Origin of the sequence: Subdoligranulum variabile, from assembly GCF_025152575.1 — a bacterium.
Lineage (GTDB): Bacteria > Bacillota > Clostridia > Oscillospirales > Ruminococcaceae > Gemmiger > Gemmiger variabilis.
This window is the reverse complement of sequence record NZ_CP102293.1, coordinates 788205-844784: the sequence shown is the minus strand read 5'-3', so window position 1 is coordinate 844784 and position 56580 is coordinate 788205. Positions and strand designations below refer to the sequence as shown.

The 56580-nt window shown below is 62.4% G+C and carries 56 protein-coding genes and 1 tRNA gene (2 of these 57 running past the window's edge); 40 read left to right on the top strand and 17 right to left on the bottom strand.

Features of this window, described 5'->3' with window-relative positions; genetic code table 11:
- On the top strand, nt 1-289 hold the 3' portion of the coding sequence (locus NQ490_RS04305; protein ID WP_007047628.1) for a sigma-70 family RNA polymerase sigma factor. 155 nt of this gene lie to the left of the window's left edge; the window shows 289 of its 444 coding nt (coding positions 156-444); its start codon lies off the left edge, out of view; its stop codon occupies nt 287-289.
- A 9-nt stretch (nt 290-298) separates the two neighbouring features.
- On the opposite strand, the gene hypE is transcribed toward NQ490_RS04305, so the two are convergent.
- Genes hypE through hypF form a run of 4 tightly spaced genes read right to left on the bottom strand, consistent with a single transcriptional unit; the run spans nt 299 to nt 4665 of the window.
- Entirely contained in the window at nt 299-1309 is a 1011-nt protein-coding gene (gene hypE, locus NQ490_RS04300) for a hydrogenase expression/formation protein HypE (protein ID WP_007047627.1), read from the bottom strand.
- A gap of 11 nt (nt 1310-1320) precedes the next feature.
- Nucleotides 1321-2436: a hydrogenase formation protein HypD gene (gene hypD, locus NQ490_RS04295; protein ID WP_007047626.1), complete on the bottom strand. Its 1116-nt coding sequence runs from the start codon at nt 2434-2436 to the stop codon at nt 1321-1323.
- Entirely contained in the window at nt 2426-2650 is a 225-nt protein-coding gene (locus NQ490_RS04290; protein ID WP_007047625.1) for a HypC/HybG/HupF family hydrogenase formation chaperone, read from the bottom strand. Before NQ490_RS04290 ends, hypD begins: the two co-directional genes overlap by 11 nt.
- Before the next feature lie 29 nt (nt 2651-2679).
- Nucleotides 2680-4665: a carbamoyltransferase HypF gene (gene hypF, locus NQ490_RS04285; RefSeq protein WP_187118516.1), complete on the bottom strand. Its 1986-nt coding sequence runs from the start codon at nt 4663-4665 to the stop codon at nt 2680-2682.
- Here hypF and NQ490_RS04280 point away from each other — a divergent pair.
- The 6 genes from NQ490_RS04280 to NQ490_RS04255 are packed head-to-tail and all read left to right on the top strand — an operon-like array spanning nt 4570 to nt 9574.
- Nucleotides 4570-6354, top strand: a complete 1785-nt coding sequence (locus tag NQ490_RS04280; RefSeq protein ID WP_007047623.1) for an NADH-quinone oxidoreductase subunit 5 family protein — start codon at nt 4570-4572, stop codon at nt 6352-6354. The genes hypF and NQ490_RS04280 overlap by 96 nt on opposite strands.
- A complete protein-coding gene (locus NQ490_RS04275) occupies nt 6351-7214 on the top strand; it encodes a respiratory chain complex I subunit 1 family protein (protein ID WP_007047622.1) in 864 nt (287 codons plus the stop codon). The genes NQ490_RS04280 and NQ490_RS04275 overlap by 4 nt, the downstream gene beginning before the upstream one ends.
- A gap of 19 nt (nt 7215-7233) precedes the next feature.
- Entirely contained in the window at nt 7234-7692 is a 459-nt protein-coding gene (locus tag NQ490_RS04270; RefSeq protein WP_007047621.1) for an NADH-quinone oxidoreductase subunit B family protein, read from the top strand.
- 2 nt (nt 7693-7694) lie between these two features.
- Nucleotides 7695-8042: an NADH-quinone oxidoreductase subunit C gene (locus NQ490_RS04265; protein WP_007047620.1), complete on the top strand. Its 348-nt coding sequence runs from the start codon at nt 7695-7697 to the stop codon at nt 8040-8042.
- Nucleotides 8043-8046: 4 nt separating this feature from the next.
- The gene (locus NQ490_RS04260; protein WP_007047619.1) at nt 8047-9126 is read left to right on the top strand and encodes a hydrogenase large subunit; all 1080 of its coding nucleotides are present in this window, start codon (nt 8047-8049) and stop codon (nt 9124-9126) included.
- 7 nt (nt 9127-9133) lie between these two features.
- A complete protein-coding gene (locus NQ490_RS04255) occupies nt 9134-9574 on the top strand; it encodes a 4Fe-4S dicluster domain-containing protein (protein ID WP_007047618.1) in 441 nt (146 codons plus the stop codon).
- A gap of 74 nt (nt 9575-9648) precedes the next feature.
- Here NQ490_RS04255 and NQ490_RS04250 read toward each other — a convergent pair whose 3' ends face one another.
- Nucleotides 9649-10584, bottom strand: a complete 936-nt coding sequence (locus NQ490_RS04250) for a TatD family hydrolase (protein WP_007047617.1) — start codon at nt 10582-10584, stop codon at nt 9649-9651.
- A gap of 101 nt (nt 10585-10685) precedes the next feature.
- Complete coding sequence (locus NQ490_RS04245; RefSeq protein WP_007047616.1) at nt 10686-10892, bottom strand: hypothetical protein; 207 nt, start codon at nt 10890-10892, stop codon at nt 10686-10688.
- Nucleotides 10893-10998: 106 nt separating this feature from the next.
- Here NQ490_RS04245 and NQ490_RS04240 point away from each other — a divergent pair, with 106 nt between their 5' ends.
- The 3 genes from NQ490_RS04240 to NQ490_RS04230 all read left to right on the top strand — a co-directional run bounded on the left by NQ490_RS04240 (nt 10999) and on the right by NQ490_RS04230 (nt 13719).
- Nucleotides 10999-12687, top strand: coding sequence for a recombinase family protein (locus NQ490_RS04240; RefSeq protein ID WP_007047615.1), 1689 nt, complete (start codon nt 10999-11001; stop codon nt 12685-12687).
- Nucleotides 12647-13051, top strand: a complete 405-nt coding sequence (locus NQ490_RS04235; protein WP_084759138.1) for a sigma-70 family RNA polymerase sigma factor — start codon at nt 12647-12649, stop codon at nt 13049-13051. Before NQ490_RS04240 ends, NQ490_RS04235 begins: the two co-directional genes overlap by 41 nt.
- Before the next feature lie 299 nt (nt 13052-13350).
- Complete coding sequence (locus NQ490_RS04230) at nt 13351-13719, top strand: BlaI/MecI/CopY family transcriptional regulator (RefSeq protein ID WP_040917826.1); 369 nt, start codon at nt 13351-13353, stop codon at nt 13717-13719.
- Between the two features lie 84 nt (nt 13720-13803).
- Here the strand turns inward: NQ490_RS04230 and NQ490_RS04225 are convergent, their stop codons facing one another.
- The gene (locus NQ490_RS04225; RefSeq protein ID WP_007047611.1) at nt 13804-14976 is read right to left on the bottom strand and encodes a pyridoxal phosphate-dependent aminotransferase; all 1173 of its coding nucleotides are present in this window, start codon (nt 14974-14976) and stop codon (nt 13804-13806) included.
- 124 nt (nt 14977-15100) lie between these two features.
- On the opposite strand from NQ490_RS04225, the gene NQ490_RS04220 reads away from it, so the two are divergent.
- The 8 genes from NQ490_RS04220 to NQ490_RS04185 all read left to right on the top strand — a co-directional run bounded on the left by NQ490_RS04220 (nt 15101) and on the right by NQ490_RS04185 (nt 22038).
- Nucleotides 15101-15595, top strand: coding sequence for a hypothetical protein (locus NQ490_RS04220; protein ID WP_007047610.1), 495 nt, complete (start codon nt 15101-15103; stop codon nt 15593-15595).
- An 80-nt stretch (nt 15596-15675) separates the two neighbouring features.
- Nucleotides 15676-16806 carry a dTDP-4-amino-4,6-dideoxygalactose transaminase gene (gene rffA, locus NQ490_RS04215; protein WP_007047609.1) on the top strand — a complete coding sequence of 377 codons (1131 nt, stop codon included), beginning with the start codon at nt 15676-15678 and terminating at the stop codon, nt 16804-16806.
- Nucleotides 16796-18289, top strand: a complete 1494-nt coding sequence (locus NQ490_RS04210) for a hypothetical protein (RefSeq protein ID WP_007047608.1) — start codon at nt 16796-16798, stop codon at nt 18287-18289. The genes rffA and NQ490_RS04210 overlap by 11 nt, the downstream gene beginning before the upstream one ends.
- A 7-nt stretch (nt 18290-18296) precedes the next feature.
- A complete protein-coding gene (locus NQ490_RS04205) occupies nt 18297-18860 on the top strand; it encodes a GNAT family N-acetyltransferase (RefSeq protein WP_187118515.1) in 564 nt (187 codons plus the stop codon).
- On the top strand, nt 18841-20382 hold the full coding sequence (locus NQ490_RS04200) for a hypothetical protein (RefSeq protein ID WP_007047606.1): 1542 nt from the start codon (nt 18841-18843) through the stop codon (nt 20380-20382). Before NQ490_RS04205 ends, NQ490_RS04200 begins: the two co-directional genes overlap by 20 nt.
- 14 nt (nt 20383-20396) lie before the next feature.
- Nucleotides 20397-21338 carry a glycosyltransferase family 2 protein gene (locus tag NQ490_RS04195; protein WP_007047605.1) on the top strand — a complete coding sequence of 314 codons (942 nt, stop codon included), beginning with the start codon at nt 20397-20399 and terminating at the stop codon, nt 21336-21338.
- The gene (locus tag NQ490_RS04190) at nt 21335-21694 is read left to right on the top strand and encodes an EamA family transporter (protein ID WP_007047604.1); all 360 of its coding nucleotides are present in this window, start codon (nt 21335-21337) and stop codon (nt 21692-21694) included. The genes NQ490_RS04195 and NQ490_RS04190 overlap by 4 nt, the downstream gene beginning before the upstream one ends.
- Nucleotides 21691-22038 (top strand): EamA family transporter, encoded by a 348-nt coding sequence (locus NQ490_RS04185; RefSeq protein ID WP_007047603.1) that lies wholly within the window; start codon nt 21691-21693, stop codon nt 22036-22038. The genes NQ490_RS04190 and NQ490_RS04185 overlap by 4 nt, the downstream gene beginning before the upstream one ends.
- Before the next feature lie 88 nt (nt 22039-22126).
- On the opposite strand, the gene NQ490_RS04180 is transcribed toward NQ490_RS04185, so the two are convergent.
- The 5 genes from NQ490_RS04180 to NQ490_RS04160 all read right to left on the bottom strand — a co-directional run bounded on the left by NQ490_RS04180 (nt 22127) and on the right by NQ490_RS04160 (nt 28490).
- On the bottom strand, nt 22127-22963 hold the full coding sequence (locus tag NQ490_RS04180; RefSeq protein ID WP_242655008.1) for an IS3 family transposase: 837 nt from the start codon (nt 22961-22963) through the stop codon (nt 22127-22129).
- A gap of 20 nt (nt 22964-22983) precedes the next feature.
- Complete coding sequence (locus tag NQ490_RS04175) at nt 22984-23298, bottom strand: hypothetical protein (protein ID WP_007047601.1); 315 nt, start codon at nt 23296-23298, stop codon at nt 22984-22986.
- A 106-nt stretch (nt 23299-23404) separates the two neighbouring features.
- Nucleotides 23405-24085 (bottom strand): phosphatase PAP2 family protein, encoded by a 681-nt coding sequence (locus NQ490_RS04170; protein ID WP_050764703.1) that lies wholly within the window; start codon nt 24083-24085, stop codon nt 23405-23407.
- A 279-nt stretch (nt 24086-24364) separates the two neighbouring features.
- Nucleotides 24365-26707, bottom strand: a complete 2343-nt coding sequence (locus NQ490_RS04165; RefSeq protein WP_007047599.1) for a glycosyltransferase family protein — start codon at nt 26705-26707, stop codon at nt 24365-24367.
- Nucleotides 26708-26729: 22 nt separating this feature from the next.
- Nucleotides 26730-28490 (bottom strand): hypothetical protein, encoded by a 1761-nt coding sequence (locus tag NQ490_RS04160; RefSeq protein ID WP_259951624.1) that lies wholly within the window; start codon nt 28488-28490, stop codon nt 26730-26732.
- A 271-nt stretch (nt 28491-28761) separates the two neighbouring features.
- Between NQ490_RS04160 and NQ490_RS04155 the strand changes: the two genes are divergently transcribed.
- Complete coding sequence (locus NQ490_RS04155) at nt 28762-30081, top strand: HlyC/CorC family transporter (protein ID WP_007047595.1); 1320 nt, start codon at nt 28762-28764, stop codon at nt 30079-30081.
- 106 nt (nt 30082-30187) lie between these two features.
- Here NQ490_RS04155 and NQ490_RS04150 read toward each other — a convergent pair.
- Nucleotides 30188-30263 (bottom strand) — tRNA-Val (locus NQ490_RS04150).
- Between the two features lie 208 nt (nt 30264-30471).
- Between NQ490_RS04150 and ruvC the strand changes: the two genes are divergently transcribed.
- The 15 genes from ruvC to galE all read left to right on the top strand — a co-directional run bounded on the left by ruvC (nt 30472) and on the right by galE (nt 45914).
- A complete protein-coding gene (ruvC, locus tag NQ490_RS04145; RefSeq protein WP_040917823.1) occupies nt 30472-30969 on the top strand; it encodes a crossover junction endodeoxyribonuclease RuvC in 498 nt (165 codons plus the stop codon).
- A 35-nt stretch (nt 30970-31004) separates the two neighbouring features.
- A complete protein-coding gene (gene ruvA, locus NQ490_RS04140) occupies nt 31005-31610 on the top strand; it encodes a Holliday junction branch migration protein RuvA (RefSeq protein WP_007047593.1) in 606 nt (201 codons plus the stop codon).
- Between the two features lie 18 nt (nt 31611-31628).
- Entirely contained in the window at nt 31629-32681 is a 1053-nt protein-coding gene (ruvB, locus tag NQ490_RS04135; protein ID WP_007047592.1) for a Holliday junction branch migration DNA helicase RuvB, read from the top strand.
- 80 nt (nt 32682-32761) lie between these two features.
- Nucleotides 32762-34132, top strand: a complete 1371-nt coding sequence (gene glmM / locus NQ490_RS04130; RefSeq protein WP_007047591.1) for a phosphoglucosamine mutase — start codon at nt 32762-32764, stop codon at nt 34130-34132.
- Between the two features lie 16 nt (nt 34133-34148).
- Nucleotides 34149-35012: a class I SAM-dependent methyltransferase gene (locus NQ490_RS04125; RefSeq protein WP_007047590.1), complete on the top strand. Its 864-nt coding sequence runs from the start codon at nt 34149-34151 to the stop codon at nt 35010-35012.
- A gap of 2 nt (nt 35013-35014) precedes the next feature.
- Entirely contained in the window at nt 35015-35860 is an 846-nt protein-coding gene (locus tag NQ490_RS04120; RefSeq protein ID WP_147644695.1) for an energy-coupling factor transporter ATPase, read from the top strand.
- A gap of 76 nt (nt 35861-35936) precedes the next feature.
- The gene (locus tag NQ490_RS04115; protein WP_040917822.1) at nt 35937-36812 is read left to right on the top strand and encodes an energy-coupling factor transporter ATPase; all 876 of its coding nucleotides are present in this window, start codon (nt 35937-35939) and stop codon (nt 36810-36812) included.
- Nucleotides 36813-37634: an energy-coupling factor transporter transmembrane component T family protein gene (locus tag NQ490_RS04110; protein WP_007047587.1), complete on the top strand. Its 822-nt coding sequence runs from the start codon at nt 36813-36815 to the stop codon at nt 37632-37634. It abuts the gene before it with no gap.
- Nucleotides 37631-38380 (top strand): tRNA pseudouridine(38-40) synthase TruA, encoded by a 750-nt coding sequence (gene truA / locus NQ490_RS04105; protein ID WP_007047586.1) that lies wholly within the window; start codon nt 37631-37633, stop codon nt 38378-38380. Before NQ490_RS04110 ends, truA begins: the two co-directional genes overlap by 4 nt.
- Nucleotides 38381-38410: 30 nt before the next feature.
- Nucleotides 38411-39754 (top strand): DUF5711 family protein, encoded by a 1344-nt coding sequence (locus tag NQ490_RS04100; protein ID WP_007047585.1) that lies wholly within the window; start codon nt 38411-38413, stop codon nt 39752-39754.
- Between the two features lie 22 nt (nt 39755-39776).
- Nucleotides 39777-40439: a CvpA family protein gene (locus NQ490_RS04095; protein WP_040917821.1), complete on the top strand. Its 663-nt coding sequence runs from the start codon at nt 39777-39779 to the stop codon at nt 40437-40439.
- A gap of 114 nt (nt 40440-40553) precedes the next feature.
- Nucleotides 40554-42857: an ATP-dependent Clp protease ATP-binding subunit gene (locus NQ490_RS04090; RefSeq protein WP_040917820.1), complete on the top strand. Its 2304-nt coding sequence runs from the start codon at nt 40554-40556 to the stop codon at nt 42855-42857.
- A gap of 18 nt (nt 42858-42875) precedes the next feature.
- Nucleotides 42876-43868, top strand: coding sequence for a hypothetical protein (locus NQ490_RS04085; RefSeq protein WP_007047582.1), 993 nt, complete (start codon nt 42876-42878; stop codon nt 43866-43868).
- A gap of 13 nt (nt 43869-43881) precedes the next feature.
- Nucleotides 43882-44817, top strand: a complete 936-nt coding sequence (locus tag NQ490_RS04080; protein WP_007047581.1) for a helix-turn-helix domain-containing protein — start codon at nt 43882-43884, stop codon at nt 44815-44817.
- Nucleotides 44818-44888: 71 nt separating this feature from the next.
- Complete coding sequence (gene galE, locus NQ490_RS04075; protein ID WP_040917819.1) at nt 44889-45914, top strand: UDP-glucose 4-epimerase GalE; 1026 nt, start codon at nt 44889-44891, stop codon at nt 45912-45914.
- 56 nt (nt 45915-45970) lie between these two features.
- On the opposite strand, the gene NQ490_RS04070 is transcribed toward galE, so the two are convergent.
- A complete protein-coding gene (locus NQ490_RS04070) occupies nt 45971-46753 on the bottom strand; it encodes a helix-turn-helix domain-containing protein (protein WP_007047579.1) in 783 nt (260 codons plus the stop codon).
- Between the two features lie 112 nt (nt 46754-46865).
- On the opposite strand from NQ490_RS04070, the gene NQ490_RS04065 reads away from it, so the two are divergent.
- Both NQ490_RS04065 and NQ490_RS04060 read left to right on the top strand, forming a co-directional pair.
- The gene (locus NQ490_RS04065) at nt 46866-47978 is read left to right on the top strand and encodes an ABC transporter ATP-binding protein (protein ID WP_007047578.1); all 1113 of its coding nucleotides are present in this window, start codon (nt 46866-46868) and stop codon (nt 47976-47978) included.
- Between the two features lie 78 nt (nt 47979-48056).
- The gene (locus tag NQ490_RS04060) at nt 48057-49934 is read left to right on the top strand and encodes a PTS fructose transporter subunit IIABC (RefSeq protein ID WP_007047577.1); all 1878 of its coding nucleotides are present in this window, start codon (nt 48057-48059) and stop codon (nt 49932-49934) included.
- 33 nt (nt 49935-49967) lie between these two features.
- On the opposite strand, the gene NQ490_RS04055 is transcribed toward NQ490_RS04060, so the two are convergent.
- Nucleotides 49968-50963: a SpoIID/LytB domain-containing protein gene (locus NQ490_RS04055; RefSeq protein ID WP_007047576.1), complete on the bottom strand. Its 996-nt coding sequence runs from the start codon at nt 50961-50963 to the stop codon at nt 49968-49970.
- A 130-nt stretch (nt 50964-51093) separates the two neighbouring features.
- Here NQ490_RS04055 and NQ490_RS04050 point away from each other — a divergent pair, with 130 nt between their 5' ends.
- Nucleotides 51094-51924, top strand: a complete 831-nt coding sequence (locus NQ490_RS04050) for a hypothetical protein (protein WP_007047575.1) — start codon at nt 51094-51096, stop codon at nt 51922-51924.
- Nucleotides 51925-51956: 32 nt separating this feature from the next.
- Here the strand turns inward: NQ490_RS04050 and NQ490_RS04045 are convergent, their stop codons facing one another.
- Nucleotides 51957-52556 carry a hypothetical protein gene (locus tag NQ490_RS04045; RefSeq protein WP_007047574.1) on the bottom strand — a complete coding sequence of 200 codons (600 nt, stop codon included), beginning with the start codon at nt 52554-52556 and terminating at the stop codon, nt 51957-51959.
- A gap of 225 nt (nt 52557-52781) precedes the next feature.
- Here NQ490_RS04045 and gap point away from each other — a divergent pair, with 225 nt between their 5' ends.
- Both gap and NQ490_RS04035 read left to right on the top strand, forming a co-directional pair.
- Nucleotides 52782-53810: a type I glyceraldehyde-3-phosphate dehydrogenase gene (gap, locus tag NQ490_RS04040; protein ID WP_007047573.1), complete on the top strand. Its 1029-nt coding sequence runs from the start codon at nt 52782-52784 to the stop codon at nt 53808-53810.
- 168 nt (nt 53811-53978) lie between these two features.
- Nucleotides 53979-54746: a sialate O-acetylesterase gene (locus NQ490_RS04035; RefSeq protein ID WP_007047572.1), complete on the top strand. Its 768-nt coding sequence runs from the start codon at nt 53979-53981 to the stop codon at nt 54744-54746.
- 65 nt (nt 54747-54811) lie between these two features.
- Here the strand turns inward: NQ490_RS04035 and NQ490_RS04030 are convergent, their stop codons facing one another.
- Nucleotides 54812-55918 (bottom strand): DUF362 domain-containing protein, encoded by a 1107-nt coding sequence (locus tag NQ490_RS04030; protein WP_007047571.1) that lies wholly within the window; start codon nt 55916-55918, stop codon nt 54812-54814.
- 212 nt (nt 55919-56130) lie between these two features.
- On the opposite strand from NQ490_RS04030, the gene NQ490_RS04025 reads away from it, so the two are divergent.
- A protein-coding gene (locus NQ490_RS04025) for an N-acetyl sugar amidotransferase (protein WP_040917817.1) crosses the window boundary here: on the top strand, nt 56131-56580 show its start. The gene runs 669 nt beyond the window's last position; only the first 450 of its 1119 coding nucleotides appear in the window; it begins with the start codon at nt 56131-56133; its stop codon lies beyond the right edge, outside the window.

The following is a 56580-nucleotide window of genomic DNA, read 5'->3' as shown; positions in this document are numbered from 1 at the left end:
CGAAGCGCGGGACCTGCTGATCCGCCACAATCTGCGGCTGGTAGCGCATGTGACAAAAAAATACTTTGCCGCCACCGCCTCCCAGGACGATCTGATCTCCATCGGGACCATCGGCCTCATCAAGGCGGTGGATACCTTTGACCCGGTGCGTGCCAGCAAGTTCTCCAGCTATGCCAGCCGCTGCATTGAAAATGCTATCCTCACCCCAACACTTTTCAGAAGCGATCACCCCGAAACCACAACACCCCGCGGGTCCAGGCAGGACCTGCGGGGTGTTGTTTGCTTATAAAGGAAGGGTTCAGCAGATGCGGGGCAGCTGGGCGCCGGTGAGTTTGCCCAGAATACGGCTGCCGCCCAGCGGCGTGTGCAGCACCACCTTGCCGGGCCGTTCGGTACCCACGGTGCCGATGCGGCAGGCGCCTTCCCCGCCGGGCAGGGCACGGAGGGCCGCCAGCACGGCGTCAGCGGATTCGGAGGCGGTCACGGCCAGCATCCGGCCTTCGCAGGCTGCGTACAGCGGGTCCAGTCCCAGCAGATCGCAGGCAGCCGACACTGCCACATCCACCGGGATGGCGTCCTCCTCCAGATCGATGCACAGCGATCCGTCCTCCACAAACTCGTTCAGGGTGGTGGCCACACCGCCCCGGGTGGGGTCCCGCATCAGATGCACCCCGCCGGCCGCCAGGGCGGCAGCGCTTAGTTCGTGGAGGGGACGGCAGTCGCTGGAAAGGTTCCCCTCCATGGGCAGTTCCCCCCGGGCCATCATGACGGCGGCGCCGTGGCAGCCCACGCTGCCGCTGACCAGCACCGCGTCCCCGGGCTGCAGGGCCTTCCGTCCGAGCCCCGGGGCGCGCAGCACGCCGATGCCCGCCGTGTTGATGTACAGCCCGTCGGCACCGCCCCGTTCCACCACCTTGGTGTCCCCGGTGACGATCTGCACACCGGCCTCCCGGGCGGTGCGGGCGATGGAGTCCACCACCGTGCGCAGCACGTCGGTGGGCAGGCCTTCCTCCAGAATCAGGGAAAGACTGAGATACAGCGGTCTGGCCCCGGCCATGCACAGGTCGTTGACGGTGCCGCACACCGCCAGTTTGCCGATGTCCCCGCCCGGGAACTTCCAGGGGGTGACCACAAAACTGTCGGTGGAGAACACCGGCTGGCCGCCCAGGTCGGGCAGCACGGCCCCGTCGCCCAGATCGTTGAGGGCGGCGTTGCCGAAAGCAGGCAGCAGGATCTCGTCAATAAGTTCGGCGGTGCGCAGACCGCCGCTGCCGTAATCCATGGTAATGATCGGTTGCATTGTTTCCATCTCCTAACGGTTCAGGCGTCGGCGGGGCGGTACTTCCAGGCGGCGGCGCAGGCCCCTTCGCTGGACACCATGCAGGGCCCTACGGGGTCCTCGGGGCGGCATACCTTGCCGAACAGCGGGCATTGCTCGGGGGGCAGCACCCCCCGGATGACCGAACCGCAGCGGCAGCCCGGGGGCTCGGTGCCCCGGCGACGGGACAGTCCGTACCGGACAGCGGCATCAAAGCGGGCATATTCCGGCCGCAGTGCCAGGCCGCTGGCGGGGATCTCCCCCAGGCCCCGCCACAGACTGTCCGCGGGCAGGAAGACTGCCTCCGCGGCGGCCCGGGCGGCGGTGTTGCCTGCGGCGGTCACCAGCCGGGAATACTCGTTCTCCAGGGCAGGGGTGCCGCCGCAGACCATGCACACCAGCCGCCACACCGAATACAGCACATCCCCGGCCTCGAAGCCGCTGACCACGGCGGGCAGGCCGTACTCCCGGGGCAGGAAGGCGAAGGCGTCCACCCCGGTGACGGCAGCCACATGGCCGGGGCACAGCAGGGCGTCCACCCCGCAGTCGGGGGCGCTCAGCAGGGCCCGCAGGGCCGGTTCGGTGCGCTTCAGCAGACAAAACACTGAAAAATTGGCAAGACCGCTTTCAGCGGCGTCCAGCACGCAGGCGGCGGTGCCGGGGGTGGTGGTTTCAAACCCCACGCCCAGGAATACCACCTCCCGGTCGGGGTTGGCCCGGGCCAGGTCCACCGCGTCGGCGGCGGAGTAGACGGTGCGTACATCCGCTCCGGCGGCCCGGCGGCGCAGCAGGGTGTCTCCCCGCACGCTGCCCGGCACCCGCAGCAGATCTCCGTAGGTGGCCACGATGAGGCCCGGCCTCCCACTCAGTTCCAGGGCGGCATCCATATCCCCGGCGGGGGTCACGCAGACCGGGCACCCCGGACCGGAGATCAGTTCCACCCCGGGGGCCAGCAGACTGCGCAGCCCCGCCTTGGCGATGGCCATGGTGTGGGTGCCGCAGATCTCCATGATGCGCACGGGGGCGTGGTGTTCGATGCGGCGGCGGATGTCCTGCACCAGGTCCGCCGCCCCGGCAGGGTGGCGGAAGGCGTTGAGCCAGGCGGTATCAGAGGGCATGGATGGCCTCCTCGATACAGGCCAGATTTTCGGCGGCCTGTTCGGGGGTCAGCTTTTCAATGGCAAACCCCGCGTGGACCATCACATAGTCTCCCACCGCGATGGCGGGCAGAAAATCCACCCGTACTTTCTGGGTCAACCCGGCGGCTTCCCCCACGGCATGTTTTCCGTCTCCTTCCAGCGAGACGATCTTCAACGGAACTGCAAGACACATGCAGCAACCCTCCCTATGGTAAATACGGTTCACAGCCCGGCTGCGCCGATAGCCAGCTGTCCCAGGGCCAGCCCTTCGTCGGAAGGGGAGACCCGTCTGTGGGTGTACACCCGGTATCCGGCTCCTTCCAGCAGGGCGGTGACACCCTCCAGCAAGGCCCGGTTCAGAAATACGCCCCCCGAAAGCACCACCGGCAGTCCGTCGGGGTTCAGCGTCCGGCACTGGTCCAAGGCCATGCGGCACAGGGCCTGCTGGAATCCTGCGGCCAGGGCGGCGGCACCGGTCCCGGCGGTTTTGGCAGCGCAAAGCGCACGGATCAGGGGACGGGTATCAAAACGGCGCACCCCGTCCTCCTCATAATAAGCGGGACTATACAGATCGGCCGGGTCAGCGCCTTCAGCCAAGGCTTCCAGCAGGGCGGGGGCCTGGCCGTCGTAATCGGCGTCGGTACGCCCGGTGAGCAGGGAATAGACCCCGTCGAAAAGCCGCCCCATGCCGGAAGACTGTACGCAGCGGTAGCCGCTTTTCAGCAGCGCCGTTACGCCCTCCCGGCGGGCAAAGGCAGGCGCCGCCTCGGGACAACCGGCATCCAGAGCCAGGGAAAGAGCCGTGCGGCCGATCCCGGCGATGCAGGCGTCGCCTCCGGGCAGTGCCACCGGCCGGAGGGATCCCACCCGGTGGTAGTGCTGATAATCGCCCACCAGGTACTCGCCGCCCCAGATGGAGCCGTCCTCTCCCAGACCGGTGCCGTCCCAGATCAGGCCGAACACCGGCCCCTCCAGACGGTTGTCCGCCATGCAGGCGGCCATGTGGGCCCAGTGGTGCTGGACCCGCCGCAGCGGCAGGTGCTGCCGGGCTGCCATCTCTTCCGCCTCCCGGGTGGAGGCGTAGTCCGGGTGCAGGTCGCACACCAGGACGGTGGGCTGCAGCCCGAACAGGGACAGGGTGCCGGTGAGGGCGGTGCAGTAGTGGTCCAGCGTCTCGGCATTTTTCAGGTCCCCGATGTACTGGCTCACAAAGGCGTGACGGCCCCGTCCGGCGGCAAAGGAACCTTTCTGTTCGGCACCGAAGGCCAATACCCCCGTGACATCCCGGTCCAGCAGGAGGGGCTGGGGAGCATATCCCCGGCTGCGGCGGAAAAATACCGGCGCGCCCCGCCAGACCATGGCCAGGGAATCGTCGCACCGGTTGGCGATGGGCCGGTCATGGAGCAGAAACCCGTCTGCAATGCCCTGCAAAGCGGACACTGCGTCCTCATTGTCCAGGAGCACCGGACAGCCCGACCGGTTGGCACTGGTCATGACCAGCAGATCCGGTCCGCCGAAAGTCCCATCCAGCAGCAGGATGTGCAGCGGCGTGTAGGGCAGCATGACCCCCAGCCGGGTGGTGGCGCTGAGCCAGGTCTGCCCGGTGGGATCTTTTTTGGCCAGCAGCAGGATGGGCCGGCGGGGACTCTGCAGCAGGGCAGCCTCCTCCTCAGTATACCGGCAGAACCGGGCGGCGGTGGAAAGATCCCGGGCCATGAGGGCCAAAGGCTTTTCCGGCCGGTGTTTGCGGCGGCGCAGCCGGGCCACAGCGTCGGGACTGTCTGCCCGGCAGGCCAGATGGATGCCGCCGGTGCCTTTCACCGCCACGATCTTCCCGGCGGCCAGGGCCTTCTGGGCCAGGGCGATGGGATCGCCCGCCACGGGTTTCCCTGCGGCGTCCCGGTAGATGGCCCGGGGACCGCATACCGGGCAGCAGTTGGGCTGGGCGTGGTAGCGGCGGCTGCGGATGTCACCGTATTCGGCGGCGCAGTCGGGGCACATGGCAAACCCGGCCATGGTGGTGGCGGGGCGGTCATAGGGCAGGCGGCGGATGATGGAAAACCGGGGCCCGCAGTCGGTGCAGTTGATAAAAGGGTAGCGATACCGCCGCCCGTGGGGGTCCTGCATCTCCCGCAGGCAGGCGTCGCAGGGGGCCAGGTCGGGGGCGGCATCCTGGACCTGTGCGGCGAGATCCCCGTCATCGACCATCTGATGCTGGCCGGGGAATTTGCCCTGATGATCCTCATCGTGGTGCTGAGCATCAAGTATAAAAAGTATCCGGTGGTACTGCTCTCGGTGGGGCAGACGGGGCTGCTGGCCTGGTCGGAACTGACCTGCCCGGTGGAATCTCCCACCCATCTGCGGCTGGACTGCCTGTCCATGCTCATGATCATGATCGTGGCCCTGGTGGGCGGACTCATCTGCATCTACGCCGTGGGCTACATGAAAGCCTATCACCAGCACCATACCGAATATCAGGACCGCAGCGGATTTTTCTTCTCCATGCTGTTCTTCTTCCTGGCGGCCATGGTTGGGCTGGTCCTGTCGGAAAATCTCGTCTGGATGTATTTCTTCTGGGAGATCACCTCGGTCATCTCCTTCCTGCTCATCGGCTACACCCGCACCGAGGAAGCCGTCCACAACAGCTTCCGTGCCCTGTGGATGAACCTGCTGGGCGGCCTGGGCTTTGCCATTGCCATCGTGGTGGCGGCCCACACCCAGCATACCGTGCAGCTCAATGAGCTGGTGGCGGCAAAGGCCACCATTCCGGTGGTGCTGCTGGCCTTTGCGGGCCTGACCAAGTCGGCTCAGCTGCCTTTCTCCTCCTGGCTTTTGGGGGCCATGGTGGCACCCACACCCTCCAGCGCGCTGCTGCACAGCGCCACCATGGTCAAGGCAGGCGTCTATCTGCTCATCCGGCTGGCCCCTGCCATGGCGGGCAACATGACCGGCATGACGGTGGCTTTCATCGGCGGCTTTACCTTTATTGCGGCCAGCATGATGGCCATTGCCCAGAACGACGGCAAGAAGGTGCTGGCTTTCTCCACGGTGTCCAACCTGGGCCTGATCGTGGCCTGTGCAGGCATCGGCGCCGAGGAAACCATCTGGGCGGCGGTGCTGCTGATGATCTTCCACTCGGTAAGCAAATCCATGCTGTTCCAGGCCGTGGGCTCCATCGAGAACAGCCTGGGCTCCCGTGACATTGAGGACATGCACGGCCTGCTGCTGCGTCTGCCCCGGCTGACCTACATCATGGGCATCGGCATTGCGGGCATGTACCTGGCGCCCTTCGGTATGCTGATCTCCAAGTGGGTGGCCCTGCGGGCCTTCGTGGACGCAGACAACTACCTGCTGGTCATCTTCCTGGCCTACGGCAGCGCCACCACCATGCTGTACTGGACCAAGTGGCTGTGCAAGCTGGTCTCGCTGCACCACACCAAGGTCAAGGTCACCGACGTGACCCGCAAGGACCAGTATTTCTCCATGTACATCCACGCCGCAGCCACCCTGGGACTCTGCCTGCTGTTCCCGCTGGTTTCCTCCCGGGTGGTCACCCCCATCATTCAGGAACTCTTCGGCACCGCCCATGAGGTGCTTTCCATGAGCGTGCTGACCACCATGGCCATCATGCTGGTCAGCGTGCTCTTCGTGCCGTCCCTGATGTTCCTGCTCACACGCTCCACCCACCGGGACTACGTTCCCATCTACATGGGCGGCATCAACGAGGGCGACAACACCTATTTTGTCAACAGTTTCGGGGAACCGGAACATCTGTATCTGAGCAACTGGTACCTGCGGTTTGAGTTCGGGCGCCGCCGCCTCATGCGGCCGGGCGTCATCATCTCGGCGGGGGTTCTCATCGTCATGCTCTGTGTGATCATAGGAGGTGCGGTATGATGCCGGTCGTTTCGGTTTTGGCGTATCTGCTGCTGGCGCCCCTGGTGGGCGCCCTGCTGGACGGGTTGGACCGCCGTGTCAGCGCCCGGATGCAGGCCCGTCAGGGGCCGCCCATGATGCAGCCTTTCTATGACCTGAAGAAGCTGTTCTCCAAGCAGATGATCGCCGTCAACAGTGTGCAGATGCTGCTGAACCTGAGCTATCTGATCTTCCTGGCGGTGGCCGGCTCCATGCTGTTTGCGGGCGCGGATATTCTCATGTGCCTGTTCATCCTGTCCACCGCCGATATGTTCCTGGTCATGGCGGCGTCCAGCGATTCCTCGCCTTTCTCCACCCTGGGCGCCGGACGGGAGATGATCCAGATGATGGCCTACGAACCTCTGACCCTGCTCATGGCGGTGGGGTTCTATCTGGCCACCGGCAGCTTCCATGTGGGGGACATCATCCGGATGTCCCACAGCGCTGTGCTGACCATGCCTGGCTTCCTGCTGGGCTTCATGTTCATTACGGCCATCAAACTGCGCAAGTCGCCCTTTGATCTGTCCACCAGCCACCATGCCCACCAGGAGATGGTCAAGGGCATCACCACCGAGATGGCCGGTCCCACCCTGGCGGTGATGAATATCGCCGAATATTACGAGATGGTGCTCATGCTGGGCATCGTGGCGCTGTTTTTCCTCAACGAACACTGGTGGAGCTGGCCCATCGCCATTGTGGCCTGCCTGGTGGTGTATCTTCTGGAGATTTTGTGGGACAATGTGGCCGCCCGCGTCAAGTGGCGCACCCTGCTGGATGGCTGCTGGGTGGTCACGCTGCTCACCGGCGGGCTCAACGGCCTGATCCTTATGCTGGTACGCTGAATGAGGGGGCGAAACTACCATGAAGAAACTTGCAAAATCCCCTTGGATGCTGCACTATGACGCCAGCAGCTGCAACGGGTGCGATATTGAGGTGCTGGCCTGCACCACGCCCAAATACGACATTGAACGTTTCGGCATCATCAACACCGGCGATCCCTTCCAGGCGGACATCCTGCTGATCACCGGCGGTGTGAACAGCCAGTGCGAAGGGGTGGTACGGCAGCTGTACGAACAGATGCCCAACCCAAAAGTGGTGGTGGCCGTGGGGATCTGTGCCTGCACGGGCGGCGTCTTCAAGGACTGCTACAACATCAAGGGCGGCATCGACACGGTCATCCCGGTGGACGTCTACGTGCCGGGCTGTGCGGCCCGGCCCCAGGCCATCATCGACGGTGTGGTGAAAGCGCTGGAGATCCTGGAGGACAAGCGCAGCCACTACACCGAGGAAAAAGAAGAAGAGAAAAAGGAGGAAGGCTGACGATGGAAGCTGCCAACACGATCGAGCCCATCACCATGGCGGAATTCATGCCCCAGGTGATCCGGTTCAAGATGGACGGCTGGCGGGTGGTGCAGTTGTGTGCGGTCCGTCTGCCCGACGGCTATGAGCTGAGCTACTCCTTTGCCAAAGGGTACGATATGCGCACCCTGCGTCTGACTTTGGGCACCGACGAGACGGTGCCCAGCATCACCCAGGTGTATCCCGGCGCTTTCCTGCAGGAAAACGAGGCCGCAGAGCTGTTCGGCGTAAAGATCGAGAGCATCCAGGGCGACTATCACGACAAGCTGTACCGCATTGCGCGGCCCACGCCGTTCAAGGAAAAGGGGTAAGACTATGGCGAAACGAAGCATTGTGCCCTTTGGTCCGCAGCATCCCGTCCTGCCGGAACCCATCCACCTGGACCTGGTTCTGGAGGACGAAGTGGTGGTGGAAGCGGTGCCCAGCATCGGGTTTGTCCACCGCGGACTGGAAAAACTGGTGGAGACCAAGGATTTCAAGGAATACGTCTACATTGCCGAGCGGGTCTGCGGCATCTGCAGCTTCGGCCACGGGCTGGGGTACTGCCAGACGCTGGAGCACATCATGAATGTGGAGGTGCCGCCCCGGGGCCGGTATCTGCGCACCATCTGGATGGAGATGAGCCGCATTCATTCCCATCTGCTGTGGCTGGGCCTGCTGGCCGACGCCATGGGCTTTGAGAGCCTCTTCATGGAGAGTTGGAAGCTGCGGGAAAAGATCTTGGACATGTTCGACGCCACCACCGGCGGCCGGGTGATCTTCTCGGTGAACTGCATCGGCGGCGTACTCAAGGACATGGACGAAACCATGCTCAAGAACATTGTGGACACCTGCAATGATATGGAGAAGGAACTCAAGCCCATCGCCGACGCCTTCCTGCGGGACTATACCACCGGCTCCCGTCTGCACGGGCTGGGGGTGCTGACCCCCGAGGATGCCACCCTCATGGGAGCCGTGGGCCCCATGCTGCGGGCCAGCGGTGTCTCCTACGACGCCCGCAAGCTGGGCTATGCGGCCTACGGCGAACTGGATCTGGAACCCGTCACCGCCACCGAGGGCGATTCCTACGCCCGGTGTGAGGTGCGTATCCGGGAGATCCACCAGTCCTTTGACCTCATCCGCCAAGCGGCGGCCAAGATCCCGGCGGGGCCCATTGCGGTACCGGTGAAGGGCTTCCCCCAGGGGGAGTATTTCACCCGCATCGAACAGCCCCGGGGCGAGGCCATCTACTATGTGAAGGCCAACGGCACCAAGTTCATCGAACGGTTCCGTCTGCGCACCCCCACCACCAGCAACATCCCGCCCATGCTGAACATGCTCAAGGGCTGCCAGCTGGCTGACGTGCCGCTGCTGATCCTGACCATTGACCCCTGCATCAGCTGTACCGAGAGGTGAAACCAAGATGGCATCATTGAAATTCCTGCCCTTTGCGGGTACCGCGCTGAAGAATCTGTTCAGCAAGCCGGTCACCACCAGCTATCCCTTTGCGCCGGCCCAGTATCCTGAACGGATGCGCGGACATATCGAGATCGACATTGAATCCTGTATCAGCTGCGGTATGTGTGCCCGCAGCTGCCCGCCCGGCGCCCTGACGGTGGACCGGGCTGCCGGCACCTGGACCATCCAGCGGTTTGACTGCGTGCAGTGCGGCAACTGTGTGAACGTCTGCCCCAAAAAGTGCCTGAAGATGGTCCCCGGCTACACCACGCCGGACACCACCCGGCACAGCGACACCTACACCCGCACCACGCCGCTGCCCAAGCCGACCCCCAGACCTGCCGCTAAACCGGCCGGCGCTGCCGCCGCCAAGCCCGCTGCGCCGGCGGACAAGCCCGAAACCTGATAAGAAAAGACCGTGTCCCGGATGGGACACGGTCTTTTTGGTTGTGCAGGCAAGGGCGAAAATCGGTACGGGCATCATCCTTTGCAGGGCTCCTGGGCTGCCGGGGCCGCTGTCTGTGCCGGCAGACCGAAGAGGCGGACGGCATTTTCCGAGGTGACCCGCAGCACCTCTTCCACCGGGATCTTCTTCAGTTCCGCAATACGCCCGGCCACGGCCGGCAGGATCAGGCTGGTGTTGCGCACCTTTCTCCGCTTCTTTTGGTCCAGCTGCGGGCAGGAGGGCAGCACATAGGGACCGTCTGTCTCCAGCAGAAGACTTTCCAGCGGGGTGGAGACAATGGCCTGTTCCAGGCCATGGGTTCGGGGGCTGTTCATCAGCAGGGAACCGCCGATGCCCAGCTTCAGTCCCAGCGCGGTATAGGCAGCGGCGGTTTCCTGCGTGCCGCAGAAGCAATGGCATACCCCGCCGTGCAGCCAGTGCCGGCATCCCCTCAGGATGCGCAGCGCATCCGCGTCGGCTTCCCGGATGTGAAGGATCAGCGGCAGGCTGTGCCGGTGGGCCAGCCGGAGCTGGTAGAGAAACCAGGCCATCTGCCGCAGCCGGTGCTGCTCTTTCCTGGGGTGGTGGTAGTCCAGGCCGGTCTCCCCGACAGCCACTACAGCGGGATGCTTCAGGAATTCATCCAGCTTCCGGCGTTCGTTCCAGTGGAGCCGTACGGTGTGCTTCTTGCCCTGCAGCAAGGTCTTGTATTCCCAGGTGCGGGTGGGATGTACCCCCACGGCCCCATACACAAAACCCGGCCACTGCTCCGCCAGCGCCAGCAGCTTTTCGTTGGAGGTGATGCCGATGCCGGGATCGAGGCAGCAGGAAATCCCCGCGGCGCGCAGCTCCTCGATCAGCTGTTCGCGGGTCCCCTGCCGGATGACGCCGTTTCCGTCGCGGTCCAGCGCAAGATAGGGGAACTGGGCGTCAAACAGGAAATGGGAAAGATGAATGTGGGTATCGATCACAGGGCATCACTCCTTTCTGATGGATTCTATTATAGCATGTCCGACCGGTTCCCTCAACAACAGCCCCGGCGGGCATTTGCTCACCGGGGACTGGTGCGGATTCAGGGGCGAGGGTCCGGCAAACTCCGGTACGTGTCGATTATCGCCTGCAGAAGTTCCCGCTTCTGCTTCACGGGGCAGTTCAGCTGGTTCAGGGCAGCGCGCACGCAATCGGCGTGGAGTTCCGCAATCCGCTGTGCCAGTTCCTCCTTGCCGCCCCTGGTTTGGGGAAACTGTACGGTCATCTGCAGGGGCGGGCTGTTTTTCATCCGGTCACCTCCCGATTCCCGTCGTCTGGTGCATTGTATGGCGGAAAGCCTGTCTTCTATGACCTGTCGCCTCATACAATGGGGATGGAAAGGAAGGCGATCCGCCATGCCCAGAAATCAGGATGTCATTGCCATCTACTCCCGGAAGTCCCGTTTTACCGGCAAAGGGGAGAGCATCGGCAACCAGGTGGAGCTGTGCAGGGCGTACATCCGCACCGCCTTCGGAGATGCCTGGGCCGACCGAGCCGTCGTCTTTGAGGACGAGGGTTTTTCCGGGGGCAATCTGAACCGTCCGGACTTCCGGCGGATGATGCAGGCCGCCCGGGAACGCCGGTTCCGGGCGGTGGTGGTCTACCGCCTGGACCGGATCAGCCGCAACATCAGCGACTTTTCTGCCCTCATCGAGGAACTGGGGCGGCTGGGCATCGACTTTATCTCCATCCGGGAGAGTTTCGACACATCCAGTCCCATGGGGCGGGCCATGATGTACATTGCCTCGGTGTTCAGCCAGCTGGAGCGGGAGACCATCGCCGAGCGCATCCGGGACAATATGCACGAGCTGGCCAAGACCGGGCGTTGGCTGGGGGGCACCACCCCTACCGGGTACACCTCCGAGGCGGTCAGGACCGTCACGGTGGACGGCAGGAGCAAGCGGGCCTGCCGGCTCAGACTCCTTCCCGAGGAAGCCGCGGTCGTCCGGGAAATCTACGACCTGTACGGCGAGACGGACTCCCTCACCGGGACCGAGGCTGAACTGCTGCGCCGGCAGATCCGCACCAAAAACGGACGGAGCTTCACCCGGTTTTCCATACGGGGAATTTTGCAGAACCCGGTCTATCTCATTGCAGACCGGGATGCTTACCAATACTTTCTGGAGAAGCAGGCCGAGCTGTTCTCGGCACCGGAGGAGTTTGACGGCGTCCGGGGTATCCTGGCCTACAACCGCACCGACCAGGAGAAGGGCCGGGCCACCGTCTACCGGCCTGTCTGTGAGTGGATCGTATCGGTGGGGCAGCATCCGGGACTGATCCCGGGCAAGGCCTGGGTCCGCGTCCAGGAATCCCTGGAACGCAACAAGTCCAACGCCTACCGCAAGCCCCGCAGCAACGAGGCCCTGCTCACCGGTCTGCTCTGGTGCCGCTGCGGCAGCCGGATGTACCCAAAGCTCTCCCGGCGGGAAACGGCAGAGGGCAAACGGATCTTCCACTACGTCTGCAAGAGCAAGGAGCGCAGCAAGCGCCGTCTGTGCAACGGCAAAAATGCAGAGGGCAACCTTCTGGATGGGGCGGTCCTGGCGCAGATCCGGGAACTGACAGGGGAGAAAAGCGGGTTCCTCTCCCGGCTGGAAAAGAGCAAAGGGCTGTATACCGGCCGGACCGAATCCGAACGGCCGCTGGAGGAGCTGCGGCAGCAGCAGGCGGAAAATGACCGGAAGATCCGGGCTCTGGTGGATTCACTGGCGGATTTCGGAGACAGTACGGCCCTGGACCATCTCAAAAAGCGTATCGAGGAGCTGCATGCCGGACAGGCCGAACTACAGGAGCGGATCGGAGCGCTGGAAGACCGGGAGGTCCGCCGGAACTTGAACGACAGGGAGTTCGACCTTCTGCGGCAGCGGCTTGCGTCCTTCCGGGACTGCGTGGACAGCATGACGGTGGAGCAGAAACGGGCGGCTGTCCGCGGGGTGGTGCGCAAGGTGGTCTGGGACGGTCAGCGTGCCCGGGTGGTGCTGTGGGGCGCGGAGGAGGCAGACGATGAGCAGGAACCGACGCTTTGGGGAGAGGATAGCAAATGAACTGCGGATGGAGCTGCGGCGCACCCGGCGGGAGGGGACGCTACTCTCCCTGCAGGAGCCGCTGGAGGGCAGCGAGGGGCAGCTGACACTGGCGGACACTTTGCCGGACCCGGCGGTGATGGAGGATGACTGCGAGCGCCGCGCCGATGCGGCACGGCTGCGCAAGCTGCTGGAAACGCTGCCGCCGCGGGAGCAGCAGGTGCTGACCCGACGCTACGGTCTGGATGGTCGGCCGCCCTGCACCCAGCAGGAAATCGCCGGGCAGATGGGCATCAGCCGGAGCTATATCTCCCGGCTGGAGAAGCGGGCGCTGCAGGCGCTTTCGGCCCGGTGGGGCAGTGAAAACGTCCGTCGGGGAAAATGAGCGGAAAATCCATGCCGGAAAATGGAATTATGTGGTGTGCGTTTCTGGAATGCGCACAGAAAAAACGGATGCAAAATTCCGGAACAATATGCAGGATTTTGGAATAAATATCCGATACAACGCTAAAATACAAAATCGTTATACGGCTGTGTCGGAAATATGAATAAAGAAATATGAATAAATGTGAAAAAATTATTAAATAACAGGAATCGACAACAGAAATTGTGCAAAACGCATTGACATTTCAACCAAAAGCAGATACTATCTAAGTATCTTATAACGAGGGAGAGTAGACTGTCGTGCATCTGACAAAAAGTGAACAGCAGATCATGGAGATCTTCTGGCAGGCGGACCACCCGATGGCCCAGACCGAAGTGGTTTCCACCTGCGTGGACCGTAAATGGAAAGAGCGTTCGATCTTTTCCATGCTCAACAGCCTGATGGAGAAAGGCGTCTTGAAGGAAGTGGGGTTTGTCCGCAGCGGCAAGACCTATGCGCGCACCTTTGAACCGGCGCTGTCCCATGCGGAGTATCTGGCAGAAGTGATCGTAGAGCAGCTTCCGGCGGACCAGTTCCCTGAACTGCTGGCCGCCCTGCTCAAGCGGGTGGAGATCACCCCGGCGATCCAGAAGGAACTGCGCACCGCGGTACGGGAAAATGGTCAGTGAAGAAAATCCAGGGGAGAGTATGAAAAAACAGCCCACCGTGAGGTTACGGTAGGCTGCTTTTGTTTTATTAAGGAAGAAAACGGATCAGCTGCGGCAGATCATGCCGCTGGCAGCGATGGCCTCCACGGCCTGGCGGATCTTCTCCACCGGCATGGTCAGGGCGAAGCGGACATAGCCTTCCCCGCTGGGGCCGAAGCTGGAACCGGGGGTGCAGATAACATTGGCCTTCTCGATGAGTTCCAGACAGAAGTCCATGCTGCTCTCATACCCGGCGGGAATGGGGGCCCATACGAACATGCTGCCATGGCTGTCGGGCACATTCCAGCCGATGCTGCGCAAGCCGCCGCAGAGGGCGTCTCGGCGGCGCTGATACTCGGCACACTGGCGCTGCACGCCGTCCAGCGGGCCGGTGAGCGCAGCGATGGCTGCCTTCTGGATGGGCAGGAACATGCCGAAGTCGATCTGGGTGCGCAGCTTCTTGCAGGCGGCCACCACATCGGGGCGTCCCACCAGGAAGCTGATGCGGGCACCGGTGACGTTGAAGCTCTTGCTCAGGCTGAAAAACTCCACCGCGCATTCCTCGGCGCCCGGCGTGTTGAAGATGCTGCCGCCGTGGGCTCCGTCAAAGATGATGTCGCTGTAGGCGTTGTCATGGACCAGCAGAATGTCGTACTTGCGGCAGAACGCCACGATCTCGGCATAGAGCTCCGGAGTGCCGATGCTGCCCACCGGGTTGGCCGGCAGGCTGACCAGCATGAGCTTGGCGGCGCGGGCCACCTCCTCGGGGATGGAGGATACGTCGGGCAGGAAGTGGTTTTCCCTGGTCAGACGGTAGTACCAGGGCTTGGCGCCGCCCAGCATGCAGCCGGTCATGAACACCGGATAGCAGGGGTCGGGCAACAGCACCACGTCTCCGTCGTTGCACAGCGCCAGTCCCAAATGGCCGATGCCGTCCTGGCTGCCGGAAAAACTCATGACCCTGTCCGGGGTGATGCTGTCCACCCCGAAGCGGCGCTGGTAGTAATCGCAGACGGCCTGCAGCAGCTCGGGCAGATCGCGCAGGCTGTATTTCCAGTTCTCGTCGTCCTGCGCGGCATCGATGAGCGCCTGCTTGATGTGGGGCGCCGGCGCAAAATCCGGCGTGCCCACGCTTAAATTATACAGATGACGGCCCTCGGCCTCCAGGGCGACCTTCTTGTCGTTGAGGGCAGCAAAGATCTCGGGGCCGAACAGTTCCAACCGATGGGAAAATTCCATGCCAAAAACCTCGTTTCCAAAATGGGAATGAACCCTATTATACGCCGGCTTTCGCCTCCTTGCAAGCCCTGTCGGTTCGTGTTATGATTAGGAAAATCAAAGAATTTTGTACAGGAGAATCCCTATGGATAAACGCAATCGATTGGCGCTTGCCTATCTTCTGGCGGGCATTTCGGCGGCCGGACGGGCCATGTTGGCCATGCCCGACAACACCCAGCTGCAGGAGCTTTCCCTGACGGTGCTGGCGGTGGTGGGCTATCTGCTGATCGCCCGCCGCACCGTACTGCCCCTGGTATGCGGGGCGGCGCAGCTGGTGCTGGAGCTGATCCTCTGCGGCAGCCAGAACGGCGGCGTCTGGGTCTGGCTGCTGCCACTGCTGCGGTCCCTGGACCTCTGGATCCTGCTTCTCACCACAGTGCTCATGCTGCGCCAGGCCGGCATGCCCCACCGCCTGATGCCGGGGGTGGCCGCCCTGCCGCTGGCCGTCTACACCGTTGCGCACCAGCTGGGCCGGCCGGCAGTGGTCTCCTCCACGGCGTTCATCCTCTTCAGTGTGCTGCTGCTGTGGTATGCGGTACTGATGATCCGTGCCTACAACGCTGCCCGGGTCAGGGAATGATTCGGAGGTTGTAGAATCGGGCCGAATATGGTATACTGCTTATAATTGTTGAATCTTTGCCCAGGAAGGAAGGCTTATTCATGATTCCTTTTAACGTGCCCCCCTGTGTCGGGGACGAGATCGAATATGTCAAGCAGGCCATCGACTCCCACAAGATCTGCGGAGACGGTGCCTTTACCAAGCAGTGCAACGCCTGGATGGAGGAGCGCTTCGGCGCCCAGAAGGTGCTGCTGACCACCAGCGGCACCACCGCGCTGGATATGGCCATGCTGCTGTGCGGGCTGGAGCCGGGGGATGAAGTCATCCTGCCCAGCTACACCTTCTCCAGTACGGCCACGGCGGCGGTGCTGGCCGGGGCCAAGCTCGTGTTTGTGGACATCCGCCCCGACACGATGAACATCGATGAGACCAAGATCGAGGCGGCCATCACCGATCGCACCAAGGTCATCATCGTCATGCACTACGCCGGCGTCGCCTGCGAGATGGACACCATCCTGGACATCGCCCACCGCCACAACCTGATGGTGGTGGAGGATGCAGCCCAGGGCGTCATGAGCACCTATAAAGGCAAGGCGCTGGGCACCATCGGCGACTTCGGCTGCTACTCCTTCCACGAGACCAAGAACTACTCCATGGGCGAGGGCGGCGCGCTGGTCATCAACAATCCCGCATACAACGAGCGGGCCGAGATCCTGCGGGAAAAAGGCACCAACCGTGCCAAGTTCTTCCGCGGCCAGGTGGACAAGTATACCTGGGTGGACTTCGGCGACAGCTATCTGCCCAGCGAGCTGAACGCGGCCTATCTGTGGGCCCAGCTGCTTCACGCCGACGAGATCAACGACAACCGCATGGCTACCTGGAATGCCTACCGTGCGGCTTTCGCACCGCTGGCTCAGGCCGGCAAGGTGGAGCTGCAGACCATCCCGGAGGACTGCGTGCACAACGCCCATATGTTCTACCTCAAGTGCAAGGATCTGGAGGAGCGCACGGCGCTGATCCGCTATCTCAAGGACAACGGCATCCTGGCGGTGTTCCACTACATTCCGCTGCACTCTGCCCCGGCGGGCCGCAAATTCGGCCGCTTTGACGGGGAGGATCGCTACACCACCCGGGAGAGCGAACGGCTGGTACGGCTGCCCCTCTACTACGGCATGACCGAAGAGGACCGCAACCGGGTCATCGACTGTGTTTTTGCGTTCTATGCGCAGTAAATCCTTCTGGCCGGGCACGGCGGCCACCCTGGCGGCGGCGCTGGCCTTTTTGCTGCTCTATGAGTGGCTGGTCTACAAGGTCCCCGTCACCGGCATCTACCTGCCTGCCAGCTCCTGGAGCGACGAAGTCGTCTACAGCAAACAGCTGTCGGCGGTGGTGGAATACGGTGCACCCCAGGGGTATTTCGGCTTCAACGAATCCCATGCGGACATCGGCACCTTTGCGGCCTGGGGACCGGCCATCTTCTGGCTGTACGCCATCCCCGGCTTTTTCTTCCGGGGACAGAATGCTTTTCTTTGGTGCAACCTGTTTTTCGTGGCGGCGGGCTGGCTGGTCTTTGCCCGGGCTGCCTGGCTCAAGGCCTGGCAGCAGGCGGCTTTCGGCGTCGTGCTGGCCTGTCTGAACGCGCCGGTGCGCTATGTTTTTTCCGCCATGCAGGAGCCGCTGCACTATGCGCTGGCACTGGCCATCACCGGCACGGCGGTGCTGGTGCGTCGGACTGGCCGCAAACCGGCCTGGGCGGCGCTGGCCATCCTCTGCGCGGCGGCCACCCTGGCCCGGCCCTATAATGCCGTCTATTGGCTCTATCCGCTGGTGCTGGCCTGGCCGCACCGGCGGGCCTTGCTGCGCTGCGGGACGGGGGCACTGGCTTCGCTGGCGGCGACGCTGGTGCTGATGTCCAAATTCTACGCACCCTACTTTTTCACCAACGTGGATACCGCACCGCTCAAGATGCTGGCCCATCTGCAGGTGTTCTCGGCAGTCCGCTACACGGCGGACAAACTGCGCACCGCCTTCACCCAGGTGGGGCAGGAGATCGCCGGGGCGCTGCGGGGCGAAGGCGGCGGCTACTACCTGATCTTTTTGCTGCTGCTGGCGGTGACCGTCGGCTGCCTTGTGTGGGACCGGCGCCATAAGCGGCCGGTTTTCTGGAAGGGCTGTGCGGCGGCAGCTTCCGCCGTGATTTTTCTGGCTCTCATGGTGATGTACCGCACCACCGAGGCTTCCCGCCATACGCTGGTGCTGGATATCCTGCTGCTGGCGGCGCTGGTGCTGGAAAGTCCGCGCCCTGCCCTGGGAACCGCGGCGGTTACCCTGGCCCTGACGGCGGCGGGGATCCTGGGGTTGACGGCGGGGGGCGGCTTCGGCATGCCCTCCTGGCGGGAGGCCATCGCTCAGGAGAGTCAGCAGCTCACTGCTGCGCTGACCGAGAGTCAGGCGGCCATCCGGAGCGACGATCCCTGGGATCACACCGTGGCCTATTCCTTCGGGGATGCCGCCCACGTGGGCATGCTCTACGCGGTGCCGGACGGCATGGGGCTGCAGTTTGACGAGGCAGGATACCTTGAGGACGGGAGCCATGTCATCCGCTCCCGTTATCTGATGACCTCCCCGGGCAGCGCGGTGGAAGCGCGCCTTTTGGACGAGGGATGGACGCTCCTGCATCAGGGGCAGTATTGTACCGTGTATGAGCGGGGATGAGAGAGGAATGAATCGTATGCAGGAACTTCCCGTTATCACCGGGCAGCTGGTGGTGCTGCGCCCCATCACCGATGGGGACACCGGCCGCATTGTGACCTGGCGCAACACGCCGTCGGTGATGCAGAACTTTATCTTCCGCGAAAAATTCACCCCGGAGATGCACCGGCACTGGCTGGCCACCAAGGTGGCCACCGGGCAGGTGGTGCAGTATATCATCGAGGACAAGACCGACGGCCGGCCGGTGGGTTCGGTCTATTACCGGGATGTGGATCACGCCAACCGCAGCGCCGAGTACGGCATCTTCATCGGCGAGGAATCGGCCCGGGGCAAGGGCTTCGGCACCGAGACCGCCCGATTGTTCACCGACTTTGGCTTTACCACGCTGGGGCTCCATCGGATCAGTCTGCGGCTGCTGGCGGAAAATCTGCCTGCACGCCGCAGCTATGAAAAGGCCGGCTTCGTGCTGGAGGGAATCTGCCGGGATATGGTAGTGCTGGACGGGCAGTACCGCGATGTTGTGTTTATGGCCAAGCTGGCCGGGGAGGGCCGGAATGGCGACCGTACGGAATAACAAACTGGTACGCCGGTGCAAAACCTGGCTGCAAAAGACCCCCAACGCGCTGCTCTGCGTTTTGGGGGCAGTGCTGTTTTTGCTGGTGTTTTATTCGCTGGCCTACCGCACGCCGCTGAATCAGGTCTGGATCGCCCCGAATATGGACAATGACGAGGTCATCTACAACCGCCAGGTGGTCAGTGTACTGACCCATGGCGGGCCCCAGGGGTATTTCGGCTATCAGGAGGGCCACGCCGACATCGGCCGGTACGGCACCTGGGGCCCCTTCCTGATCTGGATGTATGCCCTGCCGGGCTTTTTGTTCGGTGCCGGGGTCAATACGGTGTTCTGGTGCAATATCTTCTTTACCATTGTGGGGATGGCGTTCTTTGTGCGCGCGGCCCGGCTGAAAGTCTGGCAGCAGATGGTCTGCGCCCTCACACTGGTCTGCCTGTGGGTGCCGCTGAGCCTGGTGTTCTGCGGCTCTTCCGAGGCGCTGCACTACGCCCTGGCGCTGGTCATCGTGGGCAGCTCGGCGGCGCTGCTGCGCGGGTTCCGTCCCGGCTGGTTCGCCGTGGCGGTGATCGCCTGCGCGTTGGAAACCATCTTCCGCCCCTATGCGCTGCTGTTCTGGGCCTTCCCGCTGGCGGCGCTGTGGCAGGGGACGAAACGCCGCAAGATCCTCTGCGGCGCTGCGGCGGCCGCCAGCTTTGTGGTGGCCCTGTTTTCCATGACCAAGCTCTCGGCGCCCTATTTCAGCGGCGGCGGCATGGATTTTTCCGGCCTGCAGCGGCTGCTCACCGGCGATGTGGCCGGTGCGGTGGGCTATGAGCTGACCCGCGCTGCCAAGGAACTGCATACCGCCTGGCTCAGCATCCTGCCCACCCTGCAGGGGGATCCCCAGTATGTGGGTACCGGCTGTGTGATCTTTGTGGTGATGGTGCTCGTCACTGTGGGCTGTCTGGTCTATGATCTGTGCCGCGGGCGGCCCTGCCGTTTCAAGGTCTGTGCGCTGGTCTGTGCCGGCGTCATCGCCCTGGTGCTGGTCTTTATGTACAACATCGCCCCCCGGCACCTGGCGCTGCTCTGCATGCTGATGCTGGGCGCTGTCACGGTGGAAAATGCCCGCCAGGCTGTGGTCTACCTGCCGGTGCTGATGATCCTGCTGCTGCCCATGAACGCACAGCGCAGCAGCCTGTCCACCTGGAATGCCGAGATGGGGGAACAGATCACCGCCGTGGAGACCGCCCTCACCCAGCGTGTGGAGGCACGGGACAGCGACGATCCCTGGGATCATACGCTGGCCTATGCCTACGACGACGATGTCTTCCATGGCTATCTTTACGCGGTGCCGGCGGGTGTGGGCATTGAGTTTGACTGGAATACCTATCTGGCCGATGAGACCCAGACCATTTATTCCCGGTATGCCATGGTGAACCATGGCACCGAGGCGGAGGCCCGTCTGCTGGCAGACGGCTGGCAGGAGGTTGTCTCCACCAGGGATCTGGTGGTCTACGAACGGCCGGACGCCGTGTCATAAAGGGAGAAAAACGTATGCAGAAACTATCCTATGTGATTCCCTGCTACCGCTCGGAACACACGCTGGCCGGGGTGGTGCGGGAAGTCACCGATACCATGCGCACCATGCCCCAGTATGACTATGAAATCGTGCTGGTCAATGACTGTTCGCCGGACGGCACGCTGGGCACCATCCGCAGCCTGGTGGCGGCGGATCCCCATGTACAGGGGGTGGACCTGGCCCGCAATTTCGGCCAGCATGCCGCCCTGATGGCCGGTTTCCACCAGTGCACCGGAGATATCATCATCTGCCTGGACGACGACGGCCAGACCCCCGCCGACGAGGTGGGCAAGCTGCTGGAAAAGATCCAGGCCGGGTATGACGTGGTCTATGCCAGCTACGACAACAAGCGGCAGGCAGGCTGGCGCAATTTCGGCAGCTGGGTGAACAGCAAGATGACCGAGATCATGCTGGGCAAGCCGCCCGAGCTGGTGGTCAACAGCTACTTTGCCGCCCGCCGCTTCGTGATGGACGAGATGATCCGCTATGAGCACTGCTATCCCTATGTGATCGGTCTGGTGCTGCGCACCACCAAGAACATCTGCAATGTGTCGGTGCACCACCGTGCCCGGGAGGAGGGCCGCTCCGGCTATACGCTGGGCAAGCTGCTGGGACTGTGGATGAACGGGTTTACCTCCTTTTCGGTCAAGCCGCTGCGCATCGCCACCTATTTCGGCACCCTGTCGGCGGTGGCAGGCTTCTTCTATATCATCTACATCATCATCAGCCATTTCACCCGCCACACCGCCCCGCTGGGCTGGGCTTCCACCACGGCACTGCTGCTCCTTCTGGGCGGGATCATCCTCATTGTCCTGGGCCTGATCGGGGAGTATGTGGGCCGCATCTATATGTGCGCCAACAACGCGCCACAGTATGTGGCACGGGAGTATCTGCACCATGAGGAGGCGTCCCGGTGAAACAGGCGAAATGGTTCCTTATCCTGCATATCTTCCTGGGCATCTACGCCATGAGCAGCGTCTGCAGCAAACTGGCGGCCCGGCAGGCCTTCCTCAGCGTGCCGTTCTTTCTGCTCTACGGCGGTATGCTGGCGGCGCTGGTCGTCTATGCCTTCGGCTGGCAGCAGGTCATCAAACATCTGCCGCTGACCACCGCCTACGCCAACAAGGCTGTCACCGTTGTCTGGGGCATTCTGCTGGGGTTCCTCCTGTTTGACGAGACCGTTACCCTGCGGCAGGTCCTGGGGGCGGTCATCATTGTGGCTGGCATCGTGCTCTTTGTCCGGGCCGACCACGAAGGGGAGGATTGCTCATGACACAGGCTCAGCTTCCCTATGTATTGCTCTACCTTTTCAGCACCTTTCTGGCATCGGTGTCCCAGGTACTGCTCAAAAAGGCCGCCGTGCGGGAACACAAATCCCTGCTGGCCGAGTATACCGACTGGCGGGTCTTGCTGGGGTATGGCCTTTTTGTGGGCTGCACGCTGCTGACGATGCTGGCCTACAAGGGGGTGCCGCTGAATGTGGGTCCTGTACTGGAGGCCACCGGCTACCTGTATGTGACGATCTTTGGTATTACCATTTTCCATGAGAAGATGAACCCCAGAAAGATTCTGGCGCTGGCCCTCATCATTGTGGGAATTCTGGTCTACGCGCTGTAAAAGAACAAAACAAAACCCCGGCGGGATTTGAACCGCCCCAGATTGTGCAGACAGCACAAAAAAGCCCCGGGTGTAGGAATATTCAGTTTTAGCAGGAGTGGCGCAGCGTCAGCGGCGCTACTCCTGTTTTACTTTGGATACGCTCGTAGTTGTAAAAATGGATATAGCGGTCAATCATTTCATTTGCTTCAGAGAAGGTTGCCGGTTTGTGGCGGTAGATGCACTCTGTTTTTAGGATAGAGAAAAAGTTTTCCGCCATTGCGTTGTCATACGGGTTTCCACGTCTTGACATCGAAGGCGTAATGCCGTATTGTTGAGTTAGCTTGAAATATGCTTGGGATGTGTATTGAAAGCCTTGGTCGCTGTGGAGCTGCAACTCCGCAGCGGCCTTCTTCTTTTCTCTGCGCACTGCTTGGCGAATGGTGTCAAGGACCAGGTTCACCGTTTGCTGTGTCGCAGTCTTGTAGGACACAATACTGTTGTCGTACAGATCACGGATCATAGACAGATACAATACACCTTGTTTGGTCTTAATATAGGAAATATCGGTCACCCATTTGCTGTTCGGGGCTTCAGCGTGAAAGTCCCGGTTGAGAAGATTCTCGTATTTGTATACCTGCTGGCCCATCTGTTTCCATTTCCTGCGGCGGCGAATCTCCGCCAACAGGCCGTATTTTTGCATGACACGCAGAATTGTCTTGGGATTATGGTAAATACCTTTGTTTTCCTTCAGCCATTGCCACATCCGCCGGTAACCGTAAGTATGAAAGCATTTGCTTTGCTGCTGCCGGATCGTTTCGGCAAGGCCAGCATCCTTCTCCGGACGGTCCATTCGCCTTACAAAGCTGTAATATCCGCTTCTGGACACCGAAAAAAATTTGCACATAACCAGTATAGGGGACTCTTTCCTGTGGCGGTAAATCACCGCATACTTCGCTTTTGCTCTCACTTCCTTCCTGTGGATTGCAGAAAATCCCGCAGCAATTCATTCTCCATTTTCAAACGCTGGATCTCATATGCCTGCTCCGCTATGATGTCTCTTGGCACAGCATTCTTCCTTGGCCGTCCTTTCGACCGCGGAATAATCCCTGCTTCCAGCTTCCGCTCTTTTCGGCGTTCCCGTGTCAACAGTTGCTTCACCACATATTTGTCTTTAAATCCATAGTACTCCGCCACTTCCCGCTGTGTTTTTCCTTCTGCCAGCATTGCCTTGATTCGAGGCAACAGTTCTTGAATGTGTGTGTAATTTCGTTTATTCATGACAATACCCCCTGATGTAGTACTTACATTTTCCTACATCAGGGGGTATTTTGTCACTGTCCGTTTTTACTGGACCTGTTCAATTTCCGTCGGGGATTTTTTGTATTTACCACCATTCGGGCAGACGCTCTTTGCGGTGGCGGTGATGCAGGGGCGAGGTTTCGGTCTCCACCACGGCGGCGAGGTAATCCAGCGCCAGGGCCAGCAGGATGCCGAACACCACATCGATCACACTGTGCTGCTTGAGCAGCATGGTGGAAAGGGTGATGGCCAGACAGAGCCCTGCGGCGGCCGGGCGCATCCAGCGGCGGCGAGGCGCGTCGAAGCAGCTGCAGCGGTAGTAGGCCAGCATCAGCGTCACCGAGTTGAACACATGGATGGAAGGGCAGACGTTGGTGGGGGTGTCGTGGCGGTAGAGGGTGCGCACTGCCTCGGCAAAAATGTCGTTGCCGGCAATGCTGTGGGGACGCAGCGCCAGCCCGTTGGGAACCATCACGTAGAACAGCAGCGACAATGTCATGCCAGCGAACAGGGGCAGGCAGAGCCGCCAGAAATCCGACCGCGGGGCATGCCGCAGTATGTAAAACAGCGTGAACGGGATCCACGGGAACCACATCACATAGGGAATGATCGCATATTTGCAGAAGGGGATCAGGTCATCCAGGCGGCAGTGGACCCACAGATCCGGCACCAGAATGGTCTTCTCCAGAAAATGGAAACAGAGCAAATAAAATAATGCATACAGCGCCATGAACCATACAGGATGACGCATACACCAGTTACGCATAGGAAACTCCTTTTATCTTCCAAACGAAACAGCATACCTATGGCGATGTACCATTATACGCCGAAAACCGCGGCAAAAGCAAGCGGAAAAGACGACAAGAAAATCCGGTGCGTTTTGCCGGAATTTGTACGACTTGGCGATGCTATGCCATAAATTGGGCTTCTGTATACTATAACGACGCAGAATGGAAAACTGTTGCAATCTTTGTAAAATTTTTTGAGAAAAACGGCTGCAGAAAAACCGCCCTCCGGCATGCCGGAGGGCGGGCAAAAGCGAAGGTCAGGACCGGGCGCGGCGCCGTACCAGCCAGCAGAGCAGGCTGCCGGCGGCGCACAGCAGGGAGAGCAGCTCGCATCCGCGCCACCACAGGGGACTGTGCCAGGCGATGGCGATGGTGCCGTTGTATCCGGCGGGGATCGTCAGCACAATGCGGGCATTCTCGCCGCTGGTGAAGGGAACCGCAGTGCCGGTGGCGGTATCGGCGGCCGTGTAATGGCCGTAGTTGAAGATGGGCACCGAGATGTCGGCATCGCCGCCTGCGTTCTCCACACTCAGATAGGCGACGCCCTGCTTTTTCTCGTAGCCGGTCAGCGTCAGTTCCTCGCTGCCGGGTTTGGGCTGGGCCCAGATCGTTTCATAGATACTGCACCCGTCGATCATATATTCGCCCAGGCCCACGTCCCGGGTGTCGTCCCGGCTGATGGTGTTGCCGGTCAGCTCCGAACAGGTGAGCAGCTGCATCTGGAAGACGCTCACGCTCAGCACCGTGCAGGCCGCCAGCACAAAGGTCCCCAGCCGGAGCATCTGCGGCCGGTGCTGCCCCGCCAGCCGCAGCGCCAGCAGGGTGGCGGCACAGAACAGCAGGGTGGCCAGCGCCAGAAACCGCCAGGGATACTGGAAGGTGCCGGTCAGCTTGGCGATGCCGCTGCCCACCCAGCTTTCCAGGAAATCCCAGGGGAAAATCTGCAGGGAGAGGATCACCGCCAGGGTGCCCAGCCCGGCTGTCAGCCGCAGGGCGGGGGGGAGCTCCCACCGGTCGCGGCGGAACAGGCAGAAGACCACCAGGGCCACACCCAGCACCAGAGGCAGGCCGAGTGTCAGGCTCATGTCGGTGGAGGTGCCCGACGAGGTGCCGCCGAAGCCGGGGCCAAAGGGATTGAGCAGCTGCATCAGGGTCAGACCCTCACTCTGGGGCTTGCCGGGCAGACCCTCGTTGACCTGCAGCGGTACCGAGAGGCTGGTGGAGATGAAGGGGAACAGGAACCAGGCGCTCAGCCCGAAAGCCAGCAGGGCGGCCTTGCACCAGGCCAGCAGGCGGGCGGGGCGCAGCGTCTGCCGCAGCCGCAGCAGGCAGAACAGCAGGAGAAAAGCGCCGGTGAGTTCGGTGGAGATCAGATGGCTTTGCACCAGAGCCGCCATGCCGAAGGCCAGGGGCGCCCACTGGGCAAAACGGGGCTTTTCGCAGGTGTAGATCTCGTAGACGCCCAGCAGCACCAGCGGCAGGAAACTCATGGCGGTGTATTCTCCCACCGCGGCGCGGAAATAGACGCAGACCAGCCGGTAGGTCGACAGCGTATAGAGGGCGGCGCCCAGCACACCGCCGCGGCGGCTGCCGGAGATCCGGGCAAAGCAGAGATAGCTGAAGCCGCAGGCTGCCAGCGTCACCCCAAAGATGTACACCTGGTAGCAGGTGCGCAGCGGCAGCCAGGCGTTGTACAGCAGGGCAGGCAGCAGCAAAAACAGTTCACAGTAGCACAGCGGGTTGATGTAGCCGTAGCCGTTCAGAGTGGTAGTGGTAATGCGCACCGGGAACTGCCCGTAGGACAACTCGGCGGCCATGGCGGTGATGCGCTGCAGGTGGTAGCGCAGGTCGTGGCCGAAATAGAGATGGTCGCTGAAGAGCGGCAGACAGGCCAGCACCGTGATGCCCAGCAGAGCCAGCGGCAGCCGCAGGGCGCGGCGTCGGGGGGCGCCCTGGGCACCGGTGCAGGCAAAGAGCAGCCAGCCGAGAAAATCCACCACGGCAAAGAAGAAGACAAAGCAGACCAGGCGGGTCAGCCGGTAGATGGGCTGTTCGGTAAAGCGGATGCCGTACAGATAGAGCTGCCCTTCCCCATAATGCAGGGTGGCGGTCAGGTCCTGCAGTCTGGCGCCGGAGCTGACCCACAGTCGGGTGGAGACCGTGCGGTGGCCGTCATCCAGGGTCAGGGCGTCGGCTTGCACGGCGGAAGGCGTCTTTTCAGAGGAGAAGGTCAGCGACCCGGCACTCTGCTGCACACTGAAGGTGGGAGCGTCGGGGGTCTGGCAGGAAAAGTAGTCCACCGTCACCTCGTAGGCGCCGGAAGGCAGTGCCGTGCCGGCCGAGGAAAAGGTGATCTCCTTGTCGGTGGTAAAACCGCTGTCATTCCAGATCTGCAGGGCGCCGCCGTCCTCGCTGAGGGCGGCAATGCCGGAAAAATTGTTGGCAAAGGTGTCGGGGGTCAGCGCCAGGGTGTACGCCGGCCCGAACAGCCCTGCCGCCAGCCAGACCGTCACCGCCAGCCAGACCGTCACCGCCAGTTCCACCGCCAGGAGAGCGGCGAACAGCTTGTTTTTCCGCAGCAGGGAAACCAGGTGTTGCATCGTTGTAACCTCTTTTCAGGACTCAGCCGTCCCAGATCATGATCTTGGCGTTGAGGATGGAGGAGTCCTCCACCGTGGCAAGATAGTCCCCCTTGGCGTTGCGCGGGGTCTTGTCGCAGTCCAGCAGGCAGATGGCCCGGGCTTCCTCGGTGCCGTCCGGCAGACGGACCTTGTATTTGATCACCGCGTTGTCGGGCACCACAGCGCCCTGCACATAAACCTGCAGGGTGTCCAGCAACTCGCCGGTGGTGTCCTGGGCGCGGCCGCACCAGGCCAGATCGTAGCCGCCATAGTTGCGGTAGGTCTGGTAGCCGTACACAGAGCCGGTCAGATCGTCGGGCACTTCCCCGGCGCCCATCACCTGGGCGTGGAGCTCCCGTCCCGTGAACCGGCTGAAGAAGTTGGACTCCGCGTCGGGGTTGCTGCCCCAGACGTTTTCGTTGCAGAGGATCAGATCATCGCCGGTGACGGCATCCGCCAGCCCGGCCGAGATGGTATCCACAAAGAAGTAATAGTTGTCCAGGTTCTGGGCATGATGGTTGCGCAGGCAGGCGCGGGTGTAGGCACCGTTGGCGCAGAGGCCCACGGCAATGAGCCCCGTCAGTGCCAGCCGCAGCAGCACGCCGGGCACCCGGGGCAGGCGGGACAGGGCACCGGCCAGCAGGGCCACCAGGGCCGCCAGCAGCAAGGCCAGGCCCACAGAACTGGCCGCAGCCGGGATGTAGCCCCACTTCCAGGTGATGGCTTCCGGCTGCTGGTATCGCTCGGAACAGGCCAGCAGCAGCGCCGGACCGGCCCAGAGCGCCAGGCCCAGCAGGGCCAGACCGCCCAGCGTTTTGGAGCGGGTCTTCCACCGCGGGGCGGCAAAACAGAGCGCCAGTCCCACCACAAGGCCCAGCAGCAGCGGCCAGAGCTTGTCGCCGCCGGTGATGACGCCGGGATCCTGCTCCTGCAGCAGGGGATTGAGGAAGGGGATGGAGGCGGCCATCTGCTGTACCGTGACCCGGGCAATCTCGGGCAGGTTCAGGGCCAGGGCGTTGCCGGTGGAACCGGTGCCCCGGGAACAGCCCAGATGGAAGGCCAGGGCCACAGCGGTGCCGGCCAGCGTGGGCGCACAGCCCAGCAGGCCCTTTTTCAGGCTGCGGCGGAGCACCACCCACAGCACCACGGCGATCACGGTGTACATGTAGCCGATCTCGTAGGTGCCGCAGGAAACAAAGGCCAGCACCCCGGCAGCCACGCCCCAGCGGCGATGACCGGTATCCTCCAGCCGCAGCAGGCACAGCCAGCCCGCCATGGCCCAGAACAGGGCCTTCTGGGGGACAGCGTAGTAGCTGTACATGCCCTCATTGTAAAGCGGAGCCAACGCCAGTCCCAGCGCAAAACAGCCCAATGCCATCGCGTTGCTGCGGCTGAGTTTTGCGATCACCCGGCTGGTCAGGAACCCGGCCGCGGCGGTCACGGCGATGATATACAGCCGGTAGCTGGTCAGATTGCCGAAAAACAGCAGCGAAAACGCCGAGGGGTAATGGAACGGGAAAAACCGGACCTGATGCAGGGTAAAATATTCCAGCCGTTCGCCCAGGTCCCGCCAGAGGTATTCCCAGAAGGACATGCGGTTGAAATCGAACATCCATTTGTTCAGGGTCAGTTTGTCGTCGCCCTCAGGCGGTACGCTGATGGTGACGCGCAGATACATCACGGCAAAAGCCAGGATCAGCAGGTATCCGGCCGCCAGCAGCAGCCGGCGGTGCCGCCGGCAAAGGGTGGAAAGGGAATTCATCAGGGGCCTCCTTGTCCGGGAATACAAAAATACACCTTATTATAGCACGCGGCCGCTTGGGACGCAATGCGGCAGGATTTGTGCATCCCGGCGCTTCTTTTTGCAGGAAGGAAACCGTCTTTTGGCGGATTTGCGCGTTTTGCGCCTCCCGTGCCGGTCATCTTGCGTTTTGCAGAGAAATATGGTATCATACATTACAATATGCGTTCACTGTACTTTTTGCAGGGCGCATAAAATTTCAATACAGAAAGTAGAGTTGGTAGTTTCCCCAATGGACGATGGCAGTATATTTATGATCGTGGCACTGGTTGTACTGGTGTGCATGTCGGCCTTCTTTTCTTCGGCCGAAACCGCGTATTCTTCCTTGAACCTGATCCGTCTGCGCAGCCGCGCCGACGCAGGCGACCGGCAGGCCGCCAAGGTCCTCTCGCTGGCCGAGCGGTACGACAGCCTGCTCAGCACCATCCTCATCGGCAACAATATCGTCAACATCGGCGCGTCCTCCATCGGCACGGTGCTTTTCACCCAGGTGCTGGGCGGAGCGTACGGCCCCACGGTATCCACCGTTGTGCTGACCCTGGTGGTGCTCACCTTTGGTGAGATCACCCCCAAGAGTATGGCCAAGGAGATGCCGGAATCGCTGGCGCTGAGCTTTGCGCCCACCCTCAGCGTGCTGGTCACGGTGTTCACCCCGCTGAACTGGATCTTCGGACAGTGGAAAAACTTCCTCGCCAAGCGTTTTTACAAAGGTGAGCGGGACACCATCACCGAAGGTGAGCTCGTCACCATGGTCAGTGAGGCCGAAAAGGACGGCGAGCTGACCGACCGGGAGAGCGAGCTGATCCGCAGCGCCATCGAATTCGATGACGTGGAAGTGGAGGACGTCCTGACGCCCCGCGTGGATGTGGTGGCCGTGGAGGACGACACGCCAATGGAAGAGGTCGTGGATATGTTTGCCGAGAGCGGGTATTCCCGCCTGCCGGTCTACCACGAGACCATCGACAATATCATCGGCGTGGTGCATGAGAAGGACTGCTTCGCGGCGCTGCGCAAGGGCAACGTCAAAGAGGTGAAACTGGAAAACCTCGTGAGCCCGACGCTGTACACCACCACCGCCACCCAGATTTCCAGCCTGCTGCTGACCCTGCGGGAAAGCAAGCACCATATGGCCGTCGTGGTGGATGAATACGGCGGCACCGCCGGCATCATCACGCTGGAGGATATCCTGGAGGAGCTGGTGGGCGAGATCTGGGATGAACATGACGACGTCGTGGAGGAGATCCACCAGCAGAGCGACGGCAGCTGGCTGGTGTCCGGCGCCGCCGGCATCGACGATGTGGCCGAGGAACTCTCCATCAAGGACCAGGAGGAGATCGACGCCATCGCCATCAGTGGCCTGGTGCAGGAAAAGCTGGGCCGTCTGCCCAAGGTGGGGGACCACTTTGTGTGGGGCGACTGCGACGGCACGGTGACCCGTGTGAGCCACCGCCGCGTGCAGGAGGTCCGCCTGACCCGCCGCCCGCCGGAGGAGGAACCCCGCAAGGGGGACCGCCGGGAGCACCGGGAGCGGGAAAACCGCCGCGCTCAATAATTGACCATAAAACCACAGCGGCGTGCAAGCCTGAAAGCCTGCACGCCGCTGCTCTTTTGTGACATACAAAAATAAAAAAGCCCGGAACTTTCGTTCCGGACTGATTTGGTGGACGGTACAGGACTCGAACCTGTGACCTCCTGCACGTCAAGCAGATGCTCTACCAGCTGAGCTAACCGTCCATGTTCTTGGGCGCCGCGCTTCTTGCGACGCCAATAATCATACCAAACCCGAACGAAAAAATCAACCCCTTTTTTCAAAAAAAATCAACTTTTTTTGAAAATAACGATGCATTGAGGTTTTATGGAAAACAAAAAGCCGGAATGCACGGTGGACGGCATCAGGATTTTGTGGTATACTATATCGGTTAAAGTGGGGAGGTGTAGAAAGTTGCGGGTACTGGGCATTGATCCCGGGTATGCCATCGTGGGCTGGGGGGTCGTGGAGTATGTGGGAAACCGGTTTTCCCCTATCGGCTACGGCGCCATCCTCACGGAGAAGGATACCCCCTTTGAACAGCGCCTGTGCGAGATCTACGACTCGGTGCTGGATGTCTGCCGCCGGTATGCGCCGGAGGCGCTCTCCATCGAAAAACTGTACTACCAGCACAACCAGACCACCGTCATCGGTGTGGCGGAAGCCCGCGGGGTGATCCTGCTGGCGGCTGCCCAGTGCGGTGTGCCGATCTACGAATACACCCCTATGCAGGTCAAACAGGCCATCACCGGATACGGCAAGGCCGTGAAAAAGCAGATCCAGGAGATGACCCGCATGATGCTGCACCTGGAAACCATCCCCAAACCCGACGACACGGCGGACGCGCTGGGCATGGCCATTGCCCATTGCCATTGCAGCCGCAGCCGCCTGATGGGCACGCAGCCGCGCTGAGCGCCGTGCCCCTTTGAACAGCAAGGAAGGATACCATGATCTATTGCCTGACCGGCAAAATTCTGAAAAAGACGCTGGACACCGCCGTCATCAGCTGCGGCGGGGTGGGATATGCCGTGCAGATCCCTGCCACCACCGGCGAGGCGCTGCCCGCCCCGGGGCAGGAGGGCACGGTCTACACCGTCATGAACGTCAGCGAGAACGATGTCTCCCTCTACGGCTTTGCCACCGAGGAACAGCGGGACTGTTTCAAGATGCTCACCGCCGTCTCCGGCGTGGGACCCAAGGCGGGCCTGGCCATCCTCTCGGTGATGAGCCCCGAAAAAATCGCCCTGGCGGCCTCCTCCGGCGACCACAAGGCCTTTACCAAGGCCTCGGGCGTGGGACCGAAGCTGGCCCAGCGCATCACCCTGGAACTGAAGGACAAGGTGGGCAAGGGCCTGGCCGACGGCACCGGCTTCGGCGGGGCGGACCTCTCGGCGCCCATGCCCAGTTCTGCCCCTGCCCAGGCGGTGGCGGCTCTGGTCAGCCTGGGCTATACACCCTCCGACGCGGCGGCGGCCGTGGCCCGGGTGGACGAGACCCTGTCCGTGCAGGACATCATCAAAGTGGCGCTGCGCAGCCTGTCGCGCGCCCGGTAAAGGAGGGGACAGACCGCTATGAATCAGGAATACACCGTAGATCCCAGCCGGCTGGTCAGCCCCGACGCCCTGCCTGCCGACGCGGAAGAGATCAGCCTGCGCCCCAAAACCCTGGACGACTATGTGGGCCAGGAAAAGGCCAAGGGCAACCTGCGGGTCTATCTGCGGGCAGCCCAGCAGCGTGGCGAGCCCATGGACCACATCCTGCTCTACGGCCCGCCGGGCCTGGGCAAAACCACCCTGGCCGGCATTGTGGCCCAGGAGATGGGGGTACAGATCCGCATCACCTCGGGCCCTGCCATCGAGAAGCCTGGTGACCTGGCCGCCCTGCTGACCAATCTGCAGGAGGGGGACGTCCTTTTTATTGACGAGATCCACCGCCTTTCCCGCCAGGTGGAGGAGGTGCTCTACCCGGCTTTGGAGGACTATGCCCTGGATATCATGATCGGCAAAGGCCCCAGTGCCCAGAGCATCCGCATCAACCTGCCCCGGTTCACGCTGATCGGCGCCACCACCCGGGCCGGGCAGCTCACCGGGCCGCTGCGGGACCGCTTCGGCATCCTGCTCAAGCTGGAGCCCTACAGCCCCAAGGAACTGGCACAGATCATCACCCGCAGCGCCGGCATTCTGGGGATCCCCATCACCGAGGAAGGGGCCCTGGAACTGGCCCGCTGCAGCCGCGGTACGCCCCGTATCGCCAACCGTCTGCTCAAGCGGGTGCGGGATTTTGCCACCGTGCAGGGGGACGGCACCATCGACGAGGAGACCGCCGTGGAAGCCCGCAAGTGGATGGACATCGACGAGATGGGCCTGGACGAGCTGGACCGCAGCCTGCTGCGCGCCATCATCGAGATGTACGGCGGCGGGCCGGTGGGGCTGGAGACCCTGGCGGCGGCTCTGGGGGAGGAGAGCGTCACCCTGGAGGACCTCTGCGAACCCTATCTGATGCAGATGGGCATGCTGACCCGCACCCCGCGGGGGCGCTGCGTGACCCGGCTGGCCTACGAGCATCTGCATATGGCGGTGCCCCGCCGGTTTGATGAAGACGACGGCCAGCAGAGTATGTTTTGAGCACGACAGATCCGCACCGGCGGACAGGCCGGGCGCATAGAATAGGAAAAAACGATTTGAGTACGAAAGGACCTGATACTATGGGTAAACTGTTTGGAACCGACGGCGTCCGCGGCGTGGCGGGCAAGGACCTTACCTGTGAACTGGCGCTGCAGATCGGCCGCGGCACTGCGGCGGTGCTGACCCGCCTGGACGGGCACCGTCCCAAGATCCTCATCGGCAAGGACACCCGGGTCTCCGGCGACATGCTGGAGTCCACCCTGGCGGCGGGCCTGTGCAGCGTGGGTGCCGACGTGGACCTGCTGGGCGTGATCCCCACCCCCGGCGTGGCCTACCTGGTGCGCAAGTACCATGCCGACGCCGGCATCATGATCTCGGCCTCCCATAACCCCATGGAATTCAACGGCATCAAGATCTTCAAGGGGGACGGCTACAAGCTCCCCGACGAGGTGGAGGACCAGATCGAGGCCCATGTCTTCAACAACTGCGCCGACATCCGTCTGGCGGAGGGTGCCGACATCGGCCGCATCCATATGTGCCGCACCGGCATCGACGACTATGTGGATTTCCTGCAGGAGCACATCGATGCCGACCTCACCGGCCTGAAAGTGCTGTTTGACTGCGCCAACGGTGCCTCCGCGGCGGTGGCCCAGAAACTGTTCCCCCGCCTGGGCTGCGAGTGCGGCTTCATGGGTACCCTGCAGGACGGTGTTTCGGTGAACGACGGCTGCGGTTCCACCCATCTGGAAGCGCTGGAAGCTGCCGTCAAGGAAGGCGGCTATGACTGCGGCATTGCCTTTGACGGCGACGCCGACCGCTGCCTGGGCTGCGACGAAAACGGCGCCGAGATGGACGGCGACAAGATCATCGCCCTGGTGGGCGCTGATATGAAGGAGCGCGGCCGCCTGGACGGCAACACCGTGGTGGTGACCGTCATGTCCAACCTGGGCTTTATGAAGCATATGGAGGCCCTGGGCATTGAGACCGCCCGCACGGCGGTGGGCGACCGGTACGTGCTGGAGGAGATGCGGGCCCGGGGCTACGCCATCGGCGGTGAGCAGAGCGGCCACGTGATCTTCCTGCATCATTCCACCACCGGTGACGGCGAGCTGACCGCCGGCAAGCTGCTGAAAGTGCTGGCCCGCAAGAAGGCGGAAAACCCGGCCACCAAGATGAGCGACCTCAACGGGGTGTACACCAAGTTCCCCCAGGTGCTCATCAACCTGACGGCCAACAAGGAACAGAAACAGGCCTACAAAGAGGATGAATATATTGCCGGCTTCATCGAGAGCCAGCAGCAGAGCCTGATGGGCATGGGCCGTGTGCTGGTGCGCGTTTCCGGCACCGAGCCCAAGATCCGGGTCATGGTGGAGGGCGAAGACCATGCCGCCATCCAGACCAGCGCCGACCGCATCGCGGATATGATCCGCCAGCGCATCCTCGACAAGTAAGGAAGGAGAATCGCCTATGCGCCCTGCCGATACCTGGCGGGATTATGAACTGCTGGACGCCACCAACCACAACCGGCTGGAGCGCTGGGGCAGCACGCTGCTGATCCGCCCCGACCCGCAGGTCATCTGGAAAAATGCCGAGACCAGCCCGCTGTGGGCCAAGGCCGACGCCATCTACTACCGCTCCGCCAAGGGCGGCGGCCAGTGGAACTATCACAAAAAGCTGCCCCAGAAATGGCAGATCCACTGGCAGGACCTGACGCTTATCGTCAGTCCCACCGGCTTCAAGCATACCGGCGTATTCCCGGAACAGGCCGTCAACTGGGCCTGGTATCAGGAAAAAATACGGCAAGCGGGCCGTCCCATCAAGGTGCTCAACCTCTTCGGCTACACCGGCGGCGCAACCCTGGCCTGCCTGGCCGCAGGGGCCAGCGTGACCCATGTGGACGCCAGCAAAGGTATGGTGGCCTGGGCGCGGGAAAACGCCGCGGCCAGCCATCTGGCCGACCGGCCCTGCCGCTGGATCGTGGATGACTGCGCCAAATTTGTCCAGCGGGAGATCCGCCGCGGCAACAAGTATGACGGCGTCATCATGGACCCGCCCAGCTACGGGCGGGGGCCCGGCGGTGAGATCTGGAAGCTGGAGGACAATGTCTACGACCTCATCGCCCTCACCGAGCAGGTCCTCAGCGACGATCCGCTGTTCTTCGCCATCAACTCCTACACCGAGGGCCTCAGCCCGGCGGTGATGGAATACATCGTCAAAACGACCCTCTGCCCCGTGCAGGGCGGTCATACCCACTGCGACGAGATCGGTCTGCCGGTCTCGGCCACCGGCGGCGTGGTGCCCTGCGGTGCCACCGCCATTTGGGAGAAGTGATTATGCCTACCGAAACACCCATGCTCCGCGTACAGGAGGTAAAATTCCGCTATGATCCCGACCAGCCGCGCTACGCGGTGGACGGGGTCAGCATGGACCTGCACCGCGGGGAATTTGTGGCGGTGCTGGGGGCCAACGGCTGCGGCAAGAGCACGCTGGCCAAGCACCTGAACGCCATTCTTCTGCCCGAGACCGGCACCGTGCTGGTGGAGGACATGGACACCCGCAACGAGGAACACCTCTATGACATCCGCCAGAAGGTGGGCATGGTGTTCCAGAACCCCGACAACCAGATCGTCGCCACCATCGTGGAGGAGGACGTGGCCTTTGCGCCGGAAAATCTGGGCGTACCGCCGGCCGAGATCCGCACCCGCATCGACGAAGCCATGAAGCTGGCGGGCATCTACGAAAAACGGGATGCTGCGCCCTACAAACTGTCGGGAGGTCAGAAACAGCGGGTGGCCATTGCGGGGGTCATTGCCATGCGCCCCGACTGCCTGGTGCTGGACGAGGCCACCGCCATGCTGGATCCCCATGGCCGCGCCCAGGTCATGCGGACCATCCGCCAGCTGCGGGAGGCCGGCATCACCATCGTCTCCATCACCCACTATATGGAGGAGGCCGCCCAGGCCGACCGGGTACTGGTCATGAGCCGGGGCCGCATCGTCATGGAGGGCACCCCCGAGCAGGTCTTCAGCCAGACCGAGCGGCTGCACAGCTATCATCTGGATGTGCCCCAGGCCGCGGAACTGCGGGATGAACTGGTCAAGGCCGGCATCCCCATGCCGGAGAACGTCATCACCCCCGACCGCTGCGCCGAGGAACTGTTCCAACTGCTCAAGGACTGAAAAACCATCATCCCCTACAGGGCGGAAACGGCACCGGTGCAGAACCGGGCGGTATTCCGCGGGAAAGGAATCAACTGTGTCAGAGATCATTCGTGTTGAACATCTGAAATATGTATACAACCCCGGCATGCCGGATGCCACCACCGCGCTGGACGACGTATCCTTCTCGGTGGAGGAAGGGGACTTCGTGGGCATCATCGGCTCTACCGGCAGCGGCAAGTCCACCCTCATCAGCCATTTCAACGGCATCAACCGTCCCACGTCGGGCCGGGTGCTGGTGGACGGCAAGGACCTGTGGGCTCCCGGCGCGGACCTGCGCTCCTTCCGGTTCCTGGTGGGCCTGGTCATGCAGTACCCCGAGTACCAGCTTTTCGAGGAGACCTGCGCCAAGGACATCGCCTACGGTCCGCGGAATATGGGTCTGGACGAAGCCGAGATCCAGCGCCGCGTCAAGGAAGCGGCGGCTTTTGTGGGTCTCAGCGACGAACTGCTGGAAAAAAGCCCCTTCGAGCTGTCCGGCGGCCAGAAGCGCCGGGTAGCCATTGCCGGCGTCATGGCCATGCAGCCCCGGGTGCTGGTGCTGGATGAACCCGCCGCGGGCCTCGACCCCGAAGGCCGGGACACCATTCTCGGCCAGATCAAGGCCTACCACGAAAAAACCGGTATCACCGTGCTGCTGGTCAGCCACTCCATGGAGGATATCGCCAAATACGCCAACCGGGTGCTGGTACTGCACAAGGCGGGCATCGCCATGTACGACACGGTGGAAAAGGTCTTTGCCCGTGCCCAGGAACTGCTGGATCTGGGGCTTTCGGTGCCCCAGGTGACCCAGATCTTCCTCAAACTGCGCAAGATGGGCCTGGATATCCCCACCGACGTCTACACCATTCCCTATGCAGTCAAGACCATCCAGAAAGCCCTGGCCGCCAGACAGAACAAGGGGGTGGAGTAAATGCTCAAAGACATTACCATCGGGCAATACTATCCCGGACGTTCGGTCATCCATCAATGTGACCCGCGGCTCAAACTCATCGCCACCATCGCCTATATCGTGGTGCTCTTCGTGGCGGCCAATCCCCTGGGCATTGCCCTGTCCCTGCTGCTGCTGGCCGTGCTCTACCGGGTAGCCCGGATCCCCGGCAAACTGATCCTGCGCAGCCTCAAACCCATCGTGCCCATCGTCATCTTCACGGCGGTGCTCAACCTCTTCTTCGTCACGGGGCAGGGGGAACCGCTGATGCATTTCTGGGTCTTCAAAATCTACGCCGAGGGTGTGCGCTATGCCATCCTGCTGGCGGTGCGGGTCTGCGCCCTCATTGCGGGCACCAGCCTGCTGACCTACACCACCAGCCCCATCGTCCTGACGGATGCCATCGAAAATCTGCTCCGGCCGCTGGAAAAGGTGCACTTCCCGGTGCATGAGCTGGCCATGATGATGACCATTGCCCTGCGGTTCATCCCCACCCTTATCGAGGAGACCGAGAAGATCATGAACGCCCAGAAGGCCCGCGGCGCCATGCTGGACACCGGCAAGTTCACCCAGCGCATCAAGGCGCTGGTGCCCATCCTTATTCCGCTGTTCATCTCGGCCTTCCGTCGGGCCGACGAGCTGGCCATGGCCATGGAATGCCGCTGCTACCACGGCGGTGAGGGCCGTACCCGCCTCAAGCAGCTGCGGTTCACCGCCGCCGACGCCCGCTGCGCCGTGGTGCTGGCCGTTGCGCTGGCGGTCATCGTTTCCACACGCTTTTTTGTGCCGGGGCTGGTAGGATGACGTATCTTTTGTGGATCACCTATAAGGGGACAAACTATGCGGGATTTCAGGTGCAGCCCAACGCCCCCACCGTCTGCGCCGTGCTGCAGGACGCCATGCAGGCGGTCCTGGGCAGCCGCCCCGACGTAAAAGGCTGCTCCCGCACCGATGCAGGCGTTCATGCGCGGCGTTTCGCGCTCAGTTTCTGCTATACTGGCAGAGTTCCGGCAGAAAAGATCGTGCCGGCGCTCAACGCCCATCTGCCGCCGGACATCCGTGCCCTGGCGGTGCAGGCGGTGCCGGAGGGTTTCCACGCCCGCTACGCCGCCCACGAAAAAACCTACTGCTACCACATCCTCAATGCACGTATCGACGACCCCTTTACGCTGGACACCTGTCACCGGGTAGCCCAGCCGCTGGACCTTGCCGCCATGCAGGCGGCGGCCGCGCAGTTCGTCGGTACCCATGACTTCCTGGCGCTGTGTGCGTCGGGTTCTTCGGTCGCTGCCCACGGTGATACCGTGCGTACCATCTCCCGGTGCACGGTGTCCCGCTGCGGTGACCGTTTTGTCATTACCGTCACTGCCGACGGTTACCTGTACAATATGGTCCGTATCCTGGCGGGAACGCTGGTGGAAGCCGGGCTGCACAAGCGCACGCCGGATTCCATCCCCGCCCTGCTGCAGAGCCGGGACCGCCGCCAGGCCGGCCCGACGCTGCCTGCCAAGGGGCTGTTTCTCGAAGATGTGGCCTACCCGGACCTGTAACGCACTACCCGGAAAGGAGGGAAGCCCCTCGTGAACAAAGCCGAAAAGGAACGCCAGGAACGCCGGCAGCGGATGCTGGCGCGGGAACAGGGGCATACCTCCACCAAACCCATCCCCGGTACCAGCGGAGACATCGGGCTGCGCACACCGCAGCCGGTACGGCGCGGTGAACCTTCCGCAACGCCCCCGACGCCCGACAAAACCCAGACCACCAACCTCAAATCCCTGACGCCGCTGTTCAAACAGCGGCAGCGCCGCCGCACCATCGCGCTGGGGGTGGTGGTGCTCATCATTGCGCTGTTCATCGCCATCTTTACGGGGGCCATGTCGGCCTCCATTGCCCTGCTGGCCGACGGTGTGGACAGCCTGACACTCTACCTCAACCGGGGCAGCGGCAGCTGGCCGGTGAACACCGGTATCACCGAACCGCTGCAGATCGAAGAACTGGCCGGCGGATTCGTGGAGCTGGGCAGCGAGGACGTGGTGGTCTATTCCGCCTACGGCAGCCAGGTGTATGAATTCCAGCCCTCCTACGCCCGCCCGGTGCTGGCGGTGGGAGGTACCCGGTTCGTGGTTTACAACCGCGCCGGCAACGAATTGCAGGTGTCCAGCCGGACCCGCAGCCTCTTTACCCGCACCTTCGACGAAGGCATCCTGCTGTGTGCCATGTCCAACAACAATACGCTGGCGGTGGTTACCGAATCGGGACGCTATACCGCCCAGCTGCAGATCTTCGATCCATCCTTCAATCCCACCTACAGCTGGCAGATGACCCAGAGCGAGGGCACGCCCATCGCGCTGGATTTTGCTCCGGACAACCGCCGCTTTGCGGCTGGTACGCTGGCGGCGCGGGACGGGCAGCTCAGCTGCAATGTCTACTTCATGGATACCGCAGACACCGAGGAGGGACCGGTCTACCAGGCAAGCCAGGGAAGCATGCTGCTGCGCCTGGACTGGCAGACCGATAACCGTGTGGTAGCTGTGTTCGACACCTACATTGCGGTGCTGGACCCGCGCACGGCCACCGAGACCGCGCGCTATGACTTCGGCGGTGCCACACTGCAGAGTGCCGCACCCGGCACCCGGCAGACAGCGCTGCTGCTGAACATCCGCGGCGGCAACAGCCTGGTGACCTTTGACGAGGATCTGACCGTCCTGGCCGAGATCCCCGCCCGCCAGGCCTACGGCGTGACGGCCACCGACACCGACGTCTATCTGCTCTGCCCCAACGCCGTGGAATGCTACAGCTACGACGGTGTGCAGAACTGGCTGCAGGACGATCTGGCAGCTCATCCGGTGGCGGTGCTGGAAGCCGACAAGCTGCTGGTCTTCTCCGGCAGCCAGGCGGACGTGCTGACGCCGCCCGATGAATGATAGGGAAAGGACTCTGTATTGTATGATAGCATGGATCTATGATCTGATTTTTTTGGTTGTGTTCGCCTTTGCGGCGGTGGCCAGCTGGCGCAAGGGCTTTCTGGCCGGCCTGACCGAGCTCATCGGCGCCGTGGTGGGCGTCGGGGTGGCGGTGTGGGCCAGCCGCACCCTGGCGGGACCCATCTATGACCAGTTCCTCAGCGGTTCGGTCTCGGAAAAGGTGGAGACCGCCGTGGCCCAGTCGGGCGGGGATCTGGCAGCCGCCGTCCAGGGACTGGATTTCCTGCCGGAAACGGTGCGTACCACCCTGGCCCAGCTGGTCCAGGGGGCGGGGGATACCCTGCCCGGTCAGATCACCACGGCGCTGGAACCCATCCTGCTGCCCTTCGTGCAGGTGCTGCTTTTTGTGGTGCTCTGCATGGCGGTGCGGTGGATCTTCCGGCTGCTGGTGGGGCTGTTCCGTGGTGTCAACGCCATACCGCTGGTGGGCGGCCTCAACCGGCTGCTGGGCCTTGTGCTGGGCCTTGCCACCGGTGCACTGGACTGCTGGCTGCTGGCGCTGCTTTTGTGGTTCCTGGCCAGTGTGACCGCCGGCTCGGTGGAATTCTTCACGCTGCACATTCTGGACCAGAGCGTGGGGTACAGCATTTTCGGCGCCTTCAATCCGTTTCTGACACATTATTAAATGAAAAAATTCTAAACAATCCCAGCCATCGCTTGCAAAAACCGTAGGTTCGCCCGATAATAGAACCATCGGAATTTACAAGCGAATGCTTTTTCTTATAGAGAGGTGAAACCTATGCTTTGTGTACGCTGCAAAAAGCGTCCCGCTGTGGTCTTTGTCCAGCGGATGGAAAACGGCAAACCGGTGCAGGAAGGCTACTGCCTGACCTGCGCCCGGGCCATGCATATCCAGCCGGTGGATGATCTGATGAAACAATTTGGTATGTCCGACCAGGATCTGGAAAATATGGAGGAACGGATGAGTTCCTTCCTGCAGGAAGCCGCCGAGTCCGGCGCGCTGACCCCCACCGGGGAGGACGCCCCCGAAGAAGGCGCCCAGGACGATTTTGTGCCCGGCGGTTCGCCGGTCTTCCCCTTCGGGTTCGGCGCCCAGCGCCAGAACGGGGACCAGGGCAAGGGCGGCAAGAACGGCAAAAAGGACAAAACGCCCCGCCGCAAGTTCCTGGACACCTACTGCGAGAACCTGACCCAGAAGGCCCGGGACGGCAAGACCGACCGGATCATCGGCCGCGACCGGGAGATCTACCGCACCATCCAGATCCTCTGCCGCCGCCAGAAGAACAACCCCTGCCTCATCGGTGAGGCGGGCGTGGGCAAGACGGCCATCGCCGAAGGCATCGCCCAGCGCATCGCGGAAGGCAAGGTCCCGGCGCGGCTGCAGGACAAGGAGATCTACCTGCTGGACATGACGGCCCTCATCGCCGGCACCCAGTTCCGCGGCCAGTTCGAGCAGCGGGTCAAGGGACTCATCAGCGAGGTGAAGGCGGCCGGCAACATCATCCTGTTCATCGACGAGATCCATTCCATTGTGGGGGCCGGTGACTCGGACGGCGCCATGAACGCCGCCAACATCATGAAACCGGCCCTCTCCCGCGGACAGATGCAGGTCATCGGCGCCACGACGTTTGCGGAATACCGCAAATATATTGAGAAGGACTCCGCCCTGGAACGGCGCTTCCAGCCCGTCAAGGTGGAGGAACCCTCCATCCAGGACACCATCGAGGTGCTCAAGGGCATCCGTGTCTACTACGAGAAACACCACTGTGTCCGGGTCCCCGATCCCATCGTCACTCAGATCGTCAAGCTGTCGGAACGCTATATTACCGACCGCTTCCTGCCCGACAAGGCCATCGACCTGCTGGATGAATCCTGCGCCTGCTGCAACCTGCGTCATCCCGAGATCACCGAGCTGATCGCGACCCAGCGCAAGGTGGCGGAACTGGAAAATCAGGAGCATGATCTGGAAAATCCCGAACCGGAGAACGGCCAGGATGCAGCCATCGACTACGAAGCCCTGGCGGCGGTTAAGACGGAGCTGGCCCAGCAGCGGGAAAAGCTGCCCGCGCTCCAGCTGCGTGTGGCCGAGATCCAGGTGACCATGGACGATGTGGCCCAGGTGGTGGAACTCTGGACCGGCATTCCGGCCGTCAAGATCCAGGAGACGGAATACGGCCGTCTGCAGGGTCTGGAGGAAGCCCTCAAGGCCCACATCATCGGCCAGGATGAGGCCGTCCATGCGGTGGCGGGTGCCATCAAGCGGGCCCGTGCCGATCTGTCCGGCCGTCATCGTCCGGCCAGCTTCATCTTTGTGGGCCCCACCGGTGTGGGCAAGACCGAACTGGTCAAACAGCTGGCCAATCAGCTCTTCGACACGGTGGATCCGCTGATCTCCATCGACATGAGCGAGTATATGGAAAAATACGCGGTCTCCCGTCTCATCGGTTCGCCCCCGGGCTACGTGGGCTACGACGAGGCCGGTCAGCTCACCGAGAAAGTGCGCCGCCATCCTTACAGTGTGGTGCTCTTTGACGAGATCGAGAAGGCTCATCCCGATGTGATGAACATCCTGCTGCAGATCCTGGACGAAGGCAAGATCAACGACGCCCAGGGCCGCACGGTGGATTTCTCCAACACCGTCATCTGCATGACCTCCAATGCGGGCTCCACCGACCAGAGCGGCGCCACCGGCTTCGGCAAGAAGCTGGAGGTGGCCAGTGCCGACAAGAGCCTGAAGGCCCTGCAGGAGTTCCTGCGCCCCGAGTTTATCGGCCGCGTGGATGAGATCATCACCTTCCATCCCCTGAGCCAGGAAAATCTGGAGAAGATCGCCGCCCTCATGCTGGACGAATACAAGCCCGGCCTGACCAACCACGGCATCACGCTGACCTACGACCAGCCCGCGCTGGCAGCCATCGTGGCCCAGAGTTCCACCAAGTATGGTGCCCGCGAACTGCGCCGCACCATCCGCAAGGCGGTGGAGGATCCCGTCGCCGAAGCGCTGGTGGAAGGCTGCCTTGGCACCGCGCCCGCCACGGTGCAGCTGGTGGCCGAGGACGGCAAACCCGTGCTCAAACTGTAAAACACACAAGGATAGAGTATGAAAAAACGCCTTGCGGTCCTGCTGCTGGCCCTCCTGCTGCTCTGCGGCTGCATGCCCCGGCCCAGCCGGCAGGTGGTACCGGATATGCCCTCGGTGGAGGATCCGGCTCCCACGCCGGAACCGACCCAGGAGCCCTCACCCGTCGGGCAGGAGGATCAACTGTACGGCAGTGTGCGTCTGCTGGAAGACCCCACCGTGCTGGTTAGCGTCTATCTCAACGATGCCGCCACCGGCAGCATCTGGACCCGGGAGGCCCGGGCAGCCTCCCAGCAGAGCGTGGCTATGGCGGTGGACTGGCTGACCCGGCAGGCTGCCGGCTACGGTGTCGAAACCGAAATCTATTACGATGACGGCACCGACACCAGCCCGCTGTGCTACACCTATTCGCTGCATGCCCGGCTGCGCGGGGGCGTGGACTCCCAGGAGAGCAACGACTTCCTGGATGAGATGGACGCCCTGTGCGCCACGCTGGACACGGCGGAACTGGAGGCGCGGTACGGCACTGCCCGGGTAGGCCTCCTGCTGTTCCTGCCGGTGTCGGGGACCTCCTTCACCATGGCCCACTACGCCGAGGACGGCACCAATTTCTATTATGAGTATTGCTGCCTCTACCGCTACGATCCCTATGCGGCGCAGGCCGAGCCGGAATCCCCGGCGACCTACGCCCACGAGATCCTCCATCTGTTCGGTGCACCGGATCTCTATGAGGGCAGCAGCGATCCCTATGTGGATGGAGAGCTGACCGCCTATGTGGAACAGACCTATCCCGACGACATCATGCTCAGCACCTATGCCGAGGACGGCAGCAACCTGTATACATCCATTGACAAGGTCATCAGTCCGCTGACGGCCTACTGCATCGGCCTGACCGATACCTGTCCCGAGCTTGCGCGATTCCCGCAGCTGGAGCAGGTGGACCCGGGGATCTTCCATTACGGAGACAGCGGTCCCCAGGATCTCGGGCCGGACAGCGGCGTGGTGACCGTCTGAGCAAGGAGGCACTATGGCGTTCCAAGAGGATTTTCCCCTCCGGATCGAGGCGGTGACGACGGCATCGGCCGGTGAGCGCCGCGTCGAGGACAGGATTGCGGCAACCCCCACCCAGGGATGGCAGCTGGTCTATGTGCGCACCGGCACGGTGGAGGAACGCTGCAACGACAAACGGGTGGTGCTGCGGGCGGGAGGCATTCTGCTGCATCAGCCCGAGGAGATCTTTGCCATGCGCAGCATGGGGGAGATCCCGCCCGAGGTGCTGCGGATGGATTTCTACTGCTCCGGTGCGGCCATGGACCGGTTCCGGGGCATGGTGTTCCATGCGGAGCCGGCGGAACAGCATGACCTGAACTGGCTCATGAAGGAAGTGGCCGAACTGTACGATCCGCCGGCGGAACCCGGCGTGCAGCCTGTGCCCAAGGAGGAAGTACCCTTCGGGGCGCGGCAGCAGCTGGCCATCCATCTGGAGAATCTGCTCATTTTGCTGGCACGGCGGTGCAAGCGGCCCCGCAAACCCACCCTGCGTGTACGGCGAGAGCGCCGCCAGGCGGCGCTGGTGGAGGCGGCCCGGGCCTACTTTGCCCAGAACCTGACCCACGAAGTGAAGGTGGAGGAGGTCTGCACGGCGGTGGGGTGCACCCGCACCCAGCTGCAGCAGGCTTTCCGTGCCCGGCTGCGTCATACCGCCATGGAGGAATTTGCCGCCATGCGGCTGGAATACGCGGCGCAGCTGCTGGCCCGGGGGGCCACCCCCGGCGAGGTGGCGGCCCAGCTGGGCTACTGTTCGGGCGCCTACTTCAGCCAGAAGTTCCATGCGGCCACCGGCAACACCCCCAGCGCCTACCGGCGCATGCAGCAGGGCCTGCCGGCGCGGCGTCAAAACAGGCAACAAAAAGACAAAGAGGCACCGAAAACGTCTATTCCCGAAACTGACCCGAAAAAGTAGAATAGGAAGTAAGGAACGGGTGCTCGCCGCCCGTGAAAAAGCAACAAGAAAACATAAAGGAGACGATTGGTATGGCAATTTTGGTTAGCGGTGGCGCCGGCTATATCGGCAGCCACACCTGCGTGGAACTTCTGGCCGCGGGTTACGACATCGTCGTCGCGGACAACTTCTACAATTCCTGCCCCGAGGCACTGGCCCGCGTGAAAAAGATCTCCGGTAAAGACTTCCGTTTCGTCGAGGCGGATATGACCGACAAAGAGACTGTGGAAAAGATCTTTGCGGACAACCCCGACATCGACTGCGTGATCCAGTTCGCAGCCTACAAGGCGGTGGGCGAGAGCGTCTCCAAGCCCATCGAGTACTATTCCAACAACCTGGCCTGCACGCTGAACATCCTGGATGTTATGCGCCGCCACAACTGCCATAACATTATCTTCTCCTCCTCGGCCACCGTCTACGGTGACCCCGCCAGCGTGCCCATCCGGGAGGACTTCCCTGTGGGCGGCACCACCAACCCCTACGGTACCACCAAGGTCTTCACCGAGCGCATCCTCACCGATTGCTGCCACGCCGATCCCGAGCTGAACGTGGCCCTGCTGCGCTACTTCAACCCCATTGGTGCCCATCCCTCCGGCCTCATCGGCGAGGATCCCAACGGCATTCCCAACAACCTGGTGCCCTACATCGCCAAGGTGGCCGTGGGCAAGCTGGAGAAGGTCCATGTCTTCGGCAACGATTACCCCACCCCCGACGGAACCGGCGTGCGTGACTACATCCACGTGGTGGATCTGGCCCGCGGCCATGTGGCAGCCATCAAGAAGCTGGAAGAAAAGCCCGGCCTCTTCATCTGCAACCTGGGCACCGGCCACGGCTACAGCGTGCTGGATGTGATCCATGCTTTCAGCAAGGCCTGCGGCAAGGAGATCCCCTACGTCATCGACCCGCGCCGTCCCGGCGACATCGCCGAGTGCTGGTGCGATCCCAGCAAGGCCAAGAAGGAACTGGGCTGGGAAGCCCAGTATGGCATCGAGGAGATGTGCGCTCACAGCTGGAACTGGCAGAGCCACAACCCCGACGGCTACAAGACTCAGCAGTAATTCCCCGTATAAGATAAAAACAGGCGCAGCCGTAAGGCTGCGCCTGTTTTGCTGTATCAGACGAACATTTCCTCGCTGCGGGGCGGCAGCTTGGGCACGGCGGGGGGCGGCGCCGCGGCGGCACGCCAGGCCGCAGGGGAGACCCCTACCTCCCGCTTGAAGACCCGGCACAGATAGTTGGCGCCGGAAAAACCGGTAAGCCCGGCGATCATCTCCAGATTGTACTCGTCGCTGAGCAGCAGCGTCTTGACCGCCTCGATGCGCATGGAGGTCAGATATTTGCCCGGGGGGACTCCCAGCGCCTGCTTGAAGGCGCGGACCAGGTGGCTTTTGGTCACCCCCAGCTGCTCGCTCAGTTCCTCCACCCCGTACAGGGCCATGTAATTCTGACGGATGGCCTCCACCGCCTCCGCCACCAGGGCGGGCAGCGGTCGGGCGGTCTCGTCAGCCTTGCCCACCGCACACAGCAGGGCGTAGGCCATGGCCGGTGTGCTGCTGCCCAGGAGCTGTGCCACCAGTTCGGCGGCACCCGGGCAGGAGGCACCGTCCGCCCAGCGGGCTGCACCCAGCCGCAGCAGATAGGCGTCAGCACAGTAGCCGGTCAGCCGCACCGCCACCAGATGGCAGTCGCTGCGGGGCGTCAGCGTCAGGGGAGAGGTCCCCAGCAGCACATCGCCGCTCTGCCCGGGCTGCTCGCAGCCCTCCAGCAGACAGTCCCCCCGGGAAAGAACCCCCACCCACAGCCCGGCACCGTCCAGTTTCAGTGGGGCGGTGCCGTCCAGTTCTGCGGTTTTGGAACAGGCGCAGTAAATTTCCGGCTCAAATATCAATTTCGACACTCCAATATCAATAAAATGCTATTTCCAAACTCATTTTAACCTGTTATTATAGTCGTGTCAAGTAAATCAGCCCCCGCCACGGGGGCACAAATACCAATTGGAGGGTTTTGTCATGGCTTCTATCAGCTGCCGTCACGTGAAAAAGGTTTACCCCGGTAACGTTGTTGCCGTTCCCGATTTCAGCCTTGAGATCGCTGATAAGGAATTTATCGTCTTCGTCGGTCCTTCCGGCTGCGGTAAGTCCACCACCCTGCGTATGATCGCCGGCCTGGAGGAGATCTCCGGCGGTGAGATGTACATCGGCGACCGCCTGATCAACGACGTCCCGCCGAAAGACCGTGACATCGCGATGGTGTTCCAGAACTACGCTCTGTACCCGCACATGACCGTGTACAAGAACATGGCGTTCGGCCTGGAGCTGCGCAAGATGCCCAAGGACGAGATCGACAAGCGCGTCCGTGAAGCCGCCAAGATCCTGGAGATCGAGCACCTGCTCGACCGTAAGCCGAAGGCCCTGTCCGGTGGTCAGCGCCAGCGTGTTGCCCTGGGCCGCGCCATGGTCCGTAACCCGGCGGTCTTCCTGCTCGACGAGCCTCTGTCCAACCTGGACGCCAAGCTCCGTACCAGCATGCGCACCGAGATCATCAAGCTGCACAAGAAGCTGGCCACCACCTTCATCTATGTTACCCATGACCAGACCGAGGCCATGACGATGGGCGACCGCATCGTCGTCATGAAGGACGGCCTGATCCAGCAGGTGGATACCCCGCAGAACCTGTACGATTATCCCTGCAACATCTTCGTTGCCGGCTTCATCGGCAGCCCCCAGATGAACTTCCTGGACGGCAAGCTGGACAAGAACGGCAACCAGTACACCATCGACCTGGCCGGCACCATCATCCCGCTGCCCACCGAGAAGACTGCGGACGGCAAGCTGGACGCCTACGTCGGCAAGACGCTGAAGGTCGGCATCCGTCCCGAGGACATCAAGGACGATGAGGAATTCCTGGCCAAGCATCCCAACAGCCATCTGGACACCGAAGTGGAAGTCTCCGAGCTGATGGGCGCCGAGATCTACCTCTACCTGACCTACAAGGGCCAGAACCTGATGGCTCGTGTGGCGCCCACCTCCAAGTCCCGCCGCGGCGACAAGGTTGTGGTTGCTATGGATACCAACAAGATCCATCTGTTCGATCCCGAGACCGAGAAGACGCTGCTCAACTGATTTCCGGTCGGATTTTACAAGGCGGCTCCGCTGCGGCGGGGCCGCCTTTTTTACACAAGACACAGGAGGGATTCCCCCATGCACATAACGGATCATCTGCAGCCCGGCAGCGTCGCGCTGAACCGGCAGGCCGATTCCCTGCAGGCGGCGCTGCAGATTCTCGTGGAGCTGATGGCTGCCGGCGGGAATCTGACCGATACGCAGGCATTTGCGGCGGATGTGCAGGCGCGGGAAGCGCTGGGCGGCACCTGCGTGGGCGGCGGTCTGGCCATTCCCCACGCCAAGAGTGCGGCGGTGCGGGAGCCGGGCCTGGCGGCACTGACGCTGGACCCTCCGCTGGCCTGTGACACGCCGGACGGGGAACCGCTGCGGATGATGTTCCTCATCGCCGCTCCGGCAGATGCCAACGATCTGCATGTGCAGGTGCTGGCGGAACTGGCCACCCTGATGCTGGACAAGGACCTGTGTGAGCGGCTCATCGGAGCAGAATCGCCCCAGGCGTTCTGCGACCTGATCGCCGAGCAGGAGGCGGCCGACGAGCCGAAAGCGAAGCATAAAAAGCACACAAAACCGGAAGCCTGGCGCTTTGTGGCGGTGACCGCCTGCCCTACAGGGCTGGCCCATACCTATCTGGCCGCCGAGGCACTCCAGAAAGCCGCCCAGGACCGGGGCGTGCGGCTGAAGGTGGAAACGGACGGCGCGGCGGGGGTCAGCAACCCTCTGACCCCCGATGACATCGCCGGGGCAGACTGTATCATCGTGGCCGCCGACCGTGCGGTCTCCACAGCGCGGTTTGTGGGCAAACGGATGGTATCGGTCTCGGCGCGGGAGGCCATCCGGAATCCCGGCGCGGTGCTGGACCGCGCGGCGGAGAGCAATGTGCCGGTCTACCGCGGCGGCGACGGTTTCCGTGCCAATGACTGGAGAGAACAGTGCCGGGAAGCTTACCGCCACCTGATGAGCGGTATCTCCCATATGCTGCCCTTTGTGGTGGCGGGCGGTGTGCTCATCGCCCTGGCACTGCTCTTCGCCCAGCTGGGAGCTCCCAGCCCGGTGACCGATATGATGGACACTGTGGGCCGGGCGGCTTTTGTGCTGATCTATCCGGTGCTGGCAGCTTTCATCGCTTACAGCATCAGCGATATGCCGGCTTTCATGCCGGGCCTGATGGGCGGCTACCTGGCCCAGCTGGGCACCACCATCGGCCCCGAGGAAAACTGGGTTTCCAGCGGATTCTGGGGGGCTCTGGTGGCGGGCTTTGCGGCGGGACTGCTGATCCGGCTGCTCAACTGGATCGGCCGGAAGCTGCCCTCCGAACTGGAACAGGTACGCACCGGGCTGCTGACGCCGGTTCTGAGTCTGCTGGGCGTTGGTGCGCTGATGGTGCTTATCGTCAACCCGCCCCTGGGGCATTTCAATCTCTGGCTTTGTGATCTGCTGGACACCATGCAGGGGGGCAGCCGGCTGGCTCTGGGAGCTCTCCTGGGGGCTCTGATGGCCACCGATTACGGCGGCCCCATCAACAAGGCAGCCTACCTCACCGGTACGCTGGCGTTGGTCAGCAACCAGTACGATATCATGGCCGCCGTCATGGTGGGGGGGATGGTACCGCCTCTGGCGGTGGGACTGTCCTGCCTGCTTTTCCCCAACCGGTTCACCCCCGCTGAGCGCCGCACGGCCCCTCAGAACCTGCTGATGGGAGCCTCCTTTGTGACGGAAGGCGCTCTCTCCTTTGCGCTGCGGGATCCTCTGCGGGTGGGGCCTGCCTGCATCATCGGCAGCGGCCTGGCGGGATTCCTGAGCGTGCTGCAGAACTGCGGCTGTCCCGCCCCCCACGGCGGCATCTTCCTCATCGCCGTCATCCGCAACCCGCCGGGCTTTCTGCTGGCTCTGGCGGCGGGCTCCCTGCTGGGGGCGGTTCTGCTGGCCCTGCTGAAAAAACCGCTGCGCGGATAAAATCCACAAGCCTCCTTTACGGAGGCTTGTTTTTTATTCCGCCACTTCGCAGCCGGGAAAGTAGTAGGTCAGGATCTCCCGCCAGTCAGCGCCGCCCTCGGCCATGGCCTTGGCACCGTACTGGCTCAGTCCCACGCCGTGACCGTAGCCGCGGGTAGTCACCGTAAAGGCATCACCCTCATAAGCTACCGTAAAGCAGGCCGACCGCAGCGCCAGGGCGCTGCGCAGCGTGGTGCCCCGGAACGTCTCGCCGCAGACTTCCATGGTGTCCACATACCCGGCGTCGTCCCATTGCGTCTCTCCGAACCAGGCGGCCGGATCGTCACCGGGGGTCAGGCCCAGGCCCTGCAGCAGGGTGGCCATCTGTTCGGTACTGTAGGTGATGGAAACTTCGTAGTCGGACACCGTCTTGTCCCAGGGGGAATCCACCCCCTGGAGATAGGGCAGGGCCGTCAGCCAGACGTTCTGGCTGGCTTCGGTTTTGCCGGCGCTGATGCTGTGGTAGCAGGCCGCTGCCGGGGCGCCGTCGTAGCAGAGCAGTGCCCCGCAGACTTCTTCGGCCAGGGCAGCGAACCGGGCCTGGTTTTCCTCATAGGCGTCGCCCCAGCGCGCCCGCAGGACATCGGCGTCGGTCCAGCCGGCGCACAGGGCGCTGTTTACCTGCATGGGTTCCTCTCCCAGTGAGAGGGCATAGCTGTGGCTGGCCACCATCTGGGCCTGGATGGCGTCGTCGGGCCAGTCCGGCGGCAGTTCGCAGGCGGCGGCCCCGATGAGAAATTCCTCCACCGGCACCGTGATCGTCTGCCCGACGGCGGCGTCGTATAAGGCTAAGTCCGCCCCGGCGTCGGCATCGGTCACGGGGGTCTCGGCCAGGGGAGGGGGCGTCAGTGCCGGGATCTCCGCTGTAGGGGCGGGGGTGGCCTGCGGGACCTGAGAGGTCGATGATCCGGACGGCAGCAGCAAAACGGAAAAGGGGGCCAGAGCGGCCAGCACCCCCAGCAATACGGCGTACAGCAATGTCTTTTTCAAGGCTCGATTCCCTCACGCTTGCAATTTGCCCGGCGCGGCGGTACAATACTCTCAGACTCTGCGCGGGCCTGTCCTATGGGTATGCGGCCGGCCCGGCGCAGTATACCAATCCCGGAATGAGGAAACCTGTATGAAACAAAAACGACCGCACGGCATTCTGCTGCTGCTTTTGGGGCTGGCTCTGGCCGTGGTGCACGGCGCGGACCTGCTGCTGTGGGCTGACGCCTCCACCGGCTTTGCCCGCAGCGGGTCGGTCTGGTGGCGTTATGCTGTCTGGCTGGCCGCCCTGCTGCTGCCCTATCTGCCCGCCCGTCGGGCCGCACCGCAGCCGGCGGCCCTCAGTGATACCAATCTGCCGCTGGGTATCTGTATGGTGTTTGCCGGGGTACTGCTGGCGGCCAGCGGCCTGGTGACCTTCCCCAGTGCCTGGGTCGTGACCCAGAATCCCTATCTCTTCACGGTCTATCCGCTGCCTGCTGCCTGGGCTGACGTGGTGACGCCGCTGTTGGGTGGTGTGTGGCTGGTTGTCTACGGTGTACGGGCCTGTCTGGGCTTCGGCCTGCGGCGGGGACACCTGGGGCATGCGCTGGCCGGGGTGGTTCTGCCGTTGTGCCTGTTGTGGCGGCTGGTCTGGCGGTTCCAGTTCGTGCCGGCCTCCCTGCAGCGGATGCCCTGCACCCTGCGGGTGCTCAGCGCTGTGGCGGCCCTGCTTTTCGCCGTGGTACTGCTCAAGGTGTTCCTGGTGCCGGGCCTGCCCTGCGGGCATACCCTGTTCGCGGCGGGCAGCGGCTGCTTCCTGCTCTGCACCTGTCTGGAACTGGTCCAGACGCTGTTTGAGGCTTTCCGCGGGATGCTGATTTTGCCCGACCTTCTGACGGGGCTGGGCATCGGCCTGCTGGGGCTCTGCGGACTGGTGTGCGCCTGGGCGGCCTGCGGTCCGGATGCGGCTGAAGAAGAATAACAAGAAACAAGACCGGGGCCTTGCGGCCCCGGTCATTCGTTTGGCCCTGCACAGAAACCCGGCAGAAAAATCTGCAGGGGACTGTAACGGTCCAGAAGCAGTTCCGCCGGTTCCGGCGGGGTTCGCAGCGGCAGTGCGGCCCGCAAAGGCAGCCGCAGCGCCGCGGTGAAGGGGCCGTTGCCGCCGCTTTGCACCACGGCACCGCCGCAGACGGCGGCGGTGCGCAGCAGCAGGGCCCGGGCGTCGGCGGGCAGACTGCGGCCGGTTCCGCCCCGCAGCACCAGTACGGCGGCTCCGGCAGTCATTTCCAGATGCAGCACGGCACGCCGCTCGGGGGCGGTCAGCGTTCCTTCTACCCAGCACAGCAGAGCTGCCTGCAGCAGAGCACGGGGCAGTGCCACCGGCACCGGGCCGGATGCCGGTGCATAATACAGCCACCCTGCGCGGCAGAGCACACCCTCCCGCAGGGCGGCACAGAGCGTCTCCAGTTCCTCGTTCAGATCCAGCGCCTGGGCCGGAGCCGGGGCGGCCAGGGCCTCGGCGGTGTACAGCAGCCGCAGCTGCGGCTGCACCGATACGCCCCGGGCGGCTTCCTCGGCCAGCGCGGCGCGGGCCGGATTCTCGGGCAGCATGGCATCACCTCCTTCTTGGTCACAGCCTAGTCTGCGCAGTTTACGCCGCAACCGCGGTGGAAAATGCTTCCACGCCCGGGGAAATTTCATTTTTTTTGAAAAATTTGCGTTAAAAGAATAACAACCCTCTTGCAGATTGTGTAAGAATAGGGTACAATAGTAGCATACCACAGAGCGGGATTCCGCTCGCAAGGTTATACAATAAAATCTTGGGAGGATTTTACTATGGCTGTTAAAGTTGCTATCAATGGTTTTGGCCGTATCGGCCGTCTGGCTTTCCGTCAGATGTTTGAGGCGGAAGGCTACGAAGTCGTCGCCATCAACGACCTGACCAGCCCCGCTATGCTGGCTCACCTGCTGAAGTACGACACCGCTCAGGGCTCTTTCCTGGGCAAGATCGGCGAGAACAAGCACACCGTCGAGGCTGGCGATGACTGCATCATCGTCGACGGCAAGAAGATCACCATCTACGCCATCAAGGACGCCAAGGATTGCCCCTGGGGCGAGCTGGGCATCGATGTCGTTCTGGAGTGCACCGGCTTCTACACCAGCAAGGAGAAGAGCATGGCTCACATCGCTGCTGGCGCCAAGAAGGTCGTTATCTCCGCTCCTGCCGGCAATGACCTGAAGACCATCGTCTACTCCGTCAACGAGAAGACCCTGACCAAGGAAGATCAGGTCATCTCCGCTGCTTCCTGCACCACCAACTGCCTGGCTCCGATGGCCGACACTCTGAACAAGACCTACCCCATCGTTTCCGGCATCATGACCACCGTTCATGCTTACACCGGCGACCAGATGATCCTGGACGGCCCGCAGCGTAAGGGCGACCTGCGCCGCGCTCGTGCTGGTGCTCAGAACATCGTTCCCAACTCCACCGGCGCTGCCAAGGCCATCGGCCTGGTCATCCCCGAGCTGAACGGCAAGCTGATCGGCTCTGCCCAGCGTGTGCCCGTTCCCACCGGTTCTACCACCATCCTGGTTGCCGTTGTCAAGGGCAAGGACGTCACCAAGGAGTCCATCAACGCCGCTATGAAGGCTGCTGCCTCCGAGAGCTTCGGCTACAACGAGGATCAGATCGTCTCTTCTGACGTCATCGGCATGCGTTACGGCAGCCTGTTCGACGCCACCCAGACCATGGTCACCAAGATCGACGACGACACCTATCAGGTTCAGGTCGTGTCCTGGTACGACAACGAGAACAGCTACACCAGCCAGATGGTCCGCACCATTAAGTACTTCGCTGAGCTGTAATCCAAATCTTCCCGCATAAAGGTGCCGCCGCACTCCTCACGGAGCGCGGCGGCGCTTTTTTGTGGACAGGACTTGCCCGGCGTTGCAGTCCGGCCGTCAGGTGATATAATAGGGCTGCCGGGATCTTCCGGCCCTACAGGAAACAGCAAAGGAACGGTGGATACCGCTATGCAGCAGTATGATCTCTTTTTGTTTGCCGGTCAGTCCAATATGGCGGGGCGGGGCACCACCAGCCCGCAGTGGCCGCAACCGGCCCCGAAGCTGGTGCCGGGAGCCGGGATGGAATACCGGGCAGTGTCCGACCCTATGCACCTGTACCCCATTGCGGAACCGTTCGGTGCGGCGGAAAATGAACCTGGCGGCATCGACGAGCCGGGCAGAAAGACCGGCTCTCTCGTGACGGCCTTCGTCAATGCCTATTACACGGAAACGGGGATACCGGTGCTGGGAGTCTCCGCCAGCCGGGGCGGTTCCGGCATGGAACTGTGGCAGGGAAAACAGGATTTGCTCAGTGACGCTTTGCGGCGGTGGGACCGGGCACAGCAATATGCGGCGGACCACGATCTTGCCATACGGCACCGGTTTGTCCTCTGGTGCCAGGGGGAGACCGACGGCGATCATGGTACGACGCCGGAACACTATGCAACGGAATTCCGCAGCATGCTGGCCGGAATGCAGGCGCACGGCATCGAGACATGCTTCCTCATCGCCATCGGTCAGTACAACGGCGTCAAAGGCTATGACTATACCGCCATCCATCAGGCCCAGCTGGACCTGGCCCGGACCTGCCCCGGGGTGGTGCTGGTCAGCGACGGCTTCTGGTCGATGCGCGCCCGCGGTCTGATGAAAGATTCCTACCACTATTACCAGCAGGCCTACAACGAGGTGGGCACCGCCGCCGGACAGGCGGCAGCCGCCTATAGCCAAAGCCTGTGAAAGAAAAAACTCCTGTGTATCCGGAATACTTCCGGTACACAGGAGCTTTTTTATGGAGGAAAAACTCAGATCTTGATCAGTTCATACTCGCGGGTGCCCACGCCGATCTTCTCCGCGTGTTCCAGGCAGCTCTTCCAGTTGGTGGCGGGGCTGGAGTCGGTGAAGTGGTCGTGGTGCTCCTGAGGCATCTCGGCCAGATGGCTGCCCGGCATGACCGGCTGCTGATTGACAGCATCCACACAGGCCTGGTCCAGGGCCACCGGGTCGAAGCTGGCGAACATGCCCACATCGGGGACGATGGGCACATCGTTTTCGGCATGGCAGTCGCAGTAGGGGGACACATCGATGACCAGGCTGATGTGGAACTGGGGACGGCCGCTGACAACAGCCTTGCTGTATTCGGCAATCTTGCAGTTCAGAATGTCGTTGCTCTCGTCCTCGGCGGCGCGGACGGCGTCGGTGGGGCAGACGCCGATGCAGCGGCCGCAGCCCACGCACTTGTTCTGGTCGATGCTGGACTTGCGGTCCACGATGTGGGGGGCATCGTGGGCGCAGATCTTGACGCAGCGGCCGCAGCCCACGCAGAGTTCCTGCTTCACGTAAGGTTTGCCGGCGCTGTGCATCTCCATCTTGCCGGCGCGGGAACCGCAGCCCATGCCGATGTTTTTCAGCGCCCCGCCGAAACCGGTAGATTCATGGCCCTTGAAGTGGGACAGCGTGATGAACACATCGGCGTCCATGATGGCACGGCCAATCTTGGCCTCCTTCACGTAGGTGCCACCCTCCACGGGGACGAGCTCCTCATCGGTGCCTTTCAGGCCATCGGCAATGATGACGTGGCAGCCGGTGGAGAAGGGGGAAAAACCGTTCACATACGCGGTGTCCAGATGGTCCAGGGCGTTCTTGCGGCCGCCCACATACAGGGTGTTGCAGTCGGTGAGGAAAGGCTTGCCGCCCAGTTCCTTGATCACCTTGACCACCACGGCGGCGTAGTTGGGCCGCAGATAGGCCAGGTTGCCGGGCTCGCCGAAATGGATCTTGATGGCGACGTACTTGTTGGTGAAATCAATCTGGCCGATGCCGGCGGTCTTGATGAGCCGTTCCAGCTTCTGGGGCAGGTTTTCATTGAACGAAGTGCGCAGGTCGGTGAAATAAACTTTCGATGCAGACATGGATACGCCTCCTGTTTGATGTCGTCTTGCTCTTTTTTATTGTAAAATACACGGGCCGAAAATGCAATAGCGCTCCACCGGGCAAAATACAGATTTTACGCCGGTGCCCTTGCGCCGCTGCGGCAAATGGGGTACAATACAAGGAGAATTCAGGCCGTCCGGCCCTTGTACCCGCCGCCCGGCGGCGGACTGCACGATAAAGGAGAACAACTATGCGTTACTGCAAAAAATGTACGATGCCCGACACCCGTCCCGGCATTACCTTTGACGCCGAGGGGGTGTGCAGCGCCTGCCGCCACTACGAAAACCGCAAGAATGTGGACTGGGACGCCCGTTTCAAGGAGTTCGAGGCTTACTGCAACAAATACCGCGGCATGAACGGCCCCGGCGGCTATGACTGTGCCGTGGCGGTGTCCGGCGGCAAGGACAGCCACTTCCAGGTCTGGATGCTCAAGGAAGTCATGCATATGAACCCCATCCTCTTCAGCGTGGAGGACAACTTCCCCATGACCCAGGCGGGTATCCACAACCTGAAGAACATCAGCGAGGAGTTCGGCTGCACGATCATCTCCTGCAAACCCAACATCAAGGCGCAGAAGATCCTCATGCGCAAGTTCTTTGAAAAGTACGGCAAGCCCACCTGGTATGTGGACCGCCTGATC

Excerpts from the sequence above, each read along its gene's own strand:
- hypE (WP_007047627.1), bottom strand. The coding sequence starts at position 1,309 with ATGGAAACAATGCAACCGATCATTACCATGGATTACGGCAGCGGCGGT.
- hypD (WP_007047626.1), bottom strand. The coding sequence starts at position 2,436 with ATGCCCTCTGATACCGCCTGGCTCAACGCCTTCCGCCACCCTGCCGGG.
- NQ490_RS04290 (WP_007047625.1), bottom strand. The coding sequence starts at position 2,650 with ATGTGTCTTGCAGTTCCGTTGAAGATCGTCTCGCTGGAAGGAGACGGA.
- hypF (WP_187118516.1), bottom strand. The coding sequence starts at position 4,665 with ATGGTCGATGACGGGGATCTCGCCGCACAGGTCCAGGATGCCGCCCCC.
- NQ490_RS04275 (WP_007047622.1), top strand. The coding sequence starts at position 6,351 with ATGATGCCGGTCGTTTCGGTTTTGGCGTATCTGCTGCTGGCGCCCCTG.
- NQ490_RS04270 (WP_007047621.1), top strand. The coding sequence starts at position 7,234 with ATGAAGAAACTTGCAAAATCCCCTTGGATGCTGCACTATGACGCCAGC.
- NQ490_RS04265 (WP_007047620.1), top strand. The coding sequence starts at position 7,695 with ATGGAAGCTGCCAACACGATCGAGCCCATCACCATGGCGGAATTCATG.
- NQ490_RS04260 (WP_007047619.1), top strand. The coding sequence starts at position 8,047 with ATGGCGAAACGAAGCATTGTGCCCTTTGGTCCGCAGCATCCCGTCCTG.
- NQ490_RS04255 (WP_007047618.1), top strand. The coding sequence starts at position 9,134 with ATGGCATCATTGAAATTCCTGCCCTTTGCGGGTACCGCGCTGAAGAAT.
- NQ490_RS04245 (WP_007047616.1), bottom strand. The coding sequence starts at position 10,892 with ATGAAAAACAGCCCGCCCCTGCAGATGACCGTACAGTTTCCCCAAACC.
- NQ490_RS04240 (WP_007047615.1), top strand. The coding sequence starts at position 10,999 with ATGCCCAGAAATCAGGATGTCATTGCCATCTACTCCCGGAAGTCCCGT.
- NQ490_RS04235 (WP_084759138.1), top strand. The coding sequence starts at position 12,647 with ATGAGCAGGAACCGACGCTTTGGGGAGAGGATAGCAAATGAACTGCGG.
- NQ490_RS04225 (WP_007047611.1), bottom strand. The coding sequence starts at position 14,976 with ATGGAATTTTCCCATCGGTTGGAACTGTTCGGCCCCGAGATCTTTGCT.
- NQ490_RS04220 (WP_007047610.1), top strand. The coding sequence starts at position 15,101 with ATGGATAAACGCAATCGATTGGCGCTTGCCTATCTTCTGGCGGGCATT.
- rffA (WP_007047609.1), top strand. The coding sequence starts at position 15,676 with ATGATTCCTTTTAACGTGCCCCCCTGTGTCGGGGACGAGATCGAATAT.
- NQ490_RS04210 (WP_007047608.1), top strand. The coding sequence starts at position 16,796 with ATGCGCAGTAAATCCTTCTGGCCGGGCACGGCGGCCACCCTGGCGGCG.
- NQ490_RS04205 (WP_187118515.1), top strand. The coding sequence starts at position 18,297 with ATGAATCGTATGCAGGAACTTCCCGTTATCACCGGGCAGCTGGTGGTG.
- NQ490_RS04200 (WP_007047606.1), top strand. The coding sequence starts at position 18,841 with ATGGCGACCGTACGGAATAACAAACTGGTACGCCGGTGCAAAACCTGG.
- NQ490_RS04195 (WP_007047605.1), top strand. The coding sequence starts at position 20,397 with ATGCAGAAACTATCCTATGTGATTCCCTGCTACCGCTCGGAACACACG.
- NQ490_RS04185 (WP_007047603.1), top strand. The coding sequence starts at position 21,691 with ATGACACAGGCTCAGCTTCCCTATGTATTGCTCTACCTTTTCAGCACC.
- NQ490_RS04175 (WP_007047601.1), bottom strand. The coding sequence starts at position 23,298 with ATGAATAAACGAAATTACACACACATTCAAGAACTGTTGCCTCGAATC.
- NQ490_RS04170 (WP_050764703.1), bottom strand. The coding sequence starts at position 24,085 with ATGCGTAACTGGTGTATGCGTCATCCTGTATGGTTCATGGCGCTGTAT.
- NQ490_RS04165 (WP_007047599.1), bottom strand. The coding sequence starts at position 26,707 with ATGCAACACCTGGTTTCCCTGCTGCGGAAAAACAAGCTGTTCGCCGCT.
- NQ490_RS04160 (WP_259951624.1), bottom strand. The coding sequence starts at position 28,490 with ATGAATTCCCTTTCCACCCTTTGCCGGCGGCACCGCCGGCTGCTGCTG.
- NQ490_RS04155 (WP_007047595.1), top strand. The coding sequence starts at position 28,762 with ATGGACGATGGCAGTATATTTATGATCGTGGCACTGGTTGTACTGGTG.
- ruvA (WP_007047593.1), top strand. The coding sequence starts at position 31,005 with ATGATCTATTGCCTGACCGGCAAAATTCTGAAAAAGACGCTGGACACC.
- ruvB (WP_007047592.1), top strand. The coding sequence starts at position 31,629 with ATGAATCAGGAATACACCGTAGATCCCAGCCGGCTGGTCAGCCCCGAC.
- glmM (WP_007047591.1), top strand. The coding sequence starts at position 32,762 with ATGGGTAAACTGTTTGGAACCGACGGCGTCCGCGGCGTGGCGGGCAAG.
- NQ490_RS04125 (WP_007047590.1), top strand. The coding sequence starts at position 34,149 with ATGCGCCCTGCCGATACCTGGCGGGATTATGAACTGCTGGACGCCACC.
- NQ490_RS04120 (WP_147644695.1), top strand. The coding sequence starts at position 35,015 with ATGCCTACCGAAACACCCATGCTCCGCGTACAGGAGGTAAAATTCCGC.
- NQ490_RS04110 (WP_007047587.1), top strand. The coding sequence starts at position 36,813 with ATGCTCAAAGACATTACCATCGGGCAATACTATCCCGGACGTTCGGTC.
- truA (WP_007047586.1), top strand. The coding sequence starts at position 37,631 with ATGACGTATCTTTTGTGGATCACCTATAAGGGGACAAACTATGCGGGA.
- NQ490_RS04095 (WP_040917821.1), top strand. The coding sequence starts at position 39,777 with ATGATAGCATGGATCTATGATCTGATTTTTTTGGTTGTGTTCGCCTTT.
- NQ490_RS04090 (WP_040917820.1), top strand. The coding sequence starts at position 40,554 with ATGCTTTGTGTACGCTGCAAAAAGCGTCCCGCTGTGGTCTTTGTCCAG.
- NQ490_RS04085 (WP_007047582.1), top strand. The coding sequence starts at position 42,876 with ATGAAAAAACGCCTTGCGGTCCTGCTGCTGGCCCTCCTGCTGCTCTGC.
- NQ490_RS04080 (WP_007047581.1), top strand. The coding sequence starts at position 43,882 with ATGGCGTTCCAAGAGGATTTTCCCCTCCGGATCGAGGCGGTGACGACG.
- galE (WP_040917819.1), top strand. The coding sequence starts at position 44,889 with ATGGCAATTTTGGTTAGCGGTGGCGCCGGCTATATCGGCAGCCACACC.
- NQ490_RS04065 (WP_007047578.1), top strand. The coding sequence starts at position 46,866 with ATGGCTTCTATCAGCTGCCGTCACGTGAAAAAGGTTTACCCCGGTAAC.
- NQ490_RS04060 (WP_007047577.1), top strand. The coding sequence starts at position 48,057 with ATGCACATAACGGATCATCTGCAGCCCGGCAGCGTCGCGCTGAACCGG.
- NQ490_RS04050 (WP_007047575.1), top strand. The coding sequence starts at position 51,094 with ATGAAACAAAAACGACCGCACGGCATTCTGCTGCTGCTTTTGGGGCTG.
- NQ490_RS04045 (WP_007047574.1), bottom strand. The coding sequence starts at position 52,556 with ATGCTGCCCGAGAATCCGGCCCGCGCCGCGCTGGCCGAGGAAGCCGCC.
- gap (WP_007047573.1), top strand. The coding sequence starts at position 52,782 with ATGGCTGTTAAAGTTGCTATCAATGGTTTTGGCCGTATCGGCCGTCTG.
- NQ490_RS04035 (WP_007047572.1), top strand. The coding sequence starts at position 53,979 with ATGCAGCAGTATGATCTCTTTTTGTTTGCCGGTCAGTCCAATATGGCG.
- NQ490_RS04030 (WP_007047571.1), bottom strand. The coding sequence starts at position 55,918 with ATGTCTGCATCGAAAGTTTATTTCACCGACCTGCGCACTTCGTTCAAT.